Origin of the sequence: Butyrivibrio sp. Su6, from assembly GCF_900108105.1 — a bacterium.
Taxonomy (GTDB): domain Bacteria; phylum Bacillota; class Clostridia; order Lachnospirales; family Lachnospiraceae; genus Butyrivibrio.
Genome location: NZ_FNUR01000009.1, coordinates 1 through 57,671, shown reverse-complemented (window position 1 = coordinate 57,671; position 57,671 = coordinate 1). Strand labels below are relative to the sequence as shown.

Sequence of the window (57,671 nt, the reverse complement as noted above, 5' to 3'; positions counted from 1 at the left end):
TAAGACTTCCTGCATTGTACTGCGTAAATACTGCAACTGTCTGAATATGAGAGTTTGTCATATTACTCAGTGCAAAATCGATACTTCTGTAAAATCCAGCTACAGGCATAGCGCAGACCGCTCTTTTCTTGGAGAGCTCCTGCATTCTGCTACTGCTACCACCTGCTAAAATAATGCCAATCGCTCTCATGTCAATCACCTGCCTTATCTAATGTTCTGCCGCTTTCAAGTATTCCGTTTGGATAATCTTCAGCAGTAGTAATACCGGAAATCATGATGTTCTTACCGATTGTCACATCGTTTGGAATAACAGATTTCTCGCCGACAGTGCAGAGACCTTCACAGTATATGCTTGGCTTTGTCTCATTTTCTTTTTCCTCGAAGGCTCCCATCTTGACGTTGTTGCCAATCTTAACCTTCTCGGCAATGATACCCTTTTCAATAGTACAGCCTTCACCGATCTCAGTTTCATTCATAATGATAGAGTGGCTAACAACTGTATCTTTTCCTATCTTAACGCCTGGTCCGATAACTGAATTATAGACCTTACCATATATCTCACAGCCCTCACCTACGATACTGCGCTCTATTGCGCTCTCTGATCCAAGGTACTGAGGCGGCTGAACGTCGCTGGCTGTGTAAATCTTCCAATATTCTTCATACAGGTTAAACTCAGGAACTATATCGATAAGCTCCATATTAGCCTGCCAGTAAGATGTAAGTGTTCCTACATCCTTCCAATATCCATCAAACTCATAAGCATAAAGAGCCTGGCCCTTTTCCTTACAATAAGGAATGATATGCTTACCAAAGTCGAGGCCTGCCTGATCCTTATTGGCTATAAGTGCCTCTTTTAAAGCTTTCCATGAGAAAATATAGATACCCATAGAAGCAAGATTGCTGCGTGGATGCTCAGGTTTCTCCTCGAAATCTACAATCTTCTTGTTTTCATCGGTTATCATAATACCGAATCTGCTGGCCTCTTCCATAGGAACAGGCATAACTGCGATCGTAGCATCCGCATGACTTGCCTTGTGGAAATCAAGCATAGTTTCATAATCCATCTTATATATATGGTCGCCCGAAAGGATCAGTACATAATCAGGATTATAATTTTCCATATATTCAAGGTTTTGGTAAATAGCATTGGCTGTACCGGTATACCATTCACTATTTGAGCTCTTTTCGTATGGCGGAAGAACAGTTACTCCACCAAAATTACGGTCAAGATCCCACGGGATACCTATACCAATGTGAGAATTAAGTCTTAGGGGACGATACTGTGTAAGAACTCCCACAGTGTCCACTCCAGAATTGATGCAGTTACTGAGTGGGAAATCGATGATTCTGTATTTTCCCCCAAATGAAACTGCAGGCTTTGCCATCTTGGCAGTTAACACTCCCAATCTGCTGCCCTGGCCCCCTGCCAGCAGCATGGCGATCATTTCTTTCTTTATCATGTTCCACCTCGTTGCATTTTGTAGTCACAAGAACGTGACTTTGATACACCAGACATGTCGAATGACATGCCACAGAAAACCGCTTTTTTCTATTAATGAGTATATCATAAAAAAAAACTAAAAACACTCAATTAATCTCTTTTATTAAGATATGGTTTAACTTAAACGATTACGTCTCCATTTTTTGACTTTGATAAAATTAGTGCTAGAATATATTGCGTTATATGATGCGAAAAATAGATTCATGAATCGAGGATTTTATGTACAAAATTAATTTTGATAAACCGGCACATGTGTACTTCATGGGTATCGGTGGAATATCTATGAGTGGTCTTGCCCATATATTAATAGAAAGGGGCTTTAAGGTTTCTGGTTCAGACAACAAAAAATCTGAAATGACAGAAAAGCTCGCCAGCCAGGGCGCAAACATTGTGTATGGTCAGAAGGCTGAAAACATCGCAAACAGCTCACCTATCGATGTAGTTGTTTACACAGCTGCTGTTCATCCTGATAACCCTGAATTTATGGCAGCAAAAGAAGCTGGCATCCCGATGCTCACAAGAGCTGAGCTCCTTGGGCAGATCATGACGCACTATGATCTTCCTGTTGCAGTCGCAGGAACTCACGGAAAAACAACTACAACATCAATGCTTTCCAAAATCCTTTTGGAGGCAGACACCGACCCTACTCTTTCAATCGGCGGTGTATTTAAGGACATCGGTGGAAACATCCGTGTTGGTAAATCAGAATATTTTGTAACAGAGGCCTGTGAATATACAAACAGTTTCTTAAGCTTTTTCCCTAAGATCAGTATCATTACTAATATAGATGCTGACCATTTGGACTTTTTCAAGGATCTTGATGATATCAGACATTCTTTTAAAAAGTTCGCTGAGCTTTTACCTGAAGACGGAACTCTTGTTATCAACGGCGATATTGATAATGTTTCGTATATCACTGATGATCTTAAGTGCTCAATTGTTACCTACGGCTCCACAGATGCTTTTGACTATTATCCAACTGATATTACTTACGATGATCACGGCAATGCTTCTTTTAAAGCTCACTTAAAGGACGGCTCTGTACTTGATATAAAGCTTGCGGTTCCTGGCGTTCACAACGTTTATAACGCCCTTGCTGCTATAGCTGTTTCTTCTATATTAAGTGTTGATCATGCTCATGTTACTACAGCCCTTTCTCTCTTTGGCGGAACAAGCAGAAGATTCGAGTATAAAGGCGAAGTACACGGCATCACAATCATCGATGATTATGCACATCACCCTACAGAGATCAAGGCAACTCTTACTGCTGCCCAGAACTATCCACATAAAAAGATATGGTGCGTATTCCAGCCACATACATATACCAGAACAAAGGCTCTTTTAAATGAGTTTGCTGACGCTCTTTCCCTGGCGGACCACGTTGTTCTTGCTGATATTTACGCAGCAAGAGAGACCGATAATCTTGGAATAAGCTCACGAACACTGTGCGATAAGATAAAAGAACTTGGCCATGAATGTATGTATTTGCCAACTTTTGAAAACTTTAGTGAGATTGAAAAGTTCCTTTTGCAAAATTGCACTAAAGGAGATTTGTTGATAACCATGGGTGCCGGTGATGTTGTTAAAATAGGCGACGAACTACTTGGTAAATAATACTTATCCACATATCCACTTTTTTTCTAAAAAAAATATAAACAATTTCTAGTGGAAAACAGCCACTCCATTCTTTACCGATGGATTGGCTGTTTTATATTTTTTTAATAAAATAATCCACATTATCCACATTGTCCACACAATTTATAAAATTCGGGAAAAGCGCACCAATGCTGGATTTCTTCGTTACTTTTACCCATATCATTTCAGAAATTTGTGTGTTAAGATTTGAATTGTTCGAAAGAGAGCACCAAATATTTTATGAATGCATCTTTGAACTTCGTAACTAAACTTGAGGTGAAATAGTATATGATGGGGCGAGTAACAATCAGTCATAATTTGGGGGAGGATTCAACGAATGTTTCCAATGTTTTCATTGACGAATACATGCAGGACGCAAATGATGCGCAGATTAAGATCTACCTCTTTCTTCTGCGTATGATGAGTGCCAATCTGCCCACCAGCGTTTCGGCACTTGCAGATAAATTCAATCATACTGAAAAAGACGTAATTCGAGCACTTAAATACTGGGAAAAGAAAGAGCTTATCACACTTGAATATGACGGTGCAGGAAATCTTACCGGAATCCACATGGAGGACATTGTTTCTCCTGCCAACTTCGGAAGAAGAAAGAGTGACACTGTTCTAAGATCTGTTCCTCCTATCCATGAAGTAACTGCTGAGGAGCACGAGCACGTCGCCAAGGAAGTCAAAAAAGCTCCGGCAAAGCCTAAATACTCTGCCGCTCAGCTTCGCGCTTTCAAAGAAGAGGAAGGCGCAGGAATCGTATTCCTTGCAGAACAGTATTTTGGAAGACCTCTCACTTCTACTGAAGCATTAACACTTTATTATATTCATGATGAGCTTAAATTCTCTGATGATCTGTTGGACTATCTGATGCAGTATTGCGTCGATAATCATAAAGCTGATTTCAGATACGTAGAAAAGGTGGCTATCAACTGGAATCAGGAAGGCATCAAAACGCCAAAACAGGCTCACGCGGAAATTTACAAACATGACCCTAATATTTTGGGAATCATGAAGGCCCTGGGTATGGAAAACAGTCCTACTGAGAAGGAAGGAAACTTCATCAGTTCTTGGCTTGGGGAGTTGGGATTTTCGATGGATATTATTATGGAAGCCTGTGACCGCACTGTTATGGCGACACAGAAGAATCGCTTAAAGTATTGCGACAGCATTCTTCGCAGCTGGCATGAAAAGAAGGCTAGTTCAAGGGAGGACATTGCCAGACTGGATGCAGACTTTACCGCTGATCTTAAGAAAAAGAGATCAAAGGCTTCCGTATCATCCATCACAAATAAAATCCGCTCTGACGAATCATATATTCGCCCCAGCGGCAGCCAGAATCGTTTTAATCAGTTCCAGCAGAATACATATGATTTTGCCGAACTCGAGAAACAGCTTCTGGACAACTAAGGTTACTTTTTAGAAATTCACTAAACTGTAACCCTCATAGCTCTTACTTGATTGGGGAATCAGATAAGAACTGCAGATAATATCAGCCCTGTACTTTTGGTTCGGCGGCGGCTTTTGCCTTCCCTGAAACACGTACAGGGCTATATTGTGTAAAGGTTACTGGAGGACAGACCATGGCATTAACTAATGCTCAGTACGATGAAATAATGCATGAATATGAAGAGAGACGCGCTCTTCACAGACAGGAACTGGAAGATAGACAGCGATATGTCTATGAAACAGTCGAAGGCTATAAAGAGCTTGAAGACGAAACAGCTTCTGCCAGCGTTTCTTTCGGCAAAAGACTTCTCTCAGGCGAGCGACTTGACCGCTCTGTTCTAAAACGCGAGCTCGAGGAACTTGCAAGACAAAAACTAATTCTTTTAACTGAAGCAGGTTTTTCTTCAGATTATCTTGATATGGGTTACACCTGTCAGGACTGTAAGGATACTGGTTACATTGGCAATGAAAAATGCCACTGTTTCAAACAGAAAATAATTGAAACACTCTATGATAAATCCAACTTGAGAATGCTTACAAAAAGCGCTAATTTCAGGCTTTTAACAGATAAATACTACCAGGGTGAGGACCTGAAAAAATTCCATGGCGCAGTAAAAGCTGCTGAAGAATTTATAAATAATTTTGGTTCTGACTACCAAAATCTATTTATTTATGGTACAGTGGGTACTGGCAAATCTTTCCTTTCGGTTTGTATTGCCAATGAACTTCTGAAAAAAGGCCATTCGGTGATATATTTCAGCTCAACGGGGTTATTTGAACTACTGGCTGAAAATTCATTTGACTACAAGAATAAGGGGGAACTTAGGGGGATCTATGAGGATTTGTACAATTGTGAGTTACTGATCATCGATGATCTGGGCACTGAACGTACAAATAGTTTTGTGGCTTCCGAGCTTTTCTCCTGTCTCAACGAACGCGACAACAGAAAAAAAGCGACGATCATTACCACAAATCTTTCTCTTGAACAATTGCAAAATACATACTCTGATAGAATTTTTTCAAGGATAACAAGTAATTTCAGACTCCTGAAACTTTCAGGTCAGGATATTAGAAAAATAAAGAAAATTGCAAGAAAAGAAAGCGAGGATTTTCAGTAATGCCAAAAAGAGAAGAGAAACGTAATCTGGAGACTATTCCTGTTGGATCTCTAGGAATTATTCCACTTAAGGGAGTTCAGTCCCTTGCAGAGAAAGTCGATTACTATCTCGTAAAATGGAGAGCAGAAAGGGAGAACGAACACAAGGGTAGCCTTGCATTTACAGGCTATGAGCGTCCTTCTTATATCTTGGAAGCCGAGGTACCAAGGTTTGGAACCGGTGAAGCAAAAGGTGTGATCAGGACTTCAGTTCGTGGAGATGACCTTTATCTTCTTGTAGATGTATGTAACTATTCACAGACCTATTCTCTTTTCGGACAAGAAAATCATATGTCTCCTGATGATCACTATCAGGATCTTAAAAGAATCATTGCAGCCGTTGGAGGCAAGGCAAGAAGAATCACTGTAATCATGCCATTCCTCTACGAGTCACGTCAGCACAAGAGAAGCTCAAGAGAATCTCTTGACTGCGCTATCGCTCTTCAGGAACTTGTGAACATGGGTGTTGATAATATCATTACCTTTGATGCACATGACCCAAGAGTTCAGAATGCTATTCCACTTAACGGTTTTGAAACCGTTCGTACAACATATCAGTTTATTAAGGCACTCCTTCGCAATGTCTGGGATCTTAAGATTGATTCAGATCACATGATGGTAATAAGCCCTGATGAAGGCGGAATGGGAAGAGCTATTTATCTTGCCAGTGTACTTGGCCTCGATGTAGGAATGTTCTACAAGAGACGTGACTACACACAGGTTGTAAACGGACGTAACCCTATCGTTTCACACGAGTTCCTCGGAACAAGCGTTGAGGGCAAGTCAGTTATCATCGTAGACGACATGATCTCATCAGGTGAGAGCATGCTCGATGTAGCAAGAGCTCTTAAAGAGCGTAAGGCTGCAAGAATCTACGCATTCTCAACATTTGGTTTATTCACAAGTGGTTTGGAAATCTTCGACAAGGCTTATGAAGAAGGTATCATCGACAGAGTATTTACAACAAACCTTGTTTACCAGACACCTGAGCTTCTCTCTCGTGAATGGTACATCAGCTGCGATATGAGTAAATACATCGCATACCTTATCGATACACTTAACCACGATGCATCAATCAGTGATCTTCTTAACCCTGTAGAGCGTATCAACAACATCATTGAGCGCTACAACACCGGAGAGCTTCGTGCTAGCCTTGAAGCCGAGAAAAAAATCTAAATTGTGAACAAGAAAGCAGGGAAAATGGGGCAAGTGCATCCGGCTCTCTGATAGATTTTTTGGTAATTTATTGAAACTCAAAAAGAAGGCCCAAAGACCTTTCATGTTATTCAGAACAGGTCTTTGAACCTTCTTTTTTTCATTTCATAAATTATTCCAAAAACTCTAAATCGAGCCAGCTACACTTGCCCCATTTCCCCTGCTTTCTTGAATCCACGTTTTTGATATTCTGCAAGGAATCAAGGTCGCACTATTAAGCGTCTTACTATTTATGAGTTAAGAAAAAGACTCTTAATATCCAAGAGGTTGTCGAGGCGTGCGTATAGTTTTCCACGGAGTTCTTCGTCGGGTTCTGTGAGGTCGGGGATCATGATGACGTTGCAGCCTGCGGAATATGCACTGTTTACGCCGTTTGGAGAGTCTTCTACTGCGAAAGTTTCCTTTGGGGATAATCCAAGCTGCTCGCAGGCATAGGCATAAATGTCGGGAGCAGGTTTTCCAAGCTCTACCATGTTGGCGCAGATTATCTTGTCGAAGTAGTCAAACAGGTCGATTTTCTTAAGATATCGCTCTGCTCTTGGATATTCATTGGCTGTGGCAAGGGCTGTTAGGATTCCATGTTCTCGAAGCCATGATAATATCTCTTTGGCGCCGGGCTTTAGAGGAATCCCCTGCTCTTTTATGAGTTCTTCAACAAGGCCTTTTCTATACTCCCTCACCTTTGCATAATCAAAGTCTTCTCCAAATACTTCCTTAAACCTCCTGGGAGCAAAAGGTCTTCCGAGGGACCTGAGTTCAAGGGCAAAATCCTTTGGGGCTTCATATCCAAAATGTGCAAAAGCTTTTGGCCATGCTATCTGATAATACTTCTCGGTATCAGTAAGCGTACCATCCAAATCAAATATCACGGCTTTTATATCATTAACTGGCATATCCACAATTCCTTACTTTTTTATCTGGCTTTTCCACAATTGAAAACATACTGAACCACAGATTCAAGAATCTCTGACTATTTAGAATCCCAAGTTGTCATTAACAAGGATCACATGGATACGGTCCTTGTGTCTTGAGAATCTTGTTATCAAAAACTGGCAGCAAATTGTATCAGGAGATTTGCAATTCATGCATGAACCTGTCTTGGCGCAAGGTGTAGAAAGGCCAAAACGCTGTGCGTTGATCGGTGCTGCTACGTTTCTTGCACGCTTCATAGCTCCATCAACATCATCACATATCTTGTTCATTCCAACTATGAAAAGAACATGCTTAGGGCCCTGCGCTATTGCAGAAACTCGGTTTGAATTGCCATCGATATTTACAATGACACCATCTTCCGTCATAGCATTGGCACTTACAAGGAAATAATCCGCATCATAAGCTGCAAGCATAGCTGCACGCTTATCTTCCATGGCGTCTCTGTCGATGAAGTTGTAGTTGCCTTTTTTAACTGCTTCTACAAGGCCTATCTCATGAGCGCTCATTGCTCCGCCCATAGATACGCTGCTGCCTTCAGGGATAAGCTCAAGTGCCTTCTTAAGAGCTTCCTCTTTGGTAGCTGCATAATAGCCTGTCATGTTTCTGGATTCAAGCCCCTTGATAACTTTTTGTGCCAACAATTCATTTCTCTTAAAAATGTTCTCGTTCATATCCTTCTCTCCTACTTTTGTCAAACAATCCACTATTAACTAACCAAGTACATTACACATCTCTTCTTGCCAAGAGACATTAACACCTTATCCCTGAAGTCCTGCTGACTGGCGGATCATATCCTCAACAACGATATCGTAGATCTCACCTATTGAGTTGCAGTATTCAAGGACCTTCCAAGGTTCATTGGTATGAAAATGAATCTTAACAAGATCTTCATCACCGGCAGCAATGAGGGAGTTACCCTCAATGTGCGCTGTGATGTAATCTGCGATCTCATCTTCATCAAGATCCTCATCTCTTCTATCAATCAAAAGCTGTGTATCATATCTGTACGCAAACTGATCGTCCTCAGCATCAATGCTATTAATTGGTTCCATTTTCCATTTCCTCCTTTGATCAAATGATTTTAGGGTCTCATACTTTTGCCCCGGTTATCATCAAATTCCTTTAAATGACATTACAAATGAAAGTTTCTTATCGTTTGGAAGAAGGAACTCTTCATGAGTTCTTGCTCCCCAGCTATCGTCCCCAGCAATTCCCATCTGAACAAGGCTGCATCTTACTATAGTCTTAAATACTCTTGGAAGCTCATAAGGATGCTTTGCTGCTTCCAGCTCATCAGGTGTATATGGAAGTGCGCTGAAATTCATGGTCATTGGAGCTTCAAATAAAAGACCTCTGCCCTTTCTGTCCACAACCTTGGCCCATCTTACATCTGTTCTGTTACCTGTCTCCTGTGGAACAAGGTAACTCTCCATGGCATCTGTTGTAGAAGTCTTGAACACACCAAGCTTTGCGCCCTTATTTCTGTCGCAGTAGTTCTCCTCAGGTCCGTTTCCATAGTATTCAACAAACTTGTACTCAGGACTTATTCTGAACATCATGCCATATTCAGGCATTGGAGTAAGTCCCTTTACAGGCTCATAATCTTCTTTTACCCATACTCTTCCATCACCTGTTACTGTATAAGTCACGTCTACAGATGAAGCAGGCGTTGTTGGAAGGAAGAATCTGTAAGTTAAGCTTACGCTGTTTTCCTCTTCCTTTATTACAGGATATGTCTTTCTCTCTTCCTCTGAACCGTTTACGTAACCTGTGCTGTCCTCAACTATCGGATAGTGAGTCATATAGCTGCTTGCAATCTTCCACTGAGCATATCTCTGAGGCATTCTGTTTCCGTTGTCGTTATCAACAGGCGCTCTCCAGAAGTTAGGTCTTGGAACCATATCAAGCATCTCTTTTCCCGCATAGTTGTAGGAAACAAGGCCATGATCTCTTGAGAAAAGAACTGAGAAATGATTGCCCTTTACTCCAATATTGAATGAACCTTTTACCACCTTGATCTTAGCGCATGAAATGTAGGTAGAAACTGCGTTTCTAAATACACCCTGTCCGAATGCGACTTCGTGGCCTCTCTCTGCCCAGCTTGTGTCATCGCGAAGTCTGAAGGAAACTGTTACCACATATTCATCCACCGGGAATGGGCCATTTTCATCATATGGATCAGCACCTACAACAGCCATTCTGTTAACGATTGCTTCCGGAAGATCATAGGTCTTTTCAGATAAAGGCTCTACGTCTGTAGCTATGAATCTTTCAAGGAGCTTTTTGCCATTTCTCTCAAGAGTGGCAACGCAGGTATATTCACTGGTATTGGTGAAAAGATTCTTATTTACCACCTTCACCTTATCTTTTTCCACATAAACCTTGATGCTCTGGTAGTTGAACTTAACTTCCTGCATCTTGGCATATTCTTTTCTCTGACCATCTACTATTCCATTTCCGGAGAAATTGAAATCTGTAGGTCTCTCGCCGTGGTCTCCGCCGTATGCCTGGTATTCTTCGCCAAAACAGTTGCGGCTTCTGATGGACTGATCAACGTAATCCCAGATAAATCCACCCTGATATCTTTCCTCTCTGTCGGCAAGGTCTGTGTATTTGAACATGCCTCCGTTTGAGTTAGCCATGGCGTGTGTGTACTCGCAGCAGATAAATGGCTTGTCAGGATGCTCTTTTAAGAACTTCTCTATGCTTGCAACAGAAGGATACATCTGGCTTTCCATATCGCTGGTGTCGTTGTAGGTTCTGTCATGGCAGATCCCCTCATAGTGAACAAGTCTGTCCGGATCAAGCTTTCTAAAAAGCTGACTCATCTCAAATGGAACTTTTCCACCGTGAGACTCATTTCCGATAGACCAGATAAGTACTGACGGGTGGTTCTTATCAAGCTGGTAGGTTGTATTCACCCTGTCCAGCATAACAGCCATGCAGTTGTCCCTGCTGCCCGGAATAGCGCCTGCAATGGCATCTTCCTGACTTGAAGCTGCAGACCAGCTTCCATGAGTCTCCATGTTGTTTTCAGCGATCATGTAAAGGCCATAGATGTCGCAGAGCTCATATATCTTGGAAGAGTTCTGATAATGACTGGTTCTTATGGCATTTATATTATTCTTTTTCATTGTAAGGATATCTAAAAGAGTATCCTCATCTGATACTACACGGCCACTGTCGCAGCAGAATTCATGCCTGTTAACACCTCTGAACACAATACGCTTTCCGTTGATAAGCATGATTCCGTTCTTCATTTCAAAGCGTCTAAAGCCCACGTTCTGGCGTACTACTTCGAGGTCCTCTCCATCTTCTCCTTTTATATGCAAAAGAAGCTGATAGAGCTGTGGATCCTCTGCGGTCCAAAGAACCGGATTCTGAACCTTCTCAGAGATCACAACTTCCTCATTATTAGCGACACTTCCCTTTACAACAGGATGGTTATTCCTCAAAAGCACGTAGTCAGTTGTTCCTGCTGCCCCATTGAGCTTAAGTGTTACTTCCAGCTCCGCCTCAGTAAGCTCCTCATTCAAAAGAGTTCTCACCTTAAGGTCATCGAGATGAACTGCCGGAATGAGCTTTAAGTACACATTTCTGTATATTCCTGAGAATCTAAAGAAATCCTGATCCTCCATCCAGCTTCCGGATGTCCATTTATAAACCTGAACGGCCATTTTATTTGTGCCCTCTTTGATAAATGGTGTCAGGTCAAACTCTGATGGTGTAAAAGTATCTCCGCTGTAGCCAACATATGCCCCGTTGAGCCAGAGAGCATATCCGCTCTCAACGCCCTCAAATACTACGTGTATCTCTTTTCCATTCCAATCATATGGAACCTCGAAGTACTTCACATAGCTTCCCACAGGATTGAACTCTTCAGGAATCTGTCCAAGTTCGATGTCCTCGTGACCGTCCCATGGATACTGCACGTTGATATATGCAGGAATGTCATAGCCTTCCATCTGCATATGAGCGGGAACATGGATATCATCCCAGAAATTGCAGTCATAATCTTCCTTCTCAAAACCAGCTATTGTAGCTCTATAGTTTTTTGCATAATGGAATTTCCAAAGACCATTGAGTGAAAGCTTAAGTGAGCTGACACCTGCCTCAAGCTCGTCACTGGAAGCGAAAGCCACATGATCAGAATGCGCAGGCAACACATTTTCTTTAAAAAACTCCGGGTCTTTTACCCTGTTAAAATCAAAATTCGCCATTACTTATTAACCCTCCGTAATATAGGTAATAAAATGATTTCCGTTATTTTCAAAAAGCTGCGCGGAATCATTCATTCCATATTTATAAACTGCACCGTTCATCGGATCCATGAGCACTGTATTGAGCTCATTAAATCCAATTACCAGCATAGCATCCCCATTATTTAAAAGACATATCACAGGAATATCCTGATTTACATAGTAAAGCATTGTAGACAGCGGACATCCGTCAAGATCCAGGACTCTGGCCTCAGTCAGGGAGTTCTCAAGGATCTGCTCAACGCCCATTCCATTAGCCAAAAGACCTTCCACATCCCTGTTAGTACCTCTAAACTGAAGCACCAGGTCGAGGCAGACTGCCACAGGATTCTGTGAAGTCATGTTCTCGTAGTTCTCTGCCATTCTGGTTATAGCCATTATCTGATTGGATCTTAAGAGATTTCCTTTTATCCATATGTATTCATTGTGATCAGAAGTGACTACTCCCGGAGCATCATTGGCATCAAGAACCGCCTTGGCAGGACTTGCATATATACGAACATCTCCGTCCAATCCGTAAACATAGTAAAGCGGATTTTTGTCGATATCTCTTTCTATCTTAATGTCCACATCTCTGTCACCCTCAAAGAGTGTCTGGTTAGGTGTAAGAACTCTGAGCTGCTTGGACTTTATCTCTGACTTTGTGGTGATCTGAACTATCTTCTCAAAGACATCTACAGAAGCCACATCTACTGTGTTATTGCCGCTCTCTACTTCCAGTGTATTCATTATCTGGTCGTCATAGGTGCTGACATAACCGGTGCCATCCTCGTTCTTTACAACTCTTGTTATCTTGAGCTGATTGCCATTTACCGTGACGCCTGTGATGTAGATTCCTTCAGGTGCATATCTTTCCAGCAGATTTCCATCACTGTCCTCGATCTTTAGGCAGTACATGGCGTAGATAGGATTACCCATCTGATCGTTCAGAACATCCTGCTCATGGACAAGACCATATATCAGGTCTTCCCCCATAAAGCCCAAAAGAACTATATAATCTCCGTCGTCTGCTGTGATCTCTGAAGTAGCTCTTGTGTTAAGGTTCATGAGCTGCAGACTCTTAAGGTCATCTTTCTGCCATGCTATGACATTTTGAGATTCAGATATCTTGTACTGACCAGTTCCGATATCGTCAACCACGGACTTTCCAGTCTTTTCAATCAGATCGATCTCATAGACATTCTGATCAAGCATGCAGTAGAACATCTCATTGTTGCTGGAATATGCAAGCCTGTCAAAATAGCTCATGAGAATCTCAGGGGAGCTTGAGCTGTTTACAAAAATCTGCTCCTCCACTGCGTTTAAAGAGGAATTATAGTCATATACTGCAATTCCGACTTCTCCCTCATGGATTCCTCTGTTCATGTAACCGGCTACCGCAAATTTAACATTGCCGGCTTCATCTACATTAAGGATCTTAATAAGATTCTTATTCCATCTGGTCCTTATGTCATCGTTGTCGCCGTCATAGAAGCCGAATATATAAGCGAGTCTGTTCTCTGAATTATTGAAAGCATAGAGCTTGTTTTCGCTGACAAAGGCAAATGCAGTTCCGCTGGCACTCTCCCTGAATTCAATATCAGGATCTTCAATTCCAAGAGCAATAGTATTTTTACCTACTGAATATGAATTATAGTCAAAGATATAGTTCATGGTTCTTTCAAAATTCAGCAGATACACTCTGTCAGATGTATATCTTACGCGATAATCCTCAACTATGTTGTAGGCCCTGGTATAGTTTCCATCCTTAAGAGCAACCCTGTACTGAAGCTCAATACAGGCAGTCTGTGAGTGGATATCTGTAATATAAACATCAGGGGTCGTGTGCTTGGTGATATTGAGGTCGCCCCATGTAACCTGGCTGAAACTGCTGTGGATATTTACCTTGTTAAAAGAAGTATTGTCTCCCTCTGAGTTAGACTCGAGGTACTTCGAATACTCTTTTGCCTCAGTCTTACTAAATGTGGCTTCAGAGAAACCAAGAACAAATGACAGACACTCGTCAAGGTTGTACTTTGCGCCGCTCTCCTGCCATACAACTCTTGTATAATATCTGGCTGTGCCACTTTCAGTTTCCATGACAAAAACCAGCATGTATTCTGTATCAGCTGTGATCAGGTCTTTTAGCTGTATGTTTCCTGTTATGTAATCGCTGTCCTCAGAATAGTCAGTAAGCTGTGTATTCTCAATAAGTCTGCTTCCGTCGATGCTTCTAAGCTCAAAACCAATGTTCCATACCTTACTGCCAAAGGTGTTTATCTTAAAGGAAAAGCTCCTGTCACCCTCAACAGGAAAGACAGTCCCTCTCATATAGTTCACATCAACTTCAGACAGATATCCGTGAAGAGGATCCACGTCACCTTCATCAGTTACAAGCATAACCACAGGAAGTGTTGCGGGCTGCATTCTTGCCGTCATATCCGCATTATCACCGTTTGAAAGTTTACTCAGCACAAACACCGCAATAACGAATATTACTATGGCATATATAGTTTTAATGATCGTAATTTTAACTAAATTATCTCGCATAATTGACTTTCATTTTTAATAATAGTAAGATTTTTCCAAAAGGAGGGCCCCTTATGGAAAAACCCATTCTTTATCGTAAACGCTTTATCCCGGATGAATGCCTTGAACTCAAAGAAGACATCATCCTCGATCAAACTGATTCTTTCATTGTTACAAAGTGGAGCACCATTCACCAAAGGTGCGACTTATCTCATGGTTATTCCTGTTATTATTTAGATCGCGGTTACAAGTTAAGCAAGTTCCTGAAAGAAGACGGATCCCTGCTCTGCTGGTACTGCGACATTATTACCTATGACTATGATAAAGAAAATAATAAGCTCTTAGTCATAGATCTTTTAGCCGATGTAAAAATATATCCAAACGGACTCATTAAGGTCGTAGATCTGGACGAACTCTCTGAAGCTTTTGAGAAAAGACTCATTGATGAGAATCTTCTTAAAAAGAGCCTGCTCACATTGAACAGACTCTTAAATGAAATCTACGATAATGGCATTGAGTCCCTGATAGGTCCAATTGAAAACGTAATTGCCAAAAATAATCAGTAAAAAACATGTCCTCCGATGTTAATGCCTGAAAGTCCAGGTACCGGAGTTCTAAAATAAACGCAGTTCCCGACGTTGGAGTATCCTGTCATGGCTTCATCTGCTGCCTGATAGCAGGATGCTGAAGCTCTTCCCTCTGCAAGTGCCAAGGCCAGCCTTCCGCTTGCAACAGGTGAAAACTGTTTGTTCTGATAGATAACTCCTACTACAGTATCAGGATACACAGAGCTAAGCACTCTGTTTATTACTACTGCGCCTACCGCAACCTTTCCTTCATAGGGTTCAGATCCTGCCTCGCAATATATAAGGTTGGCCAAAAGATATCTGTCGCCCTCAGCAAAAGTTACTTCTGAAATATCTCTCCACTTTGAAGCAGCTGCCAGTCTTGAGAGACGCATCTCCTCTGCAAGCTTTGCTTCAAGTGCCTTTATGTCAGCTTCCTGAGCTTTGATCTGCGCTTCCAGCTCTTCTGCTTTTGCCTCAGCATCTGAAATATCATTAGAATACTGCTTGATAGATCCGGAGGTCTGGCTTACAAGGCCGGAAACTCTGCTCTGTTCAGCTTTTTCTTTTACCTGATATTCCTCAAGCTGCTCCATTTCGCTCTCGAGAGTTGCTTCTTTTTCCTCAATGAGCTTTCTGGTCTCGATGTATTCCTCGAACTTTCTCTTATCATAAGCAGACAGCTCTTCGATAAAATGATTCTGATTGAGGAAGTCCGCAAAACTTCCCGCACTGAGGACCATGTCCCAAAGCATAAAGTTCTGTTTCTCATAGATAAACTGAACTCTCTTTTTCATGGATGCATACTGATCTGCTTCAGTATTTCTGGCAACTTCAAGCTCTGCCAGAGTATTCTCTATCTCAGTCTCTTTATCATCAATCTGCTCTTCAATTTCAGCCAGATTGTTACTTACTTCACTTAGCTGGCTGTTTAAGGAATTAAGCTGTCCCTGAAGAGAAGACTTTTCCTCATTCATCTCAGCGATGTCATCCTTGGTATTGTCAAGTTCGTTCTGGGACTGCTCTTTTTTTTCTTTTGCTTCCTCAAGCTGCTGCCTCGTGGTCTGCGTAGCGTAGCTTTTGACAGGAAAAAGAGTCAGCGTCATGAAACAGGAAGCTGCTGCCAAAGCCAAAAATAAAGCTCTTTTTCTATATTTAATTGTTATACCCCTGTCCCCTCTTTTTTTCATGCCGTCTTTGTATGGTCAAATTGTAATTTTTATACTTCTACCACTGGGCTGATACTGATAGTACCTTACTCCTGCTGCATCAAACATCTTCTTGGAAGCTCTGGTTGATGCAGAAGAGCTGTACTTATCACTGTCATAAACGACTGTCTTTATGCCGGCTTGGATAATAGCCTTGGCACACTCGTTGCATGGAAAAAGAGATACATATATCTTGGATCCTACAAGGCTTCCGCCTCTGTAATTAAGGATCGCGTTGAGCTCGCTATGTGTAACAAAAGGATATTTAGTTGAAAGTTCATCCTCGCCGTCGCGCTCCCAAGGAAAATCCTCATCGGCGCAGCCTTTAGGGAACCCGTTGTAGCCCATGGAAAGAATGTTGTTGTCCTCTGATACTATGCAGCTTCCCACCTGGGTGTTAGGATCTTTAGATCTGAGGGCTGCAAGCTTTGCAACTCCCATGAAATACTCATCCCAGGATATGTAGTCCTCTCTTTTCATGCGTCCTCCTTGAATCTTACTTGGTGCCAAATATTCTGTCACCCGCATCGCCGAGTCCTGGTACGATGTAGCCGTGCTCGTTAAGCTTCTCATCGAGGGAGCCTACGTAGATATCTACATCAGGATGTGCTTCCTGCATTGCTTTAAGTCCTTCAGGAGCTGCAATGATGCACATGAAGTGGATGTGGCTGCAACCTCTGTCCTTGAGCATCTGGATTGCTGCAACAGATGATCCACCTGTAGCGAGCATAGGGTCTACTACGAAGATCTCTCTCTCTGAAATGTCAGCAGGCATCTTGCAATAATACTCAACTGGCTTAAGTGTCTCAGGATCTCTGTAAAGTCCGATGTGGCCAACCTTTGCTGCAGGAATAAGTGCAAGCATACCGTCAACCATTCCAAGACCTGCTCTTAAAATAGGCACTACGCAAAGCTTTCTTCCCTTAAGTTCCTTAACTGTTGTCTTACAAATAGGTGTCTGAATTTCAACATCCTTAAGATTAAGATCTCTGGTTGCTTCATAGCAGATAAGCATTGCTATTTCACTGATAGTCTGTCTGAAGTCCTTTGTTCCTGTTTCAACTCTCCTGATCATTCCAATCTTGTGCTGAATCAGCGGATGATCCATAATAACTACTTTTCCCATATCTTCCTCCTGGTCTGTTTTATTAGTCTTCTATTTTTGATATTCTGCGACTGTGCTTTTCCATCTCTGAAAAAGGTGTGTCTAAAAATGTATCAACAATTTCAAGGGCCTGAACTTTTCCGATCATTCCACCGCCCATAGCAAGCATGTTTGCATCATTGTGCTCTCTTGTAAGTCTGGCTGTTGTCTTCTCTGAGCAGAGTGCACATCTGATTCCCTTAACCTTATTGGCTACTATTGAAATACCAATTCCAGTTGTGCAGATCACAATTCCTCTGTCGCACTCACCACTTGCAACGGCCTCTGCAGCTGCTCTTCCAAAGTCAGGATAATCACATGAGTTAAGGTCATAAGTTCCAAAATCCTTATACTCAAGTCCTCTCTCCTCAAGATGCTTTTTTACAGCCTCCTTAAGTTCAAATCCGCCGTGATCACTACCTAATGCTATCATTTTTACACCATCCCTTACTATTATAATACAGTCGTCTCAATGTCAAAAGAACTACTTAAAGCACAATAACATTGTGACCTGCTGCTTTTAAAAGCCTGTTCATTATAGCCTGACCGATTCCGTTTTCGTCAAAAGATTCAGAGAACATCACGTCCACATTCTCATCGTCAAACTCTCTTAATACCTTGAAAAGCTCATGAGCTATTGTACTTTCATCATCTCTGTTTCCAACGCTCTTTACTATATCTGCTTCATAGAGATTCTTGGTTGAATCTGTCCCTATTATTCCAACCCTCTTGCCTTCAGCTCTTGCCTCTTTTGCCTTGGCATTTATGTACTCTATTACTTTCTCCTGGCTTCCCTGAACTATTGCAAGGTCGCCCTTTGGAGCGTAGTGCTTGTATTTCATTCCGGGTGCCTTGGGCTTCTGAGTTGAAGTGCTGTCTATTATGGTTCTATCAATTGAAATTGTGCCAAGGACCTCTTTTAACATATCTGCTGTTATGTAACCCGGTCTTAAGATCATGGGCTCATCACTTGTGAGGTCTACAATAGTGGACTCAAGGCCTATTCCAACCTGGCCTCCGTCGATTATCATCTCAATCTTTCCGGAAAGGTCTTCCTCACAGTATCTTGCAACTGTAGGGCTTGGACGTCCTGATGTGTTGGCACTTGGCGCTGCAATAAATCCGCCTGCAGCATCGATAAGGCCAAGAGCTATCTTGTTGTTAGGCATTCTGATCGCTACAGTATCAAGGCCGCCTGTAGTCTCATAAGGAACCTTGTCATTTTTGTTCATTATCATTGTAAGTGGTCCCGGCCAAAAGGCAGCTGCAAGCTTTTTTGCAGCCTCAGGAACTTCTTTTACGATCTTTGCAACATCATCCATGTTTGAAACATGGACTATAAGCGGATTATCAGATGGTCTTCCCTTTGCCGCGTATATCTTTTTGGAAGACTCTGGGTTTAAGGCATCTCCGCCAAGACCGTACACTGTCTCAGTCGGGAATGCTACAAGGCCGCCCTTTTTCATGATATCCCCGGCTCTTTTAAGCTGTTTTTGGGCCTCTTCGTCTATATTACTTTCTTCTATAACTATAACTTCTGTTTCCACTTTCTTATTCCTCTACAAACTCAGCAATCTCATCCCATACATCGCTGGTCTCCATACCAATTGCCCACTCAGCAATTCCCGCAATACCGCTTGCTCTCATGGCATCAATCTTTTGACCTATTGAAGTAGCATCCTCCATCCAGATCTGATTGAAGGTTCCGTCAGATGATGTAAACTCACCGTAGTTCTGGCCCGCGTCTGCGTCCCACTCCATAGTGATTGAATGGCTGCTGATATACTCTTTTGCAACCTTCATTGATACAGCTTCACTTGAAAGAACTCCGCCTGATGTATGCCATATTCTGGTATAGAAAGGAACTGCATTGATAACCTTGGAAGCATCAACCTCTTTTAAGGTATTGATGATTCCGTTTTCTACATATGATAAAGAAGCAACTGAACCAGCCTCTGCAGAGCCTGCATAATGCTCATCATATCCCATGATTATGCAGTAGTCTGCAACGATTCCCTGCTCTTCAAGATCATAGTAGTCGTTAAAATTCATAGGTACATAGTTGTCTATTGAAAAGACAAGTCCTGCTTTTCTGCAGGCAATCGAAAGCTCTCTGACCAGTTCCACAAAAGACTGTCCGTCTTCTGCTGCCACTGTCTCAAAATCAAGGTTAACGCCGTCAGCTCCAACTTCCAGAGTCCTTGCAACTACGTTTTCTATGAAGTTTGCTCTGCTGCTTGCATGAGTTATAACTTCTGAAGTGGAAAAACCATCTCCACCAGTGAAGTTGTCCACAAGGGCCCATACTTCAATACCCATATTGTGGGCAGAAGTAACATAAGCTGCAGAAGCAATGCTGTTAATATTACCATCGTTATCTTTAAGAGCAAACCATGTAGGGCAAAGGACGTTTATCTTCTTGGTGTTCTCAACATAAGGGATAAGTGTCTCGTTACCGGCATATCCACCGATATTGTGGAAGCCCAGGTTTATCTTGTGATCTCTTGTAAGTGAAGTATATTCTTCAGGAACGTAATCAGTTACAGGAATAGGACTAAATGTTGTCTCGTTCTCAAGTCTCTTTTTCTCAACATATCCTATGTAAGAATCTGCGCTCTTTACCTTCACCCAGTCCTCAAGCTCTTCGAGGATAACAACTGTGTCTCCTGCAGAAAGCTCCTCAAGGATCTCACTCTTTACACCGCCGCGCTTTCTGAGCTGAGTGTTCTTTTTAATAGTAGCTACCTGCTGATCTTCCCAGCTTGTTGTCAGCTGTATATGATTAGGTTCGGTAAAAGCTTCGTAAGAAAAGTTGGTATATTTTTTTACATAATCAAGAGCGACAAGGAAAGTATCGCCTTCCATTCTTGATATAATATAGCCTTCATCACCAGAGCCACCGTCTGAATCTGACCAGGTGGATGTTCCAATATCACTTGTTATTATCTTAGTGGCTGTTGTATAAACAAGTGTACCATCTGCCTGTCCGTAGTAGAATCTGTCGTTTAAATACTTCTGTACTGAATCAAAATCCATGTAATAGGTATCATCTAAAAGAAATGCTCTCTCGCCTATTCTCTCGTTGCCAAGTATAATAGCAACATCACTGTCACCTGATATATCAAAATACTCGTTCAGATCTGCTTTCTCGTTGCTGTAAGAGTAATGCTGATACACAATCTGAAGTGCATAGATTCCTCCTATAATAAAAATAAGGGCGATTATAATAATCGCCGGAATCACCTTTTTCTTCATGTTCTAGCTCCTTTACAATCGCCCTATATTATATCAAACAATTAATCTTACGTCATTATGAAAGTATCTTATCCAATCATTACATTATATGTATGTTCATGGCGGGGTAGCCTCTTTATACAATTGATTGTTTTTTTGGATTTCAAAAGCCAAAAGGATTTTTATATGTGATAATTCCTTATCTTTATGTTTTGATATATTTCTTTCAAATTGACATATATTAATATAGTAAGATGCCAACGCCAAACCCTGTCTTGCAGCCATATTTTCTTATACAAAATATGGTATAATAGTATTAGGAAATACTACATTTGTTAATGCTCTATGTTGTTGGTAAAAATTTACTCGTTAATTGGGGATTTTATTTCGAAACTAAACATAAGACATCTATGAATAAATCATAGAAAAAAGAATAGTAGAAAATAAATAATACCCTGGATTAACCGCCTCCTTTCCGGGTTCATATACTCGGCGAGGCATCTCACAAGAAAACATGATAGCATTAAATTCTTAAGAAATACCATCGAAAATTCTTAAGATTTTCTTAAGATTTTAATTGCATAAAACCTATTGTGTATCTTTAAATTAAATAGTAAAATAAGCCGATATAAGTATTGACATAGGATACCATTTCACTTAGTATCTATGTATTCCAAAGTCAGGAGGTAAGCATCATGAAGATTGAAAAAGTCAATGATCACCAGATTCGATGCACCCTTACCAGAGATGACCTTGCGAAACGCGACCTTAAGATCACAGAGCTTGCGTATGGAACTGATAAAGCAAAAGAGCTTTTTCAGGACATGATGCAGCAAGCCAATTTAGAATATGGCTTTGATGCAGAGGATACTCCTCTAATGATTGAGGCAATCCCTATCAATTCTGAGTGCATTGTTCTTATCATCACAAAGGTAGACGATCCGGAAGAACTTGACACACGTTTTTCCAACTTTGCTCCTTCAGTTCATGAAGATGACGAAGAGGATGAGGACTACGACGAGTATGACGAGGACGAATATGAGGACGAGGAAGAAGATGTCTCCAGTCTTTTCAGAAGACTTCAGCACAGCAATATGTCCGATTTCCTGGATGGACCTCTTAGTTCATCTCCTCTGTCAGATTCCAAAAAGGTAAAAGAGAAAACCTCAGGCGCTCGCAAAAAAGGGCAGCCAAGCAGAAAAGGTTCAAGGATCTTTTCCTTTGACTCACTGCATGAAGTCATGAGATTCTCAAGTATAGTAAGCAGGAAATTCAATGGTACAAACACCCTTTATAAGAATGAAGCAAACGGTAAGTTCTATCTGATACTTCATCAGGGTGATATCGAAGATGGATTATTCGCCAACATCTGTTCTCTACTTACAGAGTATGGCAAGACAGAAATAGGAAGCACTGCTACACAGCAGTTCTTAGATGAGCATTATTCTATAGTTATTCCTGAAAATGCCATCCAGACGCTTTCTAAGATTTGATCTTTAATTTAATTTCAAGTTTAAAAAAAGACCGGTTCTTTCGAACCGGCCTTTTCTTTTATCTTTATTTTCTTATTACTGCTTTCCGTAAAGTGTAACAAGTTTTTCAAGATAAGCTCTGTGCTCCTTAGCATGCTCAGCTGCCATAGCATTGAGCTTAGCTGCTCTCTCAGGATTCTTGAGCTTAAGTGAAAGGTAACGAACCTCACCATCAAGGAAGCTCTGGAAGTCCTCTGTAGCTGGCTTAGAATCAAGTGTGAACTTGTTCTCTGCCTGAGGATTGAATCTGAACATATCCCAATATCCTGTAGCAACAGCCTTCTTCTCTTCGTCCATAACCTTGTTCATACCAGCCTTAAGACCCTGGTTGATACATGGTGCATAAGCGATGATAAGTGAAGGTCCTGGATAAGCTTCAGCTTCTTTGATTGCATTGATTGTCTGCTGCATGTTAGCACCCATAGCAATCTGTGCAACGTATACGTAGCCATAGCTCATAGCGATTGAAGCAAGGTCTTTCTGCTTAATCTCTTTACCACCTGCAGCGAACTGTGCAACAGCACCTGTAGGAGTAGCCTTTGAAGACTGTCCACCTGTATTTGAGTAAACCTCAGTGTTTACAACGAGAACGTTAACATCCTTACCGGAAGCAAGTACGTGATCGAGACCACCGAATCCGATGTCGAATGCCCATCCGTCACCACCGAAGATCCACTGTGACTTCTTAGCAGCAAAGTCTTTATTCTTTACAACGTACTTAGCAGCATCTGAAGTGTCGTTCTTAAGAGCCTCAACAAGAGCCTCTGTAGCTGCTGTGTTCTCAGAACCGATGTTGAATGTATCAAGCCACTTCTGAGCAGCATCCTTAGCAGCGCCGCCTGCAGCTACGATCTCTTCAACCTTCTCCTTGATTGCATCACGGAGAGCGTTCTGTGCAAGAACCATACCCATACCAAACTCAGCATTATCTTCGAACAGTGAGTTATCCCAAGCTGGGCCCTGTCCCTTAGCGTTTACTGTGTAAGGTGTTGAAGGTGATGAGTTACCCCAGATTGATGTACATCCTGTAGCGTTTGCAACGTACATTCTGTCACCAAAGAGCTGAGTAACAAGCTTAACGTAAGGTGTTTCACCACAACCAGCACAAGCTCCTGAGAACTCAAGGAGAGGCTGCTTGAACTGTGATCCCTTGATTGAGCCTTCACCGAACTTAGCAACAACGTCTTCCTTAATAGGAAGTGTTACAGCATAGTCGAAGTACTTCTGCTCATCCTTGTTAGCAGCGATAGCACCCATCTTAAGTGTCTCGCCCTTATTGTTACCAGGACATACATTTGCGCAAGATCCGCAACCTGTACAGTCAAGAGCAGAAATAACAACTGAATACTTATATCCATCCATTCCAGCAAGTGGCTTTGTCTGAAGTCCTTCTGGAGCCTTAGCGATCTCATCGTCTGTCATAGCGATTGTACGGATTGCTGCGTGAGGACATACAAGTGAGCAGAATCCACAACCGATACATGTTGAAGCATCCCAAGCAGGAACGTTTACTGCGATACCTCTCTTCTCGTATGCAGCTGATCCTGAAGGTGTAGCACCATCAACGTATGGAAGACAATCAGAAACCTTAAGTGTATTACCTTCCTGTGCATTAACCTTAGACTGGATGTTGTTAACGAAGTCGATAACATCCTTTCTTGATCCTTCTGCCTTCTTGAAGTCAAGACCTTCATCCTCAGCGTTAGCCCATGACTCAGGGATCTCAACCTTGATAAGGTTCTTTGGATCTGCACCGGCATCAATAGCTGCCCAGTTCTTCTTAACGACATCTTCACCCTTACGGCCGTATGTCTTCTGAGCTGCATCCTTCATGAACTTGATAGCATCTTCTTCAGGAATGATCTTTGTGATGTTGAAGAATGCTGACTGAAGGATTGTGTTAATTCTTGTAGGACCCATTCCAACTTCAACACCGATCTTAGAACCATTCATGATGTAGAAGTTGATCTTGTGATCATACATGAACTTCTTAACCTGTCCAGGGATCTCAGCATCAAGCTGATCTACTGTCCATGGGCAGTTGAGAAGGAATGAACCTCCATCAACAAGTTCCTGAACCATGTTGAACTTGCGGATGTATGAAGGATTGTGGCAAGCTACGAAGTCAGCCTTCTTGATGAGGTAAGTTGACTTAATAGGCTTCTTACCAAATCTAAGGTGAGACATTGTAACACCACCAGACTTCTTAGAGTCATAGTCAAAGTATGCCTGAGCATACATGTCTGTGTTATCACCAATGATCTTGATTGAGTTCTTGTTAGCACCAACAGTACCATCAGCACCAAGGCCCCAGAACTTACAGTTTGTTGTTCCCTCTGGAGTTGTAACAAGAGGTGCACCAGCATCAAGTGAAAGATTTGTTACATCATCTTCGATACCGATTGTGAACTCTTCCTTCTTGTCATTTTCAAATACTGCAACAATCTGTGCAGGTGTTGTGTCCTTAGAACCAAGGCCATAACGTCCACAGAATACAGGAACTGACTCAAACTTTGTTCCCTTAAGAGCTGCGATAACATCGAGAGCAAGTGGCTCACGATATGATCCAGGCTCTTTTGTTCTATCAAGAACTTCGATTCTCTTAACTGAATCAGGGATTGCAGCAACAAGTGCCTTAGCTGAGAATGGTCTGTAAAGTCTAACCTTTACAACACCAACCTTCTTGCCCTGTTTCTCAAGGTAATCGATTGTCTCTTCGATTGTATCGTTTACAGAACCCATAGCTACGATAACTACTTCTGCGTTAGGATCACCATAGTAGTTGAAGAGCTTGTAATCTGTACCAATCTTAGCGTTAACCTTATCCATGTACTTCTGAACGATTTCAGGAAGTTCGTTGTAACCTGTGTTACAAGCTTCTCTTGTCTGGAAGAAGATGTCAGGGTTCTGAGCTGAGCCCATCTGGCATGGGTGGTTAGGATTAAGAGCGTTAGCCTTGAATGCATCGATTGCATCATGGTTAACCATCTCGTCGAGATCCTTGTAGTCCCAAACCTCGATCTTCTGAATTTCGTGTGATGTACGGAATCCATCAAAGAAGTTAATGAAAGGAATTCTACCCTCGATTGCTGCGCAGTATGCAACAGGTGTTAAGTCCATAACTTCCTGTACGCTAGAATCGCAAAGCATTGCAGCACCAGTCTGACGGCAAGCGTAAACGTCTGAGTGATCACCGAAAATGTTAAGTGCATGAGAAGCTACGCAACGAGCTGATACGTTGAACACGCCAGGGAGTCTCTCACCTGCAACCTTGTAAATATCAGGAATCATAAGAAGAAGTCCCTGAGAAGCTGTATATGTAGATGTAAGAGCACCTACTACCAGCGATCCGTGTACAGCACCTGCTGCACCGGCTTCAGACTGCATCTCTGTAATCTGAACAGTACGGCCGAAAATATTCTTCTTTCCAGCTGTTGCCCACTCATCTACATGCTCTGGCATAACAGATGATGGAGTGATCGGGTACATAGCGGCAACTTCAGTAAACGCATATGATGCATATGCAGCAGCTTCGTTACCGTCCATGGTTTTCATGTTTCTTGCCATTTTGTTTCCTCCTACCTTATTTTTGGATTATTTTGGCTCTTTATTAAATTGTCGCACAAAAACACCGTTCACACCCCTTTTCCTCCCTAGAAAAAAGCCAATGTGACGGAGAGAATTGCACGTATTCTGCCGAATTCAATAGTACCACAGATTACCTATATTGTCAGCCAATTTATTTTTATTTAATTATTTCATCTGATAAAAGTTTTCGATTATAGTATTGTAAAAACAGTTCTCTTATTATAAGATATTTTTGTATCAAAGATTGGTAACGGCAAAGCCAATCTGTTTTTTGCTACACAATTTATTTTTTCTATATGGAAGGAGACTAGTATTATGGCATACGTTATTAGTGATGGTTGCATCAGCTGCGGTTCTTGTGCTGCACAGTGCCCTGTTTCAGCTATTTCTCAGGGAGATACACAGTACGTTATCGACGCAAACACATGCATCGACTGCGGATCATGCGCAGCTCAGTGCCCTGTTTCAGCAATCGCTCAGGGTTAATCGTAAAAAACAAGAGCTTCCCAAATGGGAAGCCCTTTTTTTATGCCCTTAATGTCCTCTTTCCAAATTTGCAAACTTGGTATACTGAGGAAGCCAAAGCAGCTCAACTGTGCCGATTGGGCCGTGACGCTGTTTTGCAATAATAATCTCTGCAACACCTTTTTTCTCTGTGTCTTTATTGTAATAGTCATCTCTGTAGATGAACATTACCATATCCGCATCCTGCTCGATGGCTCCGGACTCTCGAAGGTCTGAAAGCATGGGTCTGTGGTCAGGCCTTTGCTCAACTGCTCGGGAGAGCTGTGAAAGAGCTATGACAGGGACATTGAGCTCTCTGGCAAGAGCCTTGAGAGATCTTGAAATCTCTGAAATCTCCTGCTGTCTTGATTCAGAGCTTCTTCCTGTTCCACCTGACATAAGCTGCAAATAGTCGATCATAATAACCTGAAGGTCAAACTCCATCTTATATTTACGACACTTGGACCTAAGCTCCTGGATTGAAATACTCGGCGTATCGTCAATTATCAGTTTTGAAGATCCGATGACATCGGCACTCTCAATAAGTTTTTCCCAGTCCATATCTGACATATTACCGGTTCTGATATGCTGAGAATCTACGTGTGATTCCATGGAAAGGAGACGGTTAACGAACTGCTCCTTTGACATTTCCAGTGAAAACATGGCAACGCACTTGTTGTCATGAAAGGCCATGTGTTCAGCTATGTTAAGAACAAAGGCTGTTTTACCCATGGCAGGTCTGGCTGCAATGAGGATAAGGTCAGAAGGCTGGAAACCTGCTGTGTTGTAGTCAAGGTCTGTAAAGCCTGTGGCGTGACCTGTAACATTGCCCTTCATCTTGCTGGCAATCTCAATTCTGTTAAGGGCATTCATTACAACCTGATCGATTGAAACGAAGTCGCCTGTATTGCGCTTTTGTGTGATCTGGAAAACATTCTTTTCAACGTCATTGAGGATGCCTTCCATGTTCTCACCGCCCGCATAGCAGTTGTTGATAGTATCTTCACTTACGTGGATAAGCTTACGGAGTGTGGACTTATCTGCTACTATCTGCGCATAGTATTTAACGTTTGCAGACGTAGGTACCGCAGAAACAAGCTCGCCGATGTATTCAACACTGCTCACATTCGGCGGAACATTTTTTTCACGGAGGCGGTTCTGAAGTGTTACCACATCAACTGCGCTACCTTCTCTATTCAGTTCAACCATGGTCTCAAAGATCGTTCCCAGCTGCCTGTTATAGAAATCATCTGCTGTCACAATCTCTGCTGCTATCTCAATAGCATCTTTATCCATGAGCATCGCACCAACTACAGACTGCTCTGCTTCCAGACTGTTAGGTGCGACACGTTTTAACAGTGTCTCATCAGCCATTTTACTGTTCCTTTACGCTAACCTTTAATGTGGTTGTAACCTGTGGATGGAGCTTTACAGGAATCTCATATGTACCAAAAGCCTTGATAGGTTCAGGCATCTGAAGTTTCTTTTTATCAATATCAAATCCAAACTGCTGCTTGGCTGCTGTAACTATTTCTTTTGAAGAAACGGATCCGAATACTCTTCCGCCCTCGCCGGCCTTCATTGTAAGCTGAACTGTTTCCTTACTGATTCTCTCGCCGTAAGCCTGAGCTTCCTCGAGAGCGTGCTGGGCGTTGATGGAATCTCTTTTCTGCTGATTCTTAAGCTCATTTAAGTTTTTCTGAGTAGCTTCTACTCCAAGATTTTTAGGAAGTACGAAGTTTCTGGCATAGCCATCGCTTACCTTTACAATCTGTCCTTTTTTTCCAAGAGACTTAACGTCTTCTAATAAAATAACCTGCATCTGTTATAGTTCTCCTTCGTCTATCATTTTATCTATTGTATTCTTAACAACAACCACTGCCTCTGCTGCGGATACGCCTTCCATCTGGCATCCCGCCGAGCTCATGTGGCCGCCGCCTCCAAGCTTCTCCATAACTACCTGAACATTGACTTCATCTATTGATCTGGCGCTTACATAAACCTGGTTCTGATACTCGGTGCAAACAAAGCTTGCCCTGACTCCCTTGATATTAAGAAGTTCGTTGGCAGCCTGCGCTCCGATGATGGTCGGGCTCTGAATGTCGTCGTTGATAAGCACTGAAATAGCATATCTTCCGCGGTAAACCTCGGCCTGACTTACGGCATCCGCCTTGGCTTTATACTCATTGGCATCCTCTCTGAAGAGCTTTCTAACTCTTGTCACATCTGCGCCGTTTCTCCTAAGGAAAGCAGCGGCCTCAAATGTGCGGACACCTGTCTTATTCATAAAGTTATTGGTGTCGACGATCATACCGGAATAAAGAGAATCTGCCTCTTCATTCTTGATCTTTACGTTTTCACCGATGTACTGCAGGATCTCTGAAACCATTTCGCAGGCAGATGAAGCATAGGGCTCAACATATGAAAGTGTGGCATTCTCTATGATCTCAGTTCCCTGTCTGTGGTGATCAAGGACCACGATTGTCTTACAGAATCTCAAAAGTTCAGGACACTCTGTAATGCTTGGCTTATTAACATCAACTACAACCAGAACGGTGTTATTGCCTGCAATGTCTATAGCCTGCTGATTGTTGATGATCATGTCATCTTCATAGTCCGGATTGTTCTTAAACAGGTCAACCAAAGGCTGCATGGATGTGGTCACATCATTAAGCACGATATGGCACTTTCTGTCCAATGTCTTGGCAATCCTGTAAATACCAACAGATGAGCCAAAGCTGTCTACGTCACCGATCCTGTGACCCATAACGATAACTGAGTCCTTACCGGAGATGATCTCGCGAAGGGCATGTGCCTTAACTCTGGCCTTAACCCTGGTACTCTTTTCAATCTGCTGACTCTTTCCACCGTAGTAAGAGATGTTATCTGCGCTCTTAACTACCGCCTGATCACCGCCTCGTCCAAGAGCCAGGTCAATGGCATTCCTTGCAAACTCGTAGTTCTGCGCATAAGACAATCCGTTAAGACCTATACCGATACTAAGAGTAACCGCCATCTCATTGCCGATGTTAACTGTCTTAACATCCTCTAAGAGGTCAAATCTCTGCTCCTTAAGCATCTCGCAGGATTTTTTAGGCATTACTACGAAGTATTTGTCTTTCTCTATCTTTTTTGCAATACCATTGCAGGACGCAATGTACTTGTTTATCTTTCTATCGATAAGGGCTGTCAAAAGAGATCTTCTTACTTCCTCGACACTATCAAGAGCCTCCTCATAGTTATCAAGGTAGATAAGGCCTGCTGCCAATGACTGGTTATCAACTTCCTGAATAGCCAGCTTCAGCGCTGTCTCATCGAACATGTAAATAGCAATAAGGCTTCCCTCATAGTTTGGCGCATCAATGATATCGCTGTTGTCAGCCATCTCCTTAAGGGAAATTCTCTTCATCTTTATAGTGTAATTGTTGTTCTCGTACTCTATTTCATAGGAAACTTCGTCGTATCCTGCAGGGAATTTATCCTGAGTAATACTTGGGAAAAGAGCTGTGATATTCTTCCTGAAACCTTTTTCCTGATGGACTATTCTCTCAAAAGCTATGTTGGACCAGACAACCTTTCCGGAGTCGTCAAGAACCGCGTGGGCAAGGTCCAGCTCTCTTAAAAGTTTTTTCTGGATCTGTCCGTACTGCGTAGCAAAGCTCACAAGCTCATTCATAATGATGGGCTTGTTGTAGAAATTCAAATAAATAACTGCCACAAAATAAAGGCCTGTAAATGCAAGGAGTATCAGTCCTGCCGTGAAATCCACAGTAAACACACCAATGTTTACCACAAGAAGCAGAATTCCAAGAAATGTAAAGACGCTAAGATATGTTTTTAACTTACCTTTTAACTTAATTCTATTCTTATTAGACATATAATTGTCCTCTTCCCCAACTTTATGGCCATTCTCCCCATTAGTATATCATATTCTATAGGATTGGGGGTAATCGAAAAAAGGTGCTTATTTAGCACCTTTTCCGAATAATACTACCAGCGCTGTCTGCGCCAAAATTTTAAAATCTTCTAACAGATTCCAGTTATCAATATACTTAAGATCAAGTCTGACCACTTCGTCGAAGTCCTCGATGTCACTTCGTCCACTTATCTGCCAAAGGCCTGTAAGTCCCGGTGTCATGGAGATTCTTCTTCTGTAGTGCTCATTGTACTGCTCAAACTCTGCTTCTGTCGGTGGTCTTGTTCCCACAAGGCTCATATCGCCCTTTAAGACATTTAAGAACTGCGGGAACTCATCAAGGCTCGTCTTTCTGATAAAGGCTCCGACCTTTGTTATTCTCGGGTCATTTTTCATCTTGAACATGAGACCTGACATCTCATTCTGATCCATCAGCTCTTTCTTGCGCTCTTCAGCATCGATGTACATGGATCTGAATTTATAGATTTTGAATCTTCGGCCGTTTTTACCTATTCTGGTCTGGGAAAAGAAAACCGGCCCCGGAGAGTCAAGCTTAATAGCAGGAGCGAGGAAAAGAGTTATGATTCCGGTAAGTACCAGTCCCACAAGGCCTCCCAGTATATCCACAAGTCTTTTTACCCAAAGCCATCTGTAGCTGTCCTTGGCCATGGTGTAGGTGATAACTGAGTAACCATTATAGTCGCCAACCTTGGCTGTTCCCATTCCTCCATCCGGAAGCTCCAGATTGTAATGCACTGTAACGCCCATCTCTTCAAAGCCCATGATAATGTCCTGCATGTCTTTTTGAGGGATGTTGGGCGTATTGATGAACACTTCATCAAAAGGATCTGTGATAAGTCTTCCCGTAAGATTGTCTATTCCCTCGTGGATGTGAACACCGTCGATGTACCATTTAGGATCCTTTGAGTCGGTATCTCTTTTGTCTGTGCAATAGGCTCTTATAACCTTATAGCCAAGGTTCATGTTCTCCTTGGTAAATCTCCTGATAGTCTCTTCCATGAGGTTTCGCTCAGCCACCACGACTACTCTCACTGCGTTAGCTTCATTGGACAGGTACATCTTGAAATAGGTTTTGAAAAGAACTCTCACTACAAACATAGAGAGAATGACCATCCAAAGGAAATTGGAGATCACAAAACGTGACAAAATATCAGACCATTTCAGGAAATAAACTATAACAAGTGTAATTATCAGCATCATGGAGTTAAACCTGATAACCGCCATGAGCTCAAGCAGACTTCCTCTTGTAATGTAATCTTTGTTTGAATCCCACAAAAAGGCATGAACAGTGCAGATCAGCAGCATGATAATACAAACCATGTAGTGCAGCGTCTTGTCTCCCCAGTCATTATTGCTGCTGTACCTTATGTGCGTCGCCATCAGGTAACTCAGTATTATACATATTACATCAATTCCCCATAAAAAATGTGTCTGTAATACCTGATATTTTTTGTTCATACACACTCTTCCCCTTTTAAATCTATATAATAATCTTATGTGAATCTTAAGAAATTTCAACGGAAAATCTTAATAATTTCTACTCCAACCTCGAATCTATAAAGTTCTCAAATCTCGGAAGTTTGAAGGAAAGGTATCCGTACTGCTTTCCATCAACAACTCCACTATCTAATAGCCTTGCTCTATATGTATTGAAAGTATTGGAGGTCATATTTACAAGTTTCTTAATTTCATCTACTTTGACACTTTTTTCTCCGTTTTTCTTAACCAATAAATTTAATGCCTTAAGCACCTTTTTATCACTTGCAGATAATTCATCCCATATTTTTTCATACGCAAGTTCAGACAATGTAATGTCTAACTCTTCATATACTTTCTGATTATCTATTTTGTCTTTTGAATCACTACGACAAATTGCGTTCCAGTAATGATACCCCAATGCCTGAAATGCCAACGAATATCCCCTTGTGCAGAATGCAAGCTCATCCGCTTTTTCTCTACTTATCTCCAGCACCTTTTGATAATCCGCGCTAATAGCTGTAATATTCAAGCCTTCTAATTCTTTAACCTTTGCTCTATACAAAAATGTCAATGACTTTTGATTTTTAATAGCTTTAATGTTTTCAACTAATCCTGTCATCAGAACATAAATATCGTAATCCAGGCCTGCAAATGATGATAGTGCATGTGAAAATCTTGCTACATCCGAACCATAAGTAACCTCATCTATCGTAACAAGCACTTTCTTTTTGGCTTTTTTAAGCACTCCGAGCATCATTCTAATTGCGTCTTCTTCATTTGATGCTACAAGTTCAGCATTTTCAACGTGTAAGCCAATTCCCAATATTGAAAAATCCAATTTAGCTTTTACAAAAAGAGCTTTAATCTCCGGGATAATATAGAGACCTCTGGCAAGTGAATCCAATAAATTACTCTCCGGATTAACATCTACAGTAATCCACTCATCGAGTGCGTTTATCTTATTTCGAATATCCCCCATGATAACCGTCTTACCAGATCCTCTGACGCCAGTAATAAACATTCCCCTATATGTAGGAATGTCTCTAATAAAATTACTGATAATCTCATTTGTTACCAGAGCTCTTTCAATAAACTGAGGAGGAATATAACTAAATTGAAGTGTATATGGATTTTTAATCTCTTCATATTTACTCATATAATCGCCACCTTCATCACATATATATCTTAATTATATTATATTCTTCCACAACTTTCCACAACTCTTCACAACATTGTTTTTCTTTCACAACTTTCCACAACTCTTCGCAACTTCGTTTTTCTTCCACAACTTTCCACAACTAATAAAAAATTCAGTATAGAACTATCATGTGACAAAGTTTACGATGACCTTGATGCGTCACATGGTAAAAGACTTATGGAAGTGCTAAAATATATCGTATCAGGAGAGAAACCCTCTTCTGAAAACCAGCAAGTCAATGACCTCGAAAAAGTTGTTTCTAAAATAAAGAAAAGACCGGAGGTAACCAAAAAATATATGCAACAATGGGATAGAGAACGCCATTTAGTTATGGATACCAAAAAGGATGATGCTCTTGAAATTATACGTTTCGGTCGTGAAGACGGTACTCCAGACGAGAAGACCAGAAAGCGTCTTGAAACCAAATTCAAACTTAATTCAAGCACCATCGATGAGCTCTTTGCGCAGGTTGATGCGGAAGAGTTAGAAGCCAATACCAAATAGGATTTTTCCCCTGCTATATTGGCAGGGGCATATTTTATCCGATCTGCAATGTCTGTATCGCTGCAAAGTCTTTGAAGCAAAGGTAATGATTTCTTTGCATCTATTATCTCACGGATCGCCCACAAAGCCAGTAAATATCAGTAGTTATTAATTTTTGAGCATGCACTAAATAGCCTTGCCAATGTGTGGAACTATTTCAGGAATTTGACGAAAATCTTTTTTATAGTATGTTTAGTCCTACTCAAAAAACTATTCCCTCCGTACCTAGCAGCTAAATAATTAAAGCTTTTTCTTTCAAAATCTGTCCAAAATTTCGAACGATTCTTTGGTTCGGGAAATGGTGCCTCTAGTGGTGGCTGCATGCTATCTTCTATCCTGCATTTTTTGTACTCGATATTTTTCAACTTTTCAAATATTTCATTTCCAAATTTATTATTTATCAACACGAGGGAAACACCTTTATTATCATTAAAACCAGGTGCCGCCTTGTCTATTCCCCAATAATCCGCTATTGTGATGTCCCCAGGATGAACAATGTTTTTAAAAGGACATTTATAACATGCAGGCCTAAGACATTGGTGTCCATAAAAAAGATTTTTAAAAACTTCGCTACTTATTTTCGTACCATTAGCAAACACAAGAGTTTCTATATGAGAGCTCCATCCATAATCTTTTTTATTTCTAAAATCAATCCCAACGCATGGGCTCCCTACTTTTTTTTCTTGCCATCTAATATATTTATGCAGGACTTTTGAACTCGGTACACCATGACAGACAATATCGACACATAATAAATTTTGATTTGACTCTCCAATAAATTTAAGTAATCCTGCAACTTGACATGAGGTTCCTGTGAACAATACTTTTTTTCCAGCATCAAGATCTAGCCTAACTTTTTTTAAAGTATCCCCTATATTGCTCTGAATATACTTAGAGCCCATCATTTTATCACGTTCTAATTTATTGTCTGCTCTTATATGAACAGCATTAAACTTTTCATCCAATATACAGCCATACACCACTCCCCCATCATCAAGAACATAATCTGAAATGGCAGTGAAAATCCCCCCAGATCTAGAGTTTAATCTAGTTATTAAATTCTTATGTTTAACCGCAAATACAATTGGCTTTTCAAACTTTTTATAATAATCATTCATAATTTATCGATCGAATACAAAACTATTTGTTAAACTTATTCCATCTTACAACTCAAAATAATACAATACTATTTTAGAGGGCAAACCTTTATACATAGATAACACTGTATACATTTTGCTTCATCTATCAAAGGATATAAAAAGCCTTCATCATCAGGCATCATAGAGATAGCCATCTTTGGACAGATAGAAAAACATGCACTACATCCACAGCATTCTTCCTTTTTATTATACAAATCCGGGATTCTCTCCATTTTTATCATTCTGCTATCACTCCATCCATATATGATTCTATTCATATAAATTCGTCAAATCACGTAGCTATTACCTTTTTTATTACAGCTTGTCTTATTGATTTAATAATATCCAGATTAGAAAAAATTCCATAAAGAATACTAATTATGATAGCTACAATATTCAATATCATATTATGATCATAATAAGTTACAGCAAGGATTGAAATCATACCAACATTTCTCAATATTATGCTTTTTTTAATTGCAACCTTCATTTTCCTGTTAATATTGACATCATAATATCTAAACAAAAACATAAATGCGAATGCAGCCAAAGTAGAAATTGATGCAGCATATAAATTCAATTTACTAATTAGTGCAATATTAAAAACAATATTTATAACCGCAGCGAGAACAGACGTAATCGCTACTTCTTTAGTGTTTTTTTGCGCTATATATATAGTACTGTATAGTCCAACTAATACTCTAAACAACATCGCAACTATAAGTATATAGACATGATTATAACCATCACGGTAAGCTTCATTTATCAATAGCGGATATAAAAATGGCATCAAAGAAATCAATATATATCCTAATGATGAAAAGAAATTAAACAGATATGTAATTGTTTCAGATAGATATGTATCTCTATCCTCATCTTGAAAATGAACACTTACCGACTCTGTCCATGAGAGGTTTAATACATTGTAAAAGTTTATAAACATAGTAGAAAACTTATTGGCTGCAGCATAAATTCCATTCATGGCAACTCCAAGGATTTTGGAGACAATCACTCTGTCTGAAGCATTAACTACCCACCACGCCAAATCATTCGGAATCAAAGGAAATGAGTATTTCAAAACACTAATAAAAATGTTGTATTTGATATTACTAATAGAAAAATATTTATAGCACTTTGTAGAAATGACTAAAAATAGTATTGTAACTACTTGTGATACTATTGTCGCAACAAACAATCCTTTAACACCTAGTCTAAATACTACTAAAGCCAATACATTCATAACTGTCGTAGTCGTAACTGAAATAAAAGAAGCAATTGCAAAGGAAGCATTTTTACCTAATCCTCTTAATAACTGCATTAGTATACCAACATATAGGCTTAGCATTACATATATAGCTAAAAAAAACCCATATTCTATATAAAAGAATGAAGATACTATTTTATATAAAACTAAAAAAACTATTCCTTGCAATGTACTAAAAAAGACAAGGGTTGAAAACACCTCGCTCTGTTTTTTTGTATCATTCCTGCAATCCAAAATATATCTAAATAATCCTTGATCCAATTGTAGATTAACCAAGGGCAAAAGAATTGCAGAATATGATATTAGCAAATCATATGTTCCATATTCCGTAGTCGATAGAACAGCTGTGTACAAAGGTAACAAGAAAAAATTAACAAATTGCGTACATATCTTCCCTACCGTCAGTATCGCAGTATTTTTAGCCAACTCTTTCTGGCGATTCATTACTCTTATTCTCCTCAATAAATCCAATTAAATCGATGCCTGATTATAAGCACTTTTCATCCATTTTTAATATACCTACACTATCAAGCAATAGTCTTTCTGATATTTGTCGATTTTTATCAAGACATCTAGAAACATCATCCCAATTAATATCACCATCTATGTTGCCTCTAGAAATATCTCTATTTCCTACATTTAATTTCACCATCAAGTCAGACAAGCGCAATCTTCTACCTTCATCTGGAATTTCATAAAAAAAAGGAACTCTCATATTAATAGCTAATGCAGTTCCGTGAAATGATGTTGAAAAAACAGCTCTAGCATACCTAATTAAGTGAACAAATTCGTATGGTCCAATATTATTCATTGCCTTTATTACAAATCCATTCCTTTTAACAACACTTTTACAGCCTATCAATATCAATTCACACTGATGATCTTTAGCATATTCATAGGCTGCATCAATAATATCGTTAGAGCGGAATACAAGGTAGACTAGAACATATTTTTTAAGTGAATAATCTATACAAGACTTATCTGAAAAAGAATACCATTCATTCACATTTAATAAAAATGTTGGATCCAAAACAACATCTGACTCTATTCCACATTTTTCTGCCAACATTTTTTTCCCAGATTCTTCTCTAACTAAAACCTTCTTAAAACATGATATATACTTCTTAAAAATTTGGTAATCGTCATCGCTAAAATCATTATTCCCAAAACTAGCGGCATAACTCACTTTTTTTTTGTTATCATTTACAAAATCCAAAAAATAAAATAAATTATGGTCAGTAATATTCACATTCCATACTTGATCACTCCCTGCAATATAGTAATCAAAGCTTTGTCTTAAGTCATTTCCGGAAGTGACCTTTTCAGTAAGACTAATCTCTTTTAATTTACACTGCTCAAACAGATGCTCTCTTTGTATTTTCTTTTTATATATATCTGTCCTAAAAATAATATCATATAGAATTTTCAGCTTATTCAGAATTCCTTTTCGTTTCAATAAATTGTTAGCATACTTATACTGTTGCAAGAATTCTTCATTTTCATAATTAACTACATTAACATTACAATTATTCTTTTTGAGATAATTAAATAGAGCATACTCTTGCAAAAAAGCGCCATAATTATTTGCATCATTAAATGTAACTATTGCTATATTATTCATTCTTTTATCAACACCTTTAGTCTAAACAAAATAAAGTACAATAAATCTAGATGGAAATGGAATAAAACAACTGCAAAATGTGATTTATAATCAAAAGTTGTACGCATCTTCCACACCTTCTTTATATTACAATCAAAATCATTTTTTCTTTTCTGTCTAATAACATCCAAACATATCCGAATAAAACTTCTTCCTTCATCTCTAAAGGATGTTTGCACGAACCTCAAATAGGTGTTCACAACCATACAATTAAATCCAGATATAAACAATGAGTTGTCTTTTATAACATTCTCATATATCCAATTGTTAACATAATTCATATCATCCAACAAAGACGGTATATATTTGGTAGACATAGATGTCGTGCCTAGCTGATAATCATATAATTCTTTGTCAACAATAGATATATTATCCGCATAATAAATTGATTTCACAAAAAAAAGATAATCCTCAGAAATCTTAATTCCAATTGGAAATAGTATTCCTTTGTCCTTTAGGTATTTAACAGAATATGCAGTTCTCCAGGCATAACCATATATATTATTAGTAGTTGATAGAACAGCTCCTAAAATCTTATCTTTATCTGCATGACTTTGTTTTAGGCTCTTAAGAACCTCAGTATCATTTTTTCTATTTCCATTACCATTGACCTTGAATCCATAAATAATTAAATCTGTATCCTCGTTATTATTCATCAATGATTCAATAGCGTTTTTATCAAGAAGATCATCCGAATCAATAAAAACCAGATATTCACCGTTTGCATTCAAAATCCCAACATTTCTCGCACAACTAACCCCCTGATTGTTTTGTGTAATAATATGTATTCTTTCATCTATCTTTTGCAAGCTCTTCAAAATAAGATCAGTATTATCTCTAGATCCATCGTTAACAATTATCAATTCAATATTCTTATATGTTTGTTCCAACAAACTATATACGCAGTCTTTAATATGATCCTCACCATTATATACAGGTACAACTATACTTACTAATTTGTTCTGCATTGTTTCTTTTCCTCCCAAAACCAAAGCTCAACCTATTGCCGCGTGATGGATACGTTGAAATGCAAGATATAGCAATAAAGTAAACACTCCAAGAAAATGTACCCGTTAGGCCTGACGCAACAATATGGTTAAGAAGCATAAACACCATAAACATAAATGTGTATACCCTCTTTCGAGCAAAAAAGAGATATTGATATACAAAACCAAAAGCAGGTATAAGACCAAGCTCTATAACTATCTTGGTAAAATCCATCTCTAAAGCTCCATCAAATGCTTCATACATATATTCGGTAGAAGATCCAAAACCATATGTAGTCCAGTCAGATGATAATAGCCACCTTAATCGGTCACTGCGAGTCATAGTAAATTTTGACATATCGATGCTATATTTGTGTTCTATAAAGCGAACGCTCTCAGGTAGAGTCATAAAATAATATGAAATGCCTATTGCAAACAATATAGCTGCAGTAAATAAAAATATTTTTTTAGACACTCTTTTGTTACAATCTTCAAATAACGAAAGAACAAACAAAGCAGCTGACATTACAATAAATAGTCGTTTAAATGTCATTAACACAAATAGCGCACTTAATATGATATACACTTTCTTCTCATTGTAATAACAAAAGAACACAAAGAATGCTAAAGCTAGTCCGCAATAAGTAAAGGACTCTAACTCCGAGTAGGATTCTCCAAAATTCGAAGAAATAATCGCCAAGTAGATTTGCTTCAAATTTAAATTCAAAGATTTTATATAAAAAAGCAAAGTCGTTATTAGCCCCATACGAAAATTAAAAAATAACGTCTTCGTACTCCAATTGTTTATGCACAAATATCCATAAATCATAGGAAAGACAAGAAATAGTAATTCTTGAACAGATCGAAAACTAAAATGGTTTACCAACAGAGATCTATAAATAGAATATATTGAAACAATCAATAAAAAAGGAACAAATCCGAAGTATTCTGTTTTCATGGTTTTCTTTTTTGGTGATTCCAATTTAAAATATGAAAACAACTCATATGCAACACATAGAATCAACACTAAATACTTTATCTTTGTATGTTGGCTTTCCACGGTATCGCTAGATGTCAAACAATATGACACTATAAGAATTAAAAACAAAAATCTATGAGGATTAATTACCATTGCAATTCCTTAAATCTTTTCAACAACTAATATAATTCAAAACATTGTTATACATTACTTTCCATGATCTATATTCTTTGATAAAATCTTTGAATTTTTTCCCATGAGAATGCATAACTAATAAATCTGGATTTGAGGCAATATAATAACCATCTTGTATTATTCTATATGCCACTTCAACATCCTCTCCTCCATCACCAAGCTCTGGTGCAAAAGGATGTTTCAATAGCAATTCTCTTCGTGCACAAGCATTACTACAACTAAAAATACCTGGATGAATTTCATTTTCTAACTTGATTCCATTTTTTTTTCGTAGAATAATATTCTTTAAATACCCAATTGCATTAAATGCTTTTTCAGTAAAACTACCATCTGGAAGTGCAATAACATCTCCGTATGCTGCACCTATTGAGGAATCTTTAAACATATTATCAATATCCTCCAAAAATGATGTTTTAACAGGCACAGAATGACCACTTAAAAACACAACAATATCACCTTGCGCAAGATTTACGCAGACATTACTAGCATAACTATAATTGAAGTCTTTTTTCTTAATCTTTTCTATTCTACATTCATATTCTGATGCAATCTTCAAAGTATCATCTGTAGATTCAGAATCAAGAATGATCACTTCATGATTCCTATATGTCTGTCTTTTCAAACTCTCTAAAACTTCCCTAATGTGTTTTTGCTCATTATAAACTCTGATAACTACACTTATCTTATACATGTAACCCCAACCTCAAATCTAACTCATTCTAGATACAAACCATGTAACTTTTTGCCAAGAAACACGCTAAAAGAAAAAATTTCTCCATTATTCATCTGTTCACTAATTCTTCAATATTTTTCTCAAACTCTTCAATAAACATTTCATTATTGCTCTTTTCTTCCAACCTCATGTTAGAAATAATCCGGTCATACAATTCAATAGTTTGTCCCAATTCTTTTTCATTTTCTACAAGAATGATATTCTTCATGCGTTCACTAATCATTCTGCAAAAGGTAAGTTGATGATCATTAACGTGTTCATAGAATTCTTTTCTCCTCGGGACAACAATAGGAATCTTCCCCTTTTGAAGTGGCAAAAGAAATGAACTAGGTCCTCCATGTGTAATGACAATGCGCGCATTTTCTACATTTATATTCATCTGCTGAAAAGTAAACATTTTCTGCCACTTTGCTGACTTAGGCTCATATGTAGAAAATCCGGTTTGTATAATAACCTCCTCACCATTGTGAGCTGCCCAGTCATCCATATATTCAATCAACCGATTAAATGACTGCTCATGTGTTCCAACAGTTACAAATATCATCGTATGCACTCCTACTAATTCAAAAAATAGATCCCAAATTGATAGCTTTTGGATAAACTTCTTTCATCTCTTCCCATTCCACAATAAATTTATCTGTAACCGGATAACATATCTTACCGGAAATTGTAGGCTCATCTATCCTATCAAAAACTTCAATGTATATTGTCTTTGCTCCGAACAGTTTACCCAGCCAAAAAAAAGGAATTGCCGGAGCTGCTCCAGATGAGACAATTAAGTCAGGTCTCTCCTTAATCAAGACCTTTATGGCTCTGTAAGTATTAATAATGAGAGCTTTTATGCTACGGTTTGAAGGGTAATATGCAGGATAGAAACGCTCTCCTTTTAGCAAACTTCTGGCATCCTCTTTATCAAATGTAACCCAGAAGCGATCCTTGTCTTCCCAAAACTCTTTCAACATGTATAAATGTGTAAGATGTCCACCAGAAGATCCAACAAGTCCAACCTTTATTTTTTTATTCATTTTCACACCCCACTTCTCAATTCATACACAACCCACGGTTAATTTCCGTAACCGTATTTATCCCCGTAACCGTAATCTTTACCGTACTTATAATAGCTGTAGCTCTTTTTAGATTTATCTACCTTGTTAAGAACTACTCCCAATAGTCTTGAACCAGAAGATACAAGCTTATCGGCTACCTTTTTTACAACTTTGTAGTTGGCTCCGCCAGCTTCAACTATGAGAACTGAGCCGTCTACTTTGCTGCCTATAATTGATGCATCCACAACACTTCCAAGTGGAGGTGCATCTATGATTATCACATCATACTCATCTCTGAGTTCAGTAAGCAGATCACTGAACTTCTGTGAAGATAAGAGCTCTGTAGGACTGTTTGTTGATGGTCCTGCCGGTATTACAAAAAACTCTACGTCTTTTTCCCTTCCGGGATTATTTCTATATATAATGTCTTCAAGGCTGCACTGCCCTGTAAGGTAATGCGTCAGGCCTTTTTTGATTATTCCGTCTCTGATCTTGCGCTTTAGAATTGATTTTCTAAGGTCGCAATCTATAAAAATTACTTTTTTATCAAGCTCTGCAAAAGATCTTGCAAGCTCCAAAGTGATAGTACTCTTTCCTTCGTTGGCAAAGCAGCTTGTAAACAATACAGTTTTTATATCCTCGCCACTAAAGATTATGCTTGTTCTGAGGTTTTTAAACTCCTCGGCCATTGCAAAAGGGTAATTCTTTCTTTCAATCTTTATGTCAAACATCAAAAAAACTCCTTAAAACCTTATTTCGTATAGCTTATCTGGATAAAGCATTACCCCTCTAGCAGCTTAACAGCTGTATCATTCATAAGCATATCTGTTTTATCTTTCCCAATTTTTCTTTTCAGATAACCGTAACACTTTTTCAGCATTGGTTTTCTGAACTTTGGATCATGTGCATCCGATGCTACGATATCTGCATCCCCAGCAAATACAAGCTTCCTTGCTGTATCCACTATTTCTTTTGCATCGTCTCCCAAAAGTGCGTCAGCATTTACCTGGATATAGGCGCCTAGTCTTCGAAGACTATTTACGCTTTCAGGTTTTTCCTGTACTGAGCGGTACCTTTCTGCATGGGCTATAACAGGCGTATATCCGCAGTCCAGGGCGAGCTCTGTAAACTCGATCATTTCATCTTTCTGATACTTATTTGTTGAAAACTCAAGCAAAATGCATCTCTTCTTTCCAAAAGGAAGTAGTTCTTCCACAGGTATGTAACTGTTCCCCTCAAAGATTATTTCTTTTTTGCCGGCATAGTAGCCTTCCAAAAGTGCTTTAAGTCTATTGTCACAGTGATACTCCCTGCTAAGATATACAGACATATCTTTCATATCAGTTTCCTGAATGAGTTTTTTTACTTCCTCAAAACTGGCTTTCACTTCAGATACTTTTGTATCAAACATGTTATCCCGCAAATGCGGCGTCATAACAATATGACGCACGCCTTGGGAATATTCATCTTTTATCAGTTCTAAAGCATCCTCCATATCAGCTGCTCCATCATCTACATATGGAACTAAGTGGCAATGGATATCCGATAAAACAGCTGCCTCAGAAAATAAAAACATGATTATTTATGCCCTCTTTTTTGCTTTGTAAGCTACAACTGATGAAACAACTGCTCCTGCAGCGCAGATAGCAATGATCCATGCGAAGTCATCGCCTGTTCTTGGTGATTTAGCCTTGCTTGCACCAAGTACTGATGAGTCAAGTGTTGTCTTATCTACAACAACTGCTACAGGTGAAAGACTTGTGAACTTACCAACAATAAGTCCGTCCTTAACCTCTGTAGGTTCTACAGCCCACTTACCATTCACAAAATGGCAAACAAAAGCTTTGGTTTTAGCTGTAACTCCAGGGAAGTTGAAAGAGACGAATAATGGATTCTTCTCTGAAACTTCTACGCCAGGCTTTGCTGTAAGTTCCATACTGCCAAGGACTGCAACCTTCTCAGGTGAAACGCTTACACCAGTTGAAGCAATTACTTCAGCGACTGCGTTAACGTCATTGAGCACTGCTAAAGCTTCTGCATTTGTGATCTGCTCTACAACAACATCATCATTGATAACGCCTTCTCTGACATCACCAAGGACCTGTGCGCCCTGTGTTGCCTGTGCTGGCTGAGCAGTAGTACGAGCAGCGCCTGCTACTTCAAGAGTAGTTGTTCTGGAAGTTGCATAAACTTCTGAGCTGAATGTTAGTGTTGAAACTAACACTGCTGCGATTGCAGCGATTGATAATACCTTTACCCTTTTCATACTTTTCTCCTTTACTATATTTTTTGTTACAAAAAAGCTGTTACACTTTTTTATAAAAAAGCTCTAGCACAACTTCTAGAAGCTTTTCATCATCTATATAAAACTCATCATGGACTCCTTCGGTAACATTTTCCCCGGGCAAGGTCATTATTGTTCCTGAGTAATCGTATGATGCTAGATGATCGACACTGTCTGCATCGATGTCTTCATACAGATAATCACCTGCGCTGTTTTCCATAGTCTCTATAATAGAGGAACCTTTTCCATGGATTGTATTAAAAAGAGCCATCATAAACTGTGTCTGTCTGGACATACGGTTCATGTTACTGCCTCTTATTGTCACATCTCTGGTGTGAACAAAATCGTAAGCCTTCTGTCCGTCAAGCGTTATCACAGCTCCTTTTGTATAGGCAGGATCAATGTCTGTGTGATCATCTTCAAGCTTCAGCGTTACCCCGCCTATGGAATCTACTATTGGCTCAATGCCCTCCATAGTCAGTGATATCACGCTGTCGATCCTTGTTCTTCCAAGAAGGTCGGATACCTTTTCTCTTGTCAGATTGCTGGCCTGCATTGGATCGCGGCCATAAGAGTACTGCATTGTCAGTTGCTCTTTTCCGGTTGTAAGATAATTCCCGTCATTGTCATATATATCAACATCCACTATTGAATCTCTGTTGATCTCAAGTGGTGTGATCTGCTGTTTTTCATTGTCGATGGCGAAAAGAATGATGGTATCACTCCTTCCGCCCTCATCTATCCCAATACCTTCTCTTGTCTGGTTGCTGGTATCAATTCCAAGAAAAAGAACTGTATCAACCTTGGTGTTTATCTCATATCTCTGACCTTTATAAGTGACGCTTCCATCAAAAGAATCTCTTATAAAATCATCTTCTCCTGTAGTGCCTTCAGCGGCACTTTCATTACCTGAATCTGTTTTTCTGGTGATCGATGTAATTTTATTAACTTCAGATAACTTCGCTCCGGCAAATACTGCAATTCCAATTACTATGGCTGCCGTAGCGATCATCATATATACTTTTTTCTTTTTCATTTACCGGCACTCTGTCCATCTATTTCTGTAAGAACTGCCAAAACTATATATCTGTTGTTTCGAAGCTTTGCATCGCAGGTGCTGAGTGTAAGAATGTAATTGTCCTTTGTAACCTTTACATCTTTGTCGATGTAGCTTCTGTCTGCTACTGAATCTGTTGTCAAAGACTTAATAAAAGCCGTTCTATCTGATTCAATGTTGTCGTTATAGTAATAAGGAATATGTGCATCGCTATACATGACTGCGCCAAATATTTTATAAGTAAATGCGTGCTCTTTCGTATAAACCTTTACTTCGCGGTGTTTATTGAAAAAGTCCTTATCCTCAAAGCTATGAAGTCCGGCAAACATGCTGCCATCCTTCATATTGTGTCCATAGACAACAGTGTTGAACTCTTTAAAACTACCTGTATCACAAAGCTCAATGTATGGGCATCCGTGCGAAGATGACATTCCGTTAGCGCCGTGTTTGAGATAATATCCATCATCTGTCGGATGCTGCGCTATAGGATAATCGATCTTGGTTCCCGGAACATTGATCCATGCGAATATATCCGGATTGGTCTTTTGTAATTTATCGAAATCTACCGGTATGACCGGCGCAGATGCCTCGCTCTTATCTATCTTGTTTACTTCTACGGAGTTCTGCGTTGTAGCCAGCGCTGTCTGTGCACTCTGTTCATTGGTACTTTCCTGAACAAAATCTTCTTCGATATTTGTTTCCTCTTTTTCACGGGAATAGTTTGCAAAGCTATAGGAGCCAATTCCCGCAAAGATTGCTGCCACAAGTATCCCCGAGAGAAATATCACATTGCTGTTCTTTTTCATAATCTTCTCTTACTGTTCCTTCTGCCTCTCATATCGCCCTGCTGCTCGCCCTCGATACTCTTTTCATAAGGGAACTCAGCAAGTGTAGCCAGGCCAAGATACTTGGTAACATCCTCTTCATCTCTAAGAGACATGTCGCTGTAGTAGCGAACAAGGATAATAGCGATTGCTATAAGCATTCCTATGATTCCGCCAAGGGCTGTGTTTTTAGTCTTACTTGGGCTTGACGGCTTAGTGGCCGGAACCGCATTCTCAACAGATGAAGGCTTTGTTGTATCAATTACCTCTGCAACTCTCGCTGCAAGCTTCTCAGCAAGTGCATTGGCTATATCACAGGCAAGCTGAGGGTCCTGGTTAGAAGCTGTAATCTTTATGATTCGTGATCCCTTAGGATTCTCAACATCTATTGTCTTAACCAGCTGCTCATAATTGGTATCAAGCTCAAGCTCCTGTATTACTCTCTCAATAACAGGGCGGCTTGTTCCCAAAATTTCAAAGTCAACTGTCAGCTGTGATCCGATCTGAAGATCAATAGCTGATGTTACAGATGTAGTCTTCGAAAAAATATAAATCATGGATGAAGACTTATATACTGGTTTAATAATTAACAATGTGACTAATAATGCAATGATTGCTCCTGATAAAAGTGCAACTATAATTGCGATGATATGACTCTTCAAAACAAAGAAAAGCTCGCCAAAATCGATTTCGTCGTCAGTTCCTTCTAACTCAATAAACTCATTTTCCATTTAAAAAAAGTTTCCTTCTTCATTAATTAAATCGATAAACTGAATTATCATTCATAACATACACCACAAACGAATTAATGACAATACAATTTTCATACTTTTTTTATGTAATTTTTAGAAATTTAATTTCACGTTAACTTTTGTCTGTATTATTGCACAAATGTAGTCAAACACTAGCATTTGTTTCTGTATAATATTCTCTCGACTTACGAATTTGTTCACAATTTGACTATGCATATTTTTGCATTTGTGTACATAATGTGTCCTTATGTACGTAATTGTGTACACAATTAATAAAAGCATTTTTCACATCTGCAAATCTCATATAATATCTCAAAAATAAAAGAGACACTTCCTAGAATCTCTTCTAAAAAGTGTCTCTAATTAACTCAATATATATAACTGTAATTACTCAGCTACGTAAGGCATAAGTGCCAAGTGACGAGCTCTCTTGATTGCAGATGTGAGCTCTCTCTGGTGCTTAGCGCAGTTGCCTGTGATTCTTCTAGGAAGAATCTTGCCGCTTTCTGAAACGAATTTCTTAAGCTTTGCTGTATCCTTGTAATCGATTACATTATCCTTGCCACAGAAAACGCAAACTTTCTTTCTTCTGTGCATTCCGCCCTTTCTCCTTACAGGAGCATCGGACTTATCAGACTTTGTGAAAGCCATGGTTAATTACCTCCTTAATTAATTGAAAGGAAGCTCCTCGTCAATTCCGTCAGGAATGTTCATGAAGCCATCCCCAGCTGCAGAAGGTGCAGGTTCATTTGAAGGTGCATTGTCATAGCTAACGCTGTTTCCAGCAGAAGAGTTCTTAGACTCTGCAAACTCCTGATCCTCTGCAACTACATCAGTTGTGTATACCTTAACGCCATCCTTGTTGGTATAGCTACCAGTCTGGATACGTCCTGTTACGATAACTTTGGTTCCCTTTCTAAAATACTTCTCAGCGAACTCTCCAGCCTTACCAAAAGCTACGATTCCAATGAAATCAGCTGTCTGTGCGTCCTGCTGATCTCTTCTCGCAAATCTTCTGTCAACTGCAAGTGTATATCTTGCAACAGCTGTAGCTGACTCTCCCTGTGAATATCTTACGTCTGGGTCTCTTGTTAAACGTCCACATAGTATAACTTTATTCATATTTTCGTCCTCTTCTATTTAAGCCTCGTTCTTAACGCATAAATATCTGATGACGCCGTCCATAATTCTCATACGAGCTTCGATCTCTGCTGGTGCAGTAGGCTCGCCGTCGAACTGGATGAAGTAGTAGAAGCCTTCTGTCATTTTCTCGATCTCATAAGCGAGCTTCTTTTTACCCCAATCATCGACATTAGTAATCTGACCACCATGCTTCTCGATAGTCTTCTTTACTTTCTCGATGACTGCTGTTCTGGCATCGTCTTCGATCTTTGCACTAACAACAACGGCTAATTCGTATTTGTTCATGCTATTGTTACCTCCTTTTGGTCTCTGGCTACTTGTATCAGTCAAGCAGCAAGGAATTTATCACAGAATGGTATGTTATCATATCCGCGTGATAAATGCAAGCATTTTTCCGTATTATTTTGCGTTTTTTCTGTGGCTTTTTGTAGTATTGTCAGTTACTTGTTTCGTCAGATTATTCCAGCTCAATCCCCTGTATTTTAGCCAGTTCAGTAAATACCTTTCCAATTTTCTCTCTTATTATAAGAGTATTCTCAGCTCCTCTGACTGCTATATCGCTCTCATTTATTACCACTAGATTTTTTCCCCTGAAATAATTAATAAATGAAGCCGCAGGATAAACTGATAATGAAGTTCCTCCTATAATAAGCATATCAGCCTTAGAAAGAGCTTCTATTGCTCCTGACACCTGATCTTCAGGAAGGCCTTCTTCATATAATGTGATATCAGGTCTTATTATTCCGCCGCAGCTGCACTTAGGGATAGGCTCCTCGGATTCAAAAATATAATCCTCCGGGTACTCTTTTCCACAGCTCATGCAGTAGTTTCTGAGAGCACTTCCATGGATCTCGTACACAACTCTGCTGCCGGCTTTCTGATGAAGACCATCTATATTCTGAGTCACAATGCCTTTCAGCTTTCCCGTTTTTTCAAGAGCTGCCAGATACTTATGGGCATTGTTGGGCTCTATATTTCTGGTATCCATCTTTTGTCTGTGGAATTCATAATAGACTTTTGGCTCATACACAAGGCAACTATGGCTCAAAAGATATTCCGGCTGGTATTTATCAAACCTGACATCGTGCTGATTGTACAAGCCATCCTTGCTGCGAAAGTCAGGTATCCCGCTCTCTGTAGATACACCTGCTCCGCCAAAAAATACAATGTTTTCCGATGAATCTATTAGTTCTTTTAGCTTCTGAATTTCCTCCATAGTTCCCCCTTTCCAAGCTCAATATCAATTATAACAAATTGAGCCGCCCGAATACATCGAACGGCTCAAGAAATTTCTTTTTCCTTGTAAAAAATATTACTGAAGGTGTGTAGCAAGACCATCATCAAGGAGCTGCTTTCTCTCATCGATAACTGCCTGATATCCAGCATCAAGGTACTTCTGTGAAAGTTCATCATAAAGTGCATCGAACTCTTCCTTAGAGCACATTGTGAGCTTATCACGGTACTCAGCATAGAGATCATAAAGTGTCTGGTTGTACTCTGTTACTGACTCAAGAGCCTGAGCAAACATGCAGTCTGAGTTAGCATAACCAGCGTTGTAAAGAGCTACCTGTCCATTGTAGTTTGCAAGGATATCTGCTGTGAAGTCCTGAGGAAGTCCCTGAGGAGCGATTGCAGCGATATCTTTTTCAATTGAACCAAGTGTCTTAACAGCTGTTACTGCGCACCAGTAGTCAACGTTGTTGTTGTGACCCTGCTGCTCTGCAAGACCTGACTGATCACCAACTGCTACAGGATCGCCTGCTTCGTTGTAGTTGAAGTTAACACCTTCGATACCCCATGTCATTGTGAAGAGGTTCTCTGGCTGTGAAAGCCACTCAAGATACATCATAGCTGCTTTCATCTGATCTTCTGTTGCGTTGTTTGAGAAACCGATCATCATACCGATGTTTGAACCAGGTCTGTATGAGTTGTTTGATCCCCATGTCTCATCCTGTGTGAACTTACCAGAGTTAACAACAAGACCAAGCTTTGCGTTAGGCTCATTGTCATAAAGAGCTACGAGTGTATCCATTGTTGATGAAATGTAGCCTGACCATGTGAATGACTGGCCATTTACGAAATCAGAAATTGCTTCTGAAGCATCTCTTAAGTAGTACTCAGGATTAAGATATCCATCATTGTAAAGTTCGTTCTGAAGCTTTAAGTATCTCTTCTGAGCTTCTGTTGAAAGAGCTGGGATCTGATAGTCACCAGTTGTGCACCATGTGATCTCATCCTGTGGATAATCTCTGTATCCATAGTTCTGGTCGATGCCGGCACCTGAAACCTTTGTGCCTCCTGCTGGGTGCTCATGTCCGTTCTCTACAAGCTTTGCATAGAGTTCAAGGAGCTCTGTTGTTGTCTGAGGATACTCTGTGAATCCAGCTTCCTCAAGCCAGTCCTGACGATAGAATGTTCCCCATGTGTATGTTGTGTTACCGTATGGTCTGAAACCAAGAACAAGGTAATCATCGCCTTCAAACTTTGTGTAATTGATGTTTCCTGAATCTACCATTGACTGATAGTATGTAGGAGCGATCTGAGCGAACTCATCAAGGCTGTATGGCTGTAAGTATCCATCTGACTCCCATGTAGCAAGCTTGTCATAGTCATATTCCATACATACTGTAGGAAGATCCTGGCCTGCTGCAAGCATAGCGTAGTCAGTCATAACATCACTTCTTGTGATTCCAACATAGCTGATGTTTACGTTGTACTTGTCACCGAAGTTCTCCTGAACCCATTTTGTCCAGTAGTTGTTCTCAACATCTGAACATCCGTTACCATTGTCTCCTCTGTCGTATACAGGGATCTTGATGCTAACTGTCTCAGCAAATGGCTCCCATGAGTCAATACCAGCGCCAGCTTCTGCTGTAGCCTCTGCTGATGTTGCTTCTGTTGCTGTTGCTGCTTCAGCTGTTGTCTCTGTAGCAGCCTGAGTGTCTCCACCCTCTGTTGTAGTTGCAGTCTCTGTTGAGCCACAAGCTACAATTCCCATTACCATGCTTGCGCTAAGTAATGTTGCAAGAATTTTCTTTTTCATTTCTTTCCTCCTTAATATAAGAAAATGTATGTTAATATTTTCTATTGCTTCGTTAGCCTTTTACCGCACCTATCATAGTTCCCTGAACGAAGTACTTCTGAAGGAACGGATAGATTATAAGGATCGGTATTGTTACGAACATAATGCTGGCAGCCTGAAGTACTTCAGGTGTTGACTGTGTTGCTCCGCCTGTATCTGCAAGTGATGCTGTCTGAGCTTCTGCAGCAGATGCAACAAGCTGATAAAGTTTGTACTGAATGAGCTTAAGGTCTGCGCTTCTTGTGAAGTACATGTTATCCGCATATGAATTCCATCTGCCAACCGCATAGAAAAGAGAAAGTGTAGCAAGGATTGGCTTTGACAGTGGAAGCACGATCTTTCCAAGGATCTGAAAATTTGTAGCTCCATCAAGGAAAGCTGATTCTTCCAAGCTGTCAGGAATTGTGCTCTGGAAATAGTTTTTCATTATGAGCATGTTATATGGGGAATAGATAAGTGGTAATATCAAAACCCATACTGTATCGAGCACATGCAGATCCTGATAAAGAAGATATGCAGGAATAATGCCCGCACTAAAGTACATAGGTACCATCAAAAGGAAAGTAAATACATGTCTTCCTTTCAATCTCTTTTTTGAAAGCGGATACGCAGCACATGTGCACACGATCATTCCAAGTAAGGTAAATACTAAAGTTACAATTGCAGAAAACAACATTGAGTGAGTCATTGTTGAGTCAGCTAAAACTCTTGTGTAAGCATCTATAGTAATGTCTTTTGGCCAGAAATATACCTGTTTTGACATTACCGCCGTGTTTCCTGATATTGACTTAGCTGCTACATGGATGAACGGAAGTACGCAGGTAAGACAAAGCAGTACTATGAATATGATCATTACAGCATCACTAATTCTGAATTTATTAACGGCGTGAGCTCCACCTGCTGAAGTGGACACCTCTTCGCCTCGAACATTCTTCTTTGACATTTAAAGGCACCTCCTACAGCAAACCATCTTCGCCAAGCTTCTTGGCTATTCTATCTGAAATAAGTACAAGGAAAAGTCCAATGAGTGACTGGAAAAGACCTACTGCAGTCGCCATAGAGAACTTACCGGTTCCAAGACCTTTGTTATAGATATAGACAGCAAGCTGATACTGGAAGTCTTTTACCTGTGTATTCTCAAGAGCTGTAAGACGCTCGAGGTTACTTCCCATAACACGGCCAAGGTTCATGATAAGCAATGTAACGATTGTGCTTCTGATACCCGGAAGTGTGATGTGCCACATTCTCTGCCATCTGTTCGCACCGTCGATCATGGCTGCTTCATAAAGCTCTCCGTTAATACCGGTGATAGCTGCCAGATACAGGATTGAGCCCCAGCCCATGCCCTGCCAGACACCGATGAGCAGGTATGTTACAGCCCAGTGCCATTTCTCATTAAGGAAAGGGATACCTTCCTGAATGAATCCTGCGTTCATGAGTGCAATATTCACAAGTCCTGATGCAGGCTTAAACATTGTAAGCGCTACTGAACCGATGATGGCCCATGAAAGGAAGTGTGGCAGATAAAGTATTGTCTGCGAAACTTTTTTAAATTTTTGGAAACGTAATTCATTTAAGATAAGGGCCAAAATAATAGGCATTGGAAATCCAACAAGGAGATCTGAGATATTGAATACTATTGAATTTCTAAGTGCTCTGATGAAATCGGCGTCTTTAAAGATTTTTTGGAACGTGCCAAATCCTACCCATTTGCTTCCTGCATATCCCTTAGCTGGCTTGTAATCCATAAATGCCATTCTAAGTCCTGGGTAAGCACCGTAACTAAATACAAAAACTAGAATCAACGGAATAAGCAAAAGTAGGTATAACTGCCAATCGCGCTTAAGTGCATTTTTCCACGATGTGGTGGTCTTTACCCCCATGCTTTTGGTGTTACTCTTTTTCATACTATATTGCTCCTCCCCTTTTATAAGTTAAATCCTAAAATAATTTAGATGGTATATCTAATCACTTAGTCGAAAAAACTTTGCATAAACGACCATTTATTATCAACTTTATAGGTCGATATGTTGTATTTTAATAATTGGTAGGAGTAATATTTGTGAATTTTTCACAAATCAATCTTTTCGATTTTCCGTTTTACTTCTTTTCCTCAGAAAGATTCTGTGCCTGCATCCATCCTGTGTACTCTAAGATAGATGCATTATCCACTTTCGCCATGCGATGGCGCCACTCACTGGGCTGAGTGCCCATGATCTCTGAAAAGTGCCTGTTAAAGCTGGATACAGACCTGAAGCCCACCTGCTCAGATACTGAAAGGATTGATTCCTCTGTTGTGCGTAAAAGAATGCATGACTGCAGTATTCTGGTGGTATTAAGGTAACTGAGAGGGCTTGTGTTCATGATCTCATTGAAGACTCTTCTGAAATGAGTCTGGCTCAGATGGCACATGTCAGCCAGATCTTCTATAGGAAAATTGACCATATAATTATCCTTGATGTAATCTAGCGCAGGTGCGATAACTATAGCGTTTTCATGGGTTTCTTTATCATCCTGAGTCAGCTTATTATTATCAGAATAGATCCTCATCATCTTCATAAAAAGAGATAGCATCAGTCCCTTAACGGACAGCTGATAGTTCATCCCTTTGTGGCTCAGTTCCTCAATGATCTCTGTTATAAGGAAATAAATATCCGGATAATCCTTGCGATTGATTATCATCTGAAAGTTCTGCATCATATCTTCAAAAATATTTGCATAGGGCGAAGCTCCGCCAAAGTCGCCTTTCAGCAGCTCTGCGGGCTCAAGGAATATATATGACCAAAGACTCGCCTCTCCCTTATTACTATAAGTAGTGTGAGGAACATTGCGTGAAATGAAGGTCATATCACCTGCCTTAAACTGAACAGGCCTATTGTCAAATTCGATCACTCCGCTATCTGAATGACATATTCCTATTTCCAAGCAGTTGTGAAAATGCAGTTTCCCCGACTTCACATCCGATATATGCCATCTGTCCCCAGATAAAAGAAGTATCGGAAAATTCAAAGGAAGCTCATAATTTCTGTATTCTATGACTGTTTTCTTTGGTTTAGACATTCTTTTGCCCTCTTTTTCAGGTGTTAAATATCGTCTATTTCATATATTCAACTATTCTATATCAAATAGTTGAAATTGCATAGTTTTTTTATTTACTTGAATAGACTTTTCGACCATCCCAATCTATAATTTGCTCAAAATACTATTATCTTGGGATAAAAAGAGGGCACTATGGCAAATCTAATTTATGACAAAAAAGAAATTGAGAAAGCTATTGACCAGATCGTAAAAAGAACTATGAGAATGGACCTTACATGGGACTGGCCTGGTGGAGTAGCTTATTATGGCGTTTGCGAGGCTTATCTTGCTACTGAAAAAACGGAATATATCGAAATGCTCAAAGAAAGAATCGATGAGTACATTGAACTTGGCCTCCCTTCATGGACCGTTAACACATGCGCTATGGGCCATGCAATGCTTACTCTTTACGAATATTCAGGAGACGAAAAATATCTCGATATAGCAAAAAGCAAAATCGACTATTTGGAAAAAGATGCTCTTCGCTTTGGAGACAATGTTCTCCAGCACACTGTTTCAGTTAACAACGATTTCCCTGAGCAGTGCTGGGCAGACACTTTATTTATGGCTGCATTCTTCCTTTTAAGAGCCGGAGTTCTCTTAAAAGACGAAAAGCTTATAGATGATGCACTTAATCAGTACTACTGGCACATCAAATATCTGCAGGATCCTGCTTCAGGTCTTTTCTATCATGGTTACAACAACATCACAAAAGATCACATGTCAGGATTTTACTGGGGCCGCGCTAATGCATGGGCTGCATATACCATGTCTGAAGTTGGACGTGTTCTTCCAGAGTGCTACCTGTATCCAAAATTCCTTGATATCGTTGGCTCGCTTAATGAACAGCTTGCTTCAATCAAACTTTTACAGACAGAGAATGGTCTTTTCAGAACTATTCTTGATGATCCTGATTCATATGAGGAGATATCAGCTTCCTGCGGAATCGCAGCAGCAATGATCAACAAAGGAAATCCTCTTCACATCAAATACATCAACAAAGCTACCAAGGGCATACTTGAGAACATCTCTGAAGACGGAAGAGTTCTCAATGTTTCAGGTGGTACTGCTGTCATGAAAGACAGAGACGGCTACAGAAACATCTCAAGAGACTGGATCCAGGGTTGGGGCCAGGGTCTTGCACTTGCCTACTTATCAGGAGTTTTGAATTACGACAAAGTAAGAAGTGATGGCGCACTTTAATCAACATAAACACTTGGGGGATAAACCGATGGATTCACAAAATAGTCAAACTAAGGGAGGGTTCACTCTCCCGGGAGAGTCAGGATACGAGAAACTCACTCTTGATCTGGCACAGAAATGGGGAGCAGATGTAATCAGAGACAGTGATGGTACTGTTTTATCAGATGAAATCCTTAATTCCGGATATGGCATCTACTCTACCATCTGCATAATCAGAGATCATAATGCTTGGGCAAAAGAAAACATGGACAAGCTTCAGCAGACATTCTTAATGACACAGCCTAAAATCGCTGAAGATTCTTACCTGACTTTTCATTTGCTTGATGATTTTTTTGATGAACAGTTCTTGGTTAATGACAGCAAGGCTTCCATGAAGTATTGGCAGGTATTTGACAGAACTACTAATCAGGAAGTAAGCAGCAGTTTCTGGACCTACGAAAAAGAAGCAGGAAATGTCATAGTTAACAATGTTATACCTTGGCACAGATATACTGTAAGTTTCCTGGCTTATCGTATATGGGAAGAAATTTCCATGTACAACCACACAACAAATAACTGGGACAAAGAGCATCTTATGCAGATTGATCCCATTTATCCTGAAACACAGGAATATATGCTCACATGGCTTCGCAACTGGTGCGAAACTCACCCTGCTACTACTGTAGTAAGATTCACTTCAATGTTTTACAACTTTGTCTGGATCTGGGGTAGCAGCACCCGCAATCGTAATCTCTTTACTGACTGGGGTTCATACGATTTCACTGTCAGTCCAAAGATGCTTGATGCATTTGCAGATAAGTATGGCTACAAACTTACCGCTGAAGATTTCATTAACAGAGGCAATCTTCACGTAACACATATGCCGCCTGTAAAAACACAGCTTGACTACATGGATTTTGTAAATTCTTTCGTAGTATCTTTTGGAAGAAAGCTTGTGGATATTGTTCATGAATATGGTAAAAAAGCTTATGTATTCTACGACGACAGCTGGGTTGGTGTTGAGCCATACAGCAAGAGATTTAAAGATTTTAATTTTGATGGTCTTATAAAATGCGTATTTTCCGGTTATGAGGTTAGACTCTGCGCCGGTGCGGATATAGGAACTCACGAGCTGAGATTCCATCCATACCTCTTCCCTGTTGGACTTGGTGGCCTTCCAACCTTCGCTCCCGGCGGAGATCCAACAAGAGATGCAAAAGAGTACTGGAATCATACAAGAAGAGCTTTACTTCGAGCAAAAATCGATCGTATCGGCCTTGGTGGTTACTTACATCTTGTTCAGGATTATCCTGACTTTGTCGATTATATCGCAAAAATATCAGATGAATTCAGAACAATCAGAGATCTTCATGAGTCAGGCTCACCTTATACACTCGATATCAATGTAGCTGTTCTTCACAGCTGGGGAAGCCTTAGAAGCTGGACTTTAAGCGGCCACTTCCATGAGACATACATGAATGATCTTATTCATATCAATGAAGCTTTATCAGGACTTCCTGTAAACGTATCATTTATTAACTTTAACGATGTTAAAACAACTGACTTGTCTAAATACCAAATTATCATCAATGCCGGCGCTGCAGGTACAGCATGGAGCGGCGGAGATAATTGGAGAGATCCTGCGGTTGAAGAAATACTAACTAAGTGGGTATATGAGGGTGGAGCGTTTATTGGTGTCAATGAGCCTTCAGCTGTAGAGGGCTTTGACGCTGCATTTAAGATGTCATCCGTCCTTGGTGTAGACAAAGATACCGCTGCAAGAGTTTGCCATGGTAAATGGTCATATGAAGTCTCAGATGTTAAAGATTTGATTCCTGAAGGAAGTAATATCCCTGAAAGAGCTCATGTTCATCTTACAGATGGAAATGCAACAGTCCTGGCTGACAAAGATGGTAATCCACTCTTCACCTGCAATAACTTTGGTAAAGGAAAAGGTATCTACCTTTCAACATTTGAAACAACGACCTTAAACAACAGATTACTGTTTAATATCCTTTTATTTGCAGCTAATAAGCCATTAAAGCAAAACTATATAACTGACAATCCAGCAACAGAATGTGCTTATTTCCCTGCTAACAAGAAGTTGATCGTAATAAACAACTCTGACTCAGTACAATCCACTACAGTAGCAACTGAGTTCGGAAGTAAATCCTTCAACGATATAGCTCCATTTGATACTGTTATCGTTGAACTATAATCCAGCAAGTCTCTCTTCCTAATATAGTTTGTGTTGAAATAGCGATGGTCGTAAGATCATCGCTATTTCTATTCTCATTAAGTATTATAATTTGTTGCTAATACTAATTCATCTAAGTAATCTGATAAGCATAAAAAAACCAATAAGCAAAAGCTTATTGGTTTCTCTAGAGGTGACAGGCGGATTTGAACCGTCGATCAGGGTGTTGCAGACCCACGCCTTACCACTTGGCTATGTCACCATATTTAATTGAAATGACTCCGACGAGAATCGAACTCGTGTTACCGCCGTGAAAGGGCGATGTCTTGACCGCTTGACCACGGAGCCATATCAGACCGTAGTAACAGTCTTCTTTTAAGCTCCCCCTGTCGGACTCGAACCAACGACACTTCGGTTAACAGCCGAATGCTCTACCGACTGAGCTAAGGAGGATTATAAGATACCTTATATACAA

General features: G+C 40.0%; 52 protein-coding genes and 3 tRNA genes (1 of these 55 running past the window's edge). 10 read left to right on the top strand and 45 right to left on the bottom strand.

Going from position 1 to position 57,671, the window contains the following annotated elements:
• Positions 1 to 190 carry the 5' portion of a glucose-1-phosphate adenylyltransferase subunit GlgD gene (gene glgD / locus C4S54_RS10665; protein ID WP_022775221.1) on the bottom strand. It extends 929 nt beyond the left edge of the window, so the window shows 190 of its 1,119 coding nt (coding positions 1-190); its start codon is at positions 188 to 190; its stop codon lies beyond the left edge, outside the window.
• A 1-nt stretch (position 191) separates the two neighbouring features.
• Complete coding sequence (locus tag C4S54_RS10660; RefSeq protein WP_103869521.1) at positions 192 to 1,460, bottom strand: glucose-1-phosphate adenylyltransferase; 1,269 nt, start codon at positions 1,458 to 1,460, stop codon at positions 192 to 194.
• Between the two features lie 260 nt (positions 1,461 to 1,720).
• Here C4S54_RS10660 and murC point away from each other — a divergent pair, with 260 nt between their 5' ends.
• From murC to C4S54_RS10640, 4 genes are all read left to right on the top strand, one after another.
• Positions 1,721 to 3,115 (top strand): UDP-N-acetylmuramate--L-alanine ligase, encoded by a 1,395-nt coding sequence (murC, locus tag C4S54_RS10655; RefSeq protein WP_103869520.1) that lies wholly within the window; start codon positions 1,721 to 1,723, stop codon positions 3,113 to 3,115.
• Between the two features lie 309 nt (positions 3,116 to 3,424).
• Positions 3,425 to 4,552: a DnaD domain protein gene (locus C4S54_RS10650; RefSeq protein ID WP_242973789.1), complete on the top strand. Its 1,128-nt coding sequence runs from the start codon at positions 3,425 to 3,427 to the stop codon at positions 4,550 to 4,552.
• Positions 4,553 to 4,725: 173 nt separating this feature from the next.
• Complete coding sequence (locus C4S54_RS10645) at positions 4,726 to 5,709, top strand: ATP-binding protein (protein WP_022775226.1); 984 nt, start codon at positions 4,726 to 4,728, stop codon at positions 5,707 to 5,709.
• A complete protein-coding gene (locus C4S54_RS10640; RefSeq protein WP_103869519.1) occupies positions 5,709 to 6,923 on the top strand; it encodes a ribose-phosphate pyrophosphokinase in 1,215 nt (404 codons plus the stop codon). Before C4S54_RS10645 ends, C4S54_RS10640 begins: the two co-directional genes overlap by 1 nt.
• A gap of 269 nt (positions 6,924 to 7,192) precedes the next feature.
• Here the strand turns inward: C4S54_RS10640 and C4S54_RS10635 are convergent, their stop codons facing one another.
• The 5 genes from C4S54_RS10635 to C4S54_RS10615 all read right to left on the bottom strand — a co-directional run bounded on the left by C4S54_RS10635 (position 7,193) and on the right by C4S54_RS10615 (position 14,683).
• Positions 7,193 to 7,855 (bottom strand): HAD family hydrolase, encoded by a 663-nt coding sequence (locus tag C4S54_RS10635; RefSeq protein WP_103869518.1) that lies wholly within the window; start codon positions 7,853 to 7,855, stop codon positions 7,193 to 7,195.
• An 81-nt stretch (positions 7,856 to 7,936) separates the two neighbouring features.
• A complete protein-coding gene (locus tag C4S54_RS10630; RefSeq protein WP_103869517.1) occupies positions 7,937 to 8,566 on the bottom strand; it encodes a lactate utilization protein in 630 nt (209 codons plus the stop codon).
• Between the two features lie 87 nt (positions 8,567 to 8,653).
• The gene (locus tag C4S54_RS10625; protein ID WP_022775231.1) at positions 8,654 to 8,947 is read right to left on the bottom strand and encodes a hypothetical protein; all 294 of its coding nucleotides are present in this window, start codon (positions 8,945 to 8,947) and stop codon (positions 8,654 to 8,656) included.
• Positions 8,948 to 9,007: 60 nt separating this feature from the next.
• Positions 9,008 to 12,115, bottom strand: a complete 3,108-nt coding sequence (locus C4S54_RS10620; RefSeq protein WP_103869516.1) for a glycoside hydrolase family 2 TIM barrel-domain containing protein — start codon at positions 12,113 to 12,115, stop codon at positions 9,008 to 9,010.
• Between the two features lie 6 nt (positions 12,116 to 12,121).
• Entirely contained in the window at positions 12,122 to 14,683 is a 2,562-nt protein-coding gene (locus C4S54_RS10615) for a hypothetical protein (protein ID WP_103869515.1), read from the bottom strand.
• A gap of 53 nt (positions 14,684 to 14,736) precedes the next feature.
• Here C4S54_RS10615 and C4S54_RS10610 point away from each other — a divergent pair, with 53 nt between their 5' ends.
• Complete coding sequence (locus C4S54_RS10610; RefSeq protein WP_103869514.1) at positions 14,737 to 15,228, top strand: DUF402 domain-containing protein; 492 nt, start codon at positions 14,737 to 14,739, stop codon at positions 15,226 to 15,228.
• On the opposite strand, the gene C4S54_RS10605 is transcribed toward C4S54_RS10610, so the two are convergent.
• From C4S54_RS10605 to C4S54_RS10580, 6 genes are read right to left on the bottom strand one after another with little or no spacing between them, the layout of a single operon-like run.
• Complete coding sequence (locus tag C4S54_RS10605) at positions 15,222 to 16,418, bottom strand: cell wall hydrolase (protein WP_242973788.1); 1,197 nt, start codon at positions 16,416 to 16,418, stop codon at positions 15,222 to 15,224. The genes C4S54_RS10610 and C4S54_RS10605 overlap by 7 nt on opposite strands.
• A 15-nt stretch (positions 16,419 to 16,433) precedes the next feature.
• Positions 16,434 to 16,916 carry a deoxycytidylate deaminase gene (locus C4S54_RS10600; protein WP_022775238.1) on the bottom strand — a complete coding sequence of 161 codons (483 nt, stop codon included), beginning with the start codon at positions 16,914 to 16,916 and terminating at the stop codon, positions 16,434 to 16,436.
• A gap of 16 nt (positions 16,917 to 16,932) precedes the next feature.
• Positions 16,933 to 17,562: a uracil phosphoribosyltransferase gene (gene upp, locus C4S54_RS10595; protein WP_022775239.1), complete on the bottom strand. Its 630-nt coding sequence runs from the start codon at positions 17,560 to 17,562 to the stop codon at positions 16,933 to 16,935.
• A 22-nt stretch (positions 17,563 to 17,584) separates the two neighbouring features.
• Positions 17,585 to 18,013, bottom strand: coding sequence for a ribose 5-phosphate isomerase B (gene rpiB, locus C4S54_RS10590; RefSeq protein WP_022775241.1), 429 nt, complete (start codon positions 18,011 to 18,013; stop codon positions 17,585 to 17,587).
• Positions 18,014 to 18,068: 55 nt separating this feature from the next.
• Complete coding sequence (locus C4S54_RS10585; protein ID WP_103869513.1) at positions 18,069 to 19,127, bottom strand: L-threonylcarbamoyladenylate synthase; 1,059 nt, start codon at positions 19,125 to 19,127, stop codon at positions 18,069 to 18,071.
• Between the two features lie 4 nt (positions 19,128 to 19,131).
• A complete protein-coding gene (locus C4S54_RS10580; RefSeq protein ID WP_103869512.1) occupies positions 19,132 to 20,835 on the bottom strand; it encodes a glycosyl hydrolase family 18 protein in 1,704 nt (567 codons plus the stop codon).
• A 674-nt stretch (positions 20,836 to 21,509) separates the two neighbouring features.
• Here C4S54_RS10580 and C4S54_RS10575 point away from each other — a divergent pair.
• On the top strand, positions 21,510 to 22,307 hold the full coding sequence (locus C4S54_RS10575; protein ID WP_103869511.1) for an adaptor protein MecA: 798 nt from the start codon (positions 21,510 to 21,512) through the stop codon (positions 22,305 to 22,307).
• A 75-nt stretch (positions 22,308 to 22,382) separates the two neighbouring features.
• On the opposite strand, the gene nifJ is transcribed toward C4S54_RS10575, so the two are convergent.
• Positions 22,383 to 25,913 carry a pyruvate:ferredoxin (flavodoxin) oxidoreductase gene (gene nifJ / locus C4S54_RS10570; RefSeq protein WP_103869510.1) on the bottom strand — a complete coding sequence of 1,177 codons (3,531 nt, stop codon included), beginning with the start codon at positions 25,911 to 25,913 and terminating at the stop codon, positions 22,383 to 22,385.
• Between the two features lie 336 nt (positions 25,914 to 26,249).
• Between nifJ and C4S54_RS10565 the strand changes: the two genes are divergently transcribed.
• Positions 26,250 to 26,420 (top strand): DUF362 domain-containing protein, encoded by a 171-nt coding sequence (locus tag C4S54_RS10565; RefSeq protein ID WP_022775247.1) that lies wholly within the window; start codon positions 26,250 to 26,252, stop codon positions 26,418 to 26,420.
• Positions 26,421 to 26,468: 48 nt separating this feature from the next.
• Here C4S54_RS10565 and dnaB read toward each other — a convergent pair whose 3' ends face one another.
• From dnaB to C4S54_RS10540, 5 genes are all read right to left on the bottom strand, one after another.
• The gene (gene dnaB, locus C4S54_RS10560) at positions 26,469 to 27,812 is read right to left on the bottom strand and encodes a replicative DNA helicase (protein WP_103869509.1); all 1,344 of its coding nucleotides are present in this window, start codon (positions 27,810 to 27,812) and stop codon (positions 26,469 to 26,471) included.
• 1 nt (position 27,813) lies between these two features.
• Positions 27,814 to 28,260, bottom strand: a complete 447-nt coding sequence (gene rplI / locus C4S54_RS10555; RefSeq protein ID WP_022775249.1) for a 50S ribosomal protein L9 — start codon at positions 28,258 to 28,260, stop codon at positions 27,814 to 27,816.
• A 3-nt stretch (positions 28,261 to 28,263) separates the two neighbouring features.
• On the bottom strand, positions 28,264 to 30,315 hold the full coding sequence (locus tag C4S54_RS10550; protein ID WP_103869508.1) for a DHH family phosphoesterase: 2,052 nt from the start codon (positions 30,313 to 30,315) through the stop codon (positions 28,264 to 28,266).
• 87 nt (positions 30,316 to 30,402) lie between these two features.
• Positions 30,403 to 31,833 (bottom strand): sugar transferase, encoded by a 1,431-nt coding sequence (locus C4S54_RS10545; protein ID WP_103869507.1) that lies wholly within the window; start codon positions 31,831 to 31,833, stop codon positions 30,403 to 30,405.
• Between the two features lie 79 nt (positions 31,834 to 31,912).
• On the bottom strand, positions 31,913 to 33,010 hold the full coding sequence (locus tag C4S54_RS10540) for an Archaeal ATPase (protein ID WP_103869506.1): 1,098 nt from the start codon (positions 33,008 to 33,010) through the stop codon (positions 31,913 to 31,915).
• A gap of 372 nt (positions 33,011 to 33,382) precedes the next feature.
• Between C4S54_RS10540 and C4S54_RS16020 the strand changes: the two genes are divergently transcribed.
• A complete protein-coding gene (locus C4S54_RS16020; protein ID WP_160110749.1) occupies positions 33,383 to 33,556 on the top strand; it encodes a hypothetical protein in 174 nt (57 codons plus the stop codon).
• A 191-nt stretch (positions 33,557 to 33,747) separates the two neighbouring features.
• Here C4S54_RS16020 and C4S54_RS10530 read toward each other — a convergent pair whose 3' ends face one another.
• The 23 genes from C4S54_RS10530 to C4S54_RS10420 all read right to left on the bottom strand — a co-directional run bounded on the left by C4S54_RS10530 (position 33,748) and on the right by C4S54_RS10420 (position 53,799).
• Positions 33,748 to 34,713 (bottom strand): Coenzyme F420 hydrogenase/dehydrogenase, beta subunit C-terminal domain, encoded by a 966-nt coding sequence (locus tag C4S54_RS10530; protein WP_103869504.1) that lies wholly within the window; start codon positions 34,711 to 34,713, stop codon positions 33,748 to 33,750.
• A gap of 68 nt (positions 34,714 to 34,781) precedes the next feature.
• Entirely contained in the window at positions 34,782 to 34,967 is a 186-nt protein-coding gene (locus C4S54_RS16325) for a 4Fe-4S binding protein (protein ID WP_200821069.1), read from the bottom strand.
• Positions 34,968 to 35,026: 59 nt separating this feature from the next.
• Positions 35,027 to 36,442, bottom strand: a complete 1,416-nt coding sequence (locus C4S54_RS10520) for a lipopolysaccharide biosynthesis protein (RefSeq protein WP_103869502.1) — start codon at positions 36,440 to 36,442, stop codon at positions 35,027 to 35,029.
• Positions 36,443 to 36,485: 43 nt separating this feature from the next.
• A complete protein-coding gene (locus C4S54_RS10515) occupies positions 36,486 to 37,619 on the bottom strand; it encodes a polysaccharide pyruvyl transferase family protein (RefSeq protein ID WP_103869501.1) in 1,134 nt (377 codons plus the stop codon).
• A complete protein-coding gene (locus C4S54_RS10510; protein ID WP_103869500.1) occupies positions 37,616 to 38,626 on the bottom strand; it encodes a glycosyltransferase family 2 protein in 1,011 nt (336 codons plus the stop codon). The genes C4S54_RS10515 and C4S54_RS10510 overlap by 4 nt, the downstream gene beginning before the upstream one ends.
• Complete coding sequence (locus C4S54_RS15870) at positions 38,586 to 39,230, bottom strand: hypothetical protein (protein ID WP_146059990.1); 645 nt, start codon at positions 39,228 to 39,230, stop codon at positions 38,586 to 38,588. The genes C4S54_RS10510 and C4S54_RS15870 overlap by 41 nt, the downstream gene beginning before the upstream one ends.
• Positions 39,231 to 39,795: 565 nt before the next feature.
• Positions 39,796 to 40,509, bottom strand: coding sequence for a glycosyltransferase (locus C4S54_RS10500; RefSeq protein WP_103869498.1), 714 nt, complete (start codon positions 40,507 to 40,509; stop codon positions 39,796 to 39,798).
• A gap of 91 nt (positions 40,510 to 40,600) precedes the next feature.
• Positions 40,601 to 41,095, bottom strand: a complete 495-nt coding sequence (locus C4S54_RS10495; RefSeq protein WP_103869497.1) for a glycosyltransferase — start codon at positions 41,093 to 41,095, stop codon at positions 40,601 to 40,603.
• A gap of 19 nt (positions 41,096 to 41,114) precedes the next feature.
• Positions 41,115 to 41,576 (bottom strand): PssD/Cps14F family polysaccharide biosynthesis glycosyltransferase, encoded by a 462-nt coding sequence (gene pssD, locus C4S54_RS10490; RefSeq protein WP_103869496.1) that lies wholly within the window; start codon positions 41,574 to 41,576, stop codon positions 41,115 to 41,117.
• Positions 41,577 to 41,614: 38 nt separating this feature from the next.
• Positions 41,615 to 42,328 (bottom strand): CpsD/CapB family tyrosine-protein kinase, encoded by a 714-nt coding sequence (locus C4S54_RS10485; protein WP_103869495.1) that lies wholly within the window; start codon positions 42,326 to 42,328, stop codon positions 41,615 to 41,617.
• Positions 42,329 to 42,378: 50 nt separating this feature from the next.
• Positions 42,379 to 43,173 carry a tyrosine-protein phosphatase gene (locus C4S54_RS10480; RefSeq protein WP_103869494.1) on the bottom strand — a complete coding sequence of 265 codons (795 nt, stop codon included), beginning with the start codon at positions 43,171 to 43,173 and terminating at the stop codon, positions 42,379 to 42,381.
• 6 nt (positions 43,174 to 43,179) lie between these two features.
• Positions 43,180 to 43,863 carry a hypothetical protein gene (locus C4S54_RS10475; protein WP_103869493.1) on the bottom strand — a complete coding sequence of 228 codons (684 nt, stop codon included), beginning with the start codon at positions 43,861 to 43,863 and terminating at the stop codon, positions 43,180 to 43,182.
• A gap of 40 nt (positions 43,864 to 43,903) precedes the next feature.
• A complete protein-coding gene (locus tag C4S54_RS10470; RefSeq protein ID WP_103869492.1) occupies positions 43,904 to 44,917 on the bottom strand; it encodes an LCP family protein in 1,014 nt (337 codons plus the stop codon).
• The gene (gene srtB / locus C4S54_RS10465; RefSeq protein ID WP_103869491.1) at positions 44,914 to 45,744 is read right to left on the bottom strand and encodes a class B sortase; all 831 of its coding nucleotides are present in this window, start codon (positions 45,742 to 45,744) and stop codon (positions 44,914 to 44,916) included. The genes C4S54_RS10470 and srtB overlap by 4 nt, the downstream gene beginning before the upstream one ends.
• On the bottom strand, positions 45,741 to 46,493 hold the full coding sequence (locus tag C4S54_RS10460) for a YveK family protein (protein WP_103869490.1): 753 nt from the start codon (positions 46,491 to 46,493) through the stop codon (positions 45,741 to 45,743). Before C4S54_RS10460 ends, srtB begins: the two co-directional genes overlap by 4 nt.
• Before the next feature lie 408 nt (positions 46,494 to 46,901).
• Positions 46,902 to 47,165, bottom strand: coding sequence for a 30S ribosomal protein S18 (gene rpsR / locus C4S54_RS10455; RefSeq protein WP_022775254.1), 264 nt, complete (start codon positions 47,163 to 47,165; stop codon positions 46,902 to 46,904).
• Positions 47,166 to 47,183: 18 nt separating this feature from the next.
• Positions 47,184 to 47,636 carry a single-stranded DNA-binding protein gene (locus C4S54_RS10450; RefSeq protein ID WP_022775256.1) on the bottom strand — a complete coding sequence of 151 codons (453 nt, stop codon included), beginning with the start codon at positions 47,634 to 47,636 and terminating at the stop codon, positions 47,184 to 47,186.
• Between the two features lie 18 nt (positions 47,637 to 47,654).
• A complete protein-coding gene (gene rpsF / locus C4S54_RS10445; protein ID WP_022775257.1) occupies positions 47,655 to 47,942 on the bottom strand; it encodes a 30S ribosomal protein S6 in 288 nt (95 codons plus the stop codon).
• Between the two features lie 172 nt (positions 47,943 to 48,114).
• Positions 48,115 to 48,873, bottom strand: a complete 759-nt coding sequence (locus C4S54_RS10440; protein ID WP_103869489.1) for an NAD-dependent protein deacylase — start codon at positions 48,871 to 48,873, stop codon at positions 48,115 to 48,117.
• Positions 48,874 to 48,969: 96 nt separating this feature from the next.
• Entirely contained in the window at positions 48,970 to 50,700 is a 1,731-nt protein-coding gene (locus tag C4S54_RS10435; RefSeq protein WP_103869488.1) for an extracellular solute-binding protein, read from the bottom strand.
• 52 nt (positions 50,701 to 50,752) lie between these two features.
• Entirely contained in the window at positions 50,753 to 51,682 is a 930-nt protein-coding gene (locus C4S54_RS10430) for a carbohydrate ABC transporter permease (protein WP_103869487.1), read from the bottom strand.
• Positions 51,683 to 51,695: 13 nt separating this feature from the next.
• Entirely contained in the window at positions 51,696 to 52,646 is a 951-nt protein-coding gene (locus tag C4S54_RS10425; protein ID WP_242973786.1) for an ABC transporter permease, read from the bottom strand.
• A gap of 193 nt (positions 52,647 to 52,839) precedes the next feature.
• The gene (locus tag C4S54_RS10420) at positions 52,840 to 53,799 is read right to left on the bottom strand and encodes a helix-turn-helix domain-containing protein (protein ID WP_103869486.1); all 960 of its coding nucleotides are present in this window, start codon (positions 53,797 to 53,799) and stop codon (positions 52,840 to 52,842) included.
• A 171-nt stretch (positions 53,800 to 53,970) separates the two neighbouring features.
• Here C4S54_RS10420 and C4S54_RS10415 point away from each other — a divergent pair, with 171 nt between their 5' ends.
• Both C4S54_RS10415 and gnpA read left to right on the top strand, forming a co-directional pair.
• Positions 53,971 to 55,020: a glycoside hydrolase family 88/105 protein gene (locus C4S54_RS10415; protein WP_022775266.1), complete on the top strand. Its 1,050-nt coding sequence runs from the start codon at positions 53,971 to 53,973 to the stop codon at positions 55,018 to 55,020.
• A 28-nt stretch (positions 55,021 to 55,048) separates the two neighbouring features.
• Positions 55,049 to 57,217 carry a 1,3-beta-galactosyl-N-acetylhexosamine phosphorylase gene (gene gnpA, locus C4S54_RS10410; RefSeq protein ID WP_103869485.1) on the top strand — a complete coding sequence of 723 codons (2,169 nt, stop codon included), beginning with the start codon at positions 55,049 to 55,051 and terminating at the stop codon, positions 57,215 to 57,217.
• A 170-nt stretch (positions 57,218 to 57,387) separates the two neighbouring features.
• Here the strand turns inward: gnpA and C4S54_RS10405 are convergent.
• From C4S54_RS10405 to C4S54_RS10395, 3 genes are all read right to left on the bottom strand, one after another.
• A tRNA-Cys gene (locus C4S54_RS10405) sits at positions 57,388 to 57,458 on the bottom strand.
• Between the two features lie 14 nt (positions 57,459 to 57,472).
• A tRNA-Glu gene (locus tag C4S54_RS10400) sits at positions 57,473 to 57,544 on the bottom strand.
• 32 nt (positions 57,545 to 57,576) lie between these two features.
• Positions 57,577 to 57,649, bottom strand: a tRNA-Asn gene (locus tag C4S54_RS10395).
• Positions 57,650 to 57,671: the final 22 nt, after the last annotated feature.

Coding starts and splice junctions, on each gene's coding strand:
- C4S54_RS10480 (WP_103869494.1), bottom strand. CDS start 43,173: ATGTTTTTATTTTCTGAGGCAGCTGTTTTATCGGATATCCATTGCCAC.
- C4S54_RS10565 (WP_022775247.1), top strand. CDS start 26,250: ATGGCATACGTTATTAGTGATGGTTGCATCAGCTGCGGTTCTTGTGCT.
- srtB (WP_103869491.1), bottom strand. CDS start 45,744: ATGAAAAAGAACAGCAATGTGATATTTCTCTCGGGGATACTTGTGGCA.
- C4S54_RS10435 (WP_103869488.1), bottom strand. CDS start 50,700: ATGAAAAAGAAAATTCTTGCAACATTACTTAGCGCAAGCATGGTAATG.
- C4S54_RS10530 (WP_103869504.1), bottom strand. CDS start 34,713: ATGAATGATTATTATAAAAAGTTTGAAAAGCCAATTGTATTTGCGGTT.
- C4S54_RS10475 (WP_103869493.1), bottom strand. CDS start 43,863: ATGAAAAGGGTAAAGGTATTATCAATCGCTGCAATCGCAGCAGTGTTA.
- gnpA (WP_103869485.1), top strand. CDS start 55,049: ATGGATTCACAAAATAGTCAAACTAAGGGAGGGTTCACTCTCCCGGGA.
- C4S54_RS10425 (WP_242973786.1), bottom strand. CDS start 52,646: ATGAAAAAGAGTAACACCAAAAGCATGGGGGTAAAGACCACCACATCG.
- C4S54_RS10420 (WP_103869486.1), bottom strand. CDS start 53,799: ATGTCTAAACCAAAGAAAACAGTCATAGAATACAGAAATTATGAGCTT.
- C4S54_RS10540 (WP_103869506.1), bottom strand. CDS start 33,010: ATGAGTAAATATGAAGAGATTAAAAATCCATATACACTTCAATTTAGT.
- C4S54_RS10515 (WP_103869501.1), bottom strand. CDS start 37,619: ATGAATAATATAGCAATAGTTACATTTAATGATGCAAATAATTATGGC.
- C4S54_RS10645 (WP_022775226.1), top strand. CDS start 4,726: ATGGCATTAACTAATGCTCAGTACGATGAAATAATGCATGAATATGAA.
- C4S54_RS10600 (WP_022775238.1), bottom strand. CDS start 16,916: ATGAAAAGAGAGGACTACATATCCTGGGATGAGTATTTCATGGGAGTT.
- C4S54_RS10620 (WP_103869516.1), bottom strand. CDS start 12,115: ATGGCGAATTTTGATTTTAACAGGGTAAAAGACCCGGAGTTTTTTAAA.
- dnaB (WP_103869509.1), bottom strand. CDS start 27,812: ATGGCTGATGAGACACTGTTAAAACGTGTCGCACCTAACAGTCTGGAA.
- rpsR (WP_022775254.1), bottom strand. CDS start 47,165: ATGGCTTTCACAAAGTCTGATAAGTCCGATGCTCCTGTAAGGAGAAAG.
- C4S54_RS10640 (WP_103869519.1), top strand. CDS start 5,709: ATGCCAAAAAGAGAAGAGAAACGTAATCTGGAGACTATTCCTGTTGGA.
- upp (WP_022775239.1), bottom strand. CDS start 17,562: ATGGGAAAAGTAGTTATTATGGATCATCCGCTGATTCAGCACAAGATT.
- C4S54_RS10625 (WP_022775231.1), bottom strand. CDS start 8,947: ATGGAACCAATTAATAGCATTGATGCTGAGGACGATCAGTTTGCGTAC.
- C4S54_RS10415 (WP_022775266.1), top strand. CDS start 53,971: ATGGCAAATCTAATTTATGACAAAAAAGAAATTGAGAAAGCTATTGAC.
- murC (WP_103869520.1), top strand. CDS start 1,721: ATGTACAAAATTAATTTTGATAAACCGGCACATGTGTACTTCATGGGT.
- nifJ (WP_103869510.1), bottom strand. CDS start 25,913: ATGGCAAGAAACATGAAAACCATGGACGGTAACGAAGCTGCTGCATAT.
- C4S54_RS10460 (WP_103869490.1), bottom strand. CDS start 46,493: ATGGAAAATGAGTTTATTGAGTTAGAAGGAACTGACGACGAAATCGAT.
- C4S54_RS10545 (WP_103869507.1), bottom strand. CDS start 31,833: ATGAACAAAAAATATCAGGTATTACAGACACATTTTTTATGGGGAATT.
- C4S54_RS10440 (WP_103869489.1), bottom strand. CDS start 48,873: ATGGAGGAAATTCAGAAGCTAAAAGAACTAATAGATTCATCGGAAAAC.
- C4S54_RS10575 (WP_103869511.1), top strand. CDS start 21,510: ATGAAGATTGAAAAAGTCAATGATCACCAGATTCGATGCACCCTTACC.
- C4S54_RS10550 (WP_103869508.1), bottom strand. CDS start 30,315: ATGTCTAATAAGAATAGAATTAAGTTAAAAGGTAAGTTAAAAACATAT.
- rplI (WP_022775249.1), bottom strand. CDS start 28,260: ATGCAGGTTATTTTATTAGAAGACGTTAAGTCTCTTGGAAAAAAAGGA.
- C4S54_RS10580 (WP_103869512.1), bottom strand. CDS start 20,835: ATGAAGAAAAAGGTGATTCCGGCGATTATTATAATCGCCCTTATTTTT.
- C4S54_RS16325 (WP_200821069.1), bottom strand. CDS start 34,967: ATGGAGAGAATCCCGGATTTGTATAATAAAAAGGAAGAATGCTGTGGA.
- C4S54_RS10470 (WP_103869492.1), bottom strand. CDS start 44,917: ATGAAAAAGAAAAAAGTATATATGATGATCGCTACGGCAGCCATAGTA.
- C4S54_RS10650 (WP_242973789.1), top strand. CDS start 3,425: ATGATGGGGCGAGTAACAATCAGTCATAATTTGGGGGAGGATTCAACG.
- C4S54_RS10495 (WP_103869497.1), bottom strand. CDS start 41,095: ATGATATTTGTAACTGTTGGAACACATGAGCAGTCATTTAATCGGTTG.
- C4S54_RS10500 (WP_103869498.1), bottom strand. CDS start 40,509: ATGTATAAGATAAGTGTAGTTATCAGAGTTTATAATGAGCAAAAACAC.
- C4S54_RS10510 (WP_103869500.1), bottom strand. CDS start 38,626: ATGCAGAACAAATTAGTAAGTATAGTTGTACCTGTATATAATGGTGAG.
- rpsF (WP_022775257.1), bottom strand. CDS start 47,942: ATGAACAAATACGAATTAGCCGTTGTTGTTAGTGCAAAGATCGAAGAC.
- C4S54_RS10660 (WP_103869521.1), bottom strand. CDS start 1,460: ATGATAAAGAAAGAAATGATCGCCATGCTGCTGGCAGGGGGCCAGGGC.
- C4S54_RS10450 (WP_022775256.1), bottom strand. CDS start 47,636: ATGAATAAAGTTATACTATGTGGACGTTTAACAAGAGACCCAGACGTA.
- C4S54_RS10635 (WP_103869518.1), bottom strand. CDS start 7,855: ATGCCAGTTAATGATATAAAAGCCGTGATATTTGATTTGGATGGTACG.
- C4S54_RS10610 (WP_103869514.1), top strand. CDS start 14,737: ATGGAAAAACCCATTCTTTATCGTAAACGCTTTATCCCGGATGAATGC.
- C4S54_RS10605 (WP_242973788.1), bottom strand. CDS start 16,418: ATGAAAAAAAGAGGGGACAGGGGTATAACAATTAAATATAGAAAAAGA.
- C4S54_RS10485 (WP_103869495.1), bottom strand. CDS start 42,328: ATGTTTGACATAAAGATTGAAAGAAAGAATTACCCTTTTGCAATGGCC.
- C4S54_RS10630 (WP_103869517.1), bottom strand. CDS start 8,566: ATGAACGAGAACATTTTTAAGAGAAATGAATTGTTGGCACAAAAAGTT.
- C4S54_RS16020 (WP_160110749.1), top strand. CDS start 33,383: ATGGATACCAAAAAGGATGATGCTCTTGAAATTATACGTTTCGGTCGT.
- C4S54_RS10615 (WP_103869515.1), bottom strand. CDS start 14,683: ATGCGAGATAATTTAGTTAAAATTACGATCATTAAAACTATATATGCC.
- rpiB (WP_022775241.1), bottom strand. CDS start 18,013: ATGATAGCATTAGGTAGTGATCACGGCGGATTTGAACTTAAGGAGGCT.
- C4S54_RS10520 (WP_103869502.1), bottom strand. CDS start 36,442: ATGAATCGCCAGAAAGAGTTGGCTAAAAATACTGCGATACTGACGGTA.
- pssD (WP_103869496.1), bottom strand. CDS start 41,576: ATGAATAAAAAAATAAAGGTTGGACTTGTTGGATCTTCTGGTGGACAT.
- C4S54_RS10430 (WP_103869487.1), bottom strand. CDS start 51,682: ATGTCAAAGAAGAATGTTCGAGGCGAAGAGGTGTCCACTTCAGCAGGT.